43 protein-coding genes (2 of these 43 cut by a window edge) are annotated in these 57,671 nt (G+C 70.0%); 26 read left to right on the plus strand and 17 right to left on the minus strand.

All coding sequences use genetic code 11. The features are described 5' to 3' along the window. A protein-coding gene (locus EV192_RS39970; protein ID WP_132123876.1) for a hypothetical protein crosses the window boundary here: on the plus strand, positions 1-164 show its end. 406 nt of this gene lie to the left of the window's left edge; only the last 164 of its 570 coding nucleotides appear in the window; its start codon lies beyond the left edge, outside the window; its stop codon occupies positions 162-164. Position 165: 1 nt separating this feature from the next. On the opposite strand, the gene EV192_RS39975 is transcribed toward EV192_RS39970, so the two are convergent. Beyond that, on the minus strand, positions 166-765 hold the full coding sequence (locus EV192_RS39975) for an NUDIX hydrolase (protein ID WP_132123877.1): 600 nt from the start codon (positions 763-765) through the stop codon (positions 166-168). 177 nt (positions 766-942) lie between these two features. Beyond that, entirely contained in the window at positions 943-3,006 is a 2,064-nt protein-coding gene (locus tag EV192_RS39980) for a hypothetical protein (protein ID WP_132123878.1), read from the minus strand. A 139-nt stretch (positions 3,007-3,145) separates the two neighbouring features. On the opposite strand from EV192_RS39980, the gene EV192_RS39985 reads away from it, so the two are divergent. The 20 genes from EV192_RS39985 to EV192_RS40080 all read left to right on the plus strand — a co-directional run bounded on the left by EV192_RS39985 (position 3,146) and on the right by EV192_RS40080 (position 32,773). Then, positions 3,146-4,156 carry a hypothetical protein gene (locus tag EV192_RS39985; RefSeq protein WP_132123879.1) on the plus strand — a complete coding sequence of 337 codons (1,011 nt, stop codon included), beginning with the start codon at positions 3,146-3,148 and terminating at the stop codon, positions 4,154-4,156. Beyond that, entirely contained in the window at positions 4,149-7,517 is a 3,369-nt protein-coding gene (locus EV192_RS39990) for a CHAT domain-containing protein (RefSeq protein ID WP_132123880.1), read from the plus strand. Before EV192_RS39985 ends, EV192_RS39990 begins: the two co-directional genes overlap by 8 nt. A 23-nt stretch (positions 7,518-7,540) precedes the next feature. After that, entirely contained in the window at positions 7,541-8,293 is a 753-nt protein-coding gene (locus EV192_RS39995) for a hypothetical protein (RefSeq protein WP_132123881.1), read from the plus strand. Further along, positions 8,290-9,045 (plus strand): hypothetical protein, encoded by a 756-nt coding sequence (locus EV192_RS40000; RefSeq protein ID WP_132123882.1) that lies wholly within the window; start codon positions 8,290-8,292, stop codon positions 9,043-9,045. Before EV192_RS39995 ends, EV192_RS40000 begins: the two co-directional genes overlap by 4 nt. Beyond that, positions 9,042-9,479: a hypothetical protein gene (locus EV192_RS40005; protein ID WP_132123883.1), complete on the plus strand. Its 438-nt coding sequence runs from the start codon at positions 9,042-9,044 to the stop codon at positions 9,477-9,479. The genes EV192_RS40000 and EV192_RS40005 overlap by 4 nt, the downstream gene beginning before the upstream one ends. Beyond that, positions 9,476-10,291, plus strand: a complete 816-nt coding sequence (locus EV192_RS40010; protein ID WP_132123884.1) for a hypothetical protein — start codon at positions 9,476-9,478, stop codon at positions 10,289-10,291. Before EV192_RS40005 ends, EV192_RS40010 begins: the two co-directional genes overlap by 4 nt. Then, positions 10,288-11,475 carry an OmpA family protein gene (locus tag EV192_RS40015; RefSeq protein ID WP_132123885.1) on the plus strand — a complete coding sequence of 396 codons (1,188 nt, stop codon included), beginning with the start codon at positions 10,288-10,290 and terminating at the stop codon, positions 11,473-11,475. Before EV192_RS40010 ends, EV192_RS40015 begins: the two co-directional genes overlap by 4 nt. Positions 11,476-11,482: 7 nt before the next feature. Next, positions 11,483-13,741: a serine/threonine-protein kinase gene (locus EV192_RS40020; RefSeq protein WP_132123886.1), complete on the plus strand. Its 2,259-nt coding sequence runs from the start codon at positions 11,483-11,485 to the stop codon at positions 13,739-13,741. A 36-nt stretch (positions 13,742-13,777) separates the two neighbouring features. After that, positions 13,778-15,100, plus strand: a complete 1,323-nt coding sequence (locus EV192_RS40025; protein ID WP_132123887.1) for a hypothetical protein — start codon at positions 13,778-13,780, stop codon at positions 15,098-15,100. Between the two features lie 2 nt (positions 15,101-15,102). Beyond that, a complete protein-coding gene (locus EV192_RS40030; protein WP_132123888.1) occupies positions 15,103-17,070 on the plus strand; it encodes an AAA family ATPase in 1,968 nt (655 codons plus the stop codon). Further along, the gene (locus EV192_RS40035) at positions 17,067-17,612 is read left to right on the plus strand and encodes an FHA domain-containing protein (protein ID WP_132123889.1); all 546 of its coding nucleotides are present in this window, start codon (positions 17,067-17,069) and stop codon (positions 17,610-17,612) included. The genes EV192_RS40030 and EV192_RS40035 overlap by 4 nt, the downstream gene beginning before the upstream one ends. Then, a complete protein-coding gene (locus EV192_RS40040) occupies positions 17,602-18,756 on the plus strand; it encodes a hypothetical protein (RefSeq protein ID WP_132123890.1) in 1,155 nt (384 codons plus the stop codon). Before EV192_RS40035 ends, EV192_RS40040 begins: the two co-directional genes overlap by 11 nt. Next, positions 18,753-19,406: a 4Fe-4S single cluster domain-containing protein gene (locus tag EV192_RS40045; protein WP_132123891.1), complete on the plus strand. Its 654-nt coding sequence runs from the start codon at positions 18,753-18,755 to the stop codon at positions 19,404-19,406. Before EV192_RS40040 ends, EV192_RS40045 begins: the two co-directional genes overlap by 4 nt. Positions 19,407-19,600: 194 nt before the next feature. After that, positions 19,601-20,506 carry a hypothetical protein gene (locus tag EV192_RS40050; RefSeq protein ID WP_132123892.1) on the plus strand — a complete coding sequence of 302 codons (906 nt, stop codon included), beginning with the start codon at positions 19,601-19,603 and terminating at the stop codon, positions 20,504-20,506. Positions 20,507-20,555: 49 nt separating this feature from the next. Then, complete coding sequence (locus tag EV192_RS40055; protein ID WP_132123893.1) at positions 20,556-23,225, plus strand: CHAT domain-containing protein; 2,670 nt, start codon at positions 20,556-20,558, stop codon at positions 23,223-23,225. Positions 23,226-23,245: 20 nt separating this feature from the next. After that, complete coding sequence (locus tag EV192_RS40060; protein ID WP_132123894.1) at positions 23,246-24,676, plus strand: hypothetical protein; 1,431 nt, start codon at positions 23,246-23,248, stop codon at positions 24,674-24,676. Positions 24,677-24,717: 41 nt separating this feature from the next. Continuing rightward, positions 24,718-27,615, plus strand: coding sequence for a helix-turn-helix transcriptional regulator (locus EV192_RS40065; protein WP_165960876.1), 2,898 nt, complete (start codon positions 24,718-24,720; stop codon positions 27,613-27,615). Between the two features lie 48 nt (positions 27,616-27,663). Continuing rightward, on the plus strand, positions 27,664-30,381 hold the full coding sequence (locus EV192_RS40070) for a caspase family protein (protein ID WP_132123896.1): 2,718 nt from the start codon (positions 27,664-27,666) through the stop codon (positions 30,379-30,381). A 51-nt stretch (positions 30,382-30,432) separates the two neighbouring features. Continuing rightward, positions 30,433-31,305, plus strand: coding sequence for a GNAT family N-acetyltransferase (locus EV192_RS40075; RefSeq protein WP_132123897.1), 873 nt, complete (start codon positions 30,433-30,435; stop codon positions 31,303-31,305). Between the two features lie 67 nt (positions 31,306-31,372). Then, on the plus strand, positions 31,373-32,773 hold the full coding sequence (locus EV192_RS40080; protein WP_132123898.1) for a pyridoxal phosphate-dependent decarboxylase family protein: 1,401 nt from the start codon (positions 31,373-31,375) through the stop codon (positions 32,771-32,773). 30 nt (positions 32,774-32,803) lie between these two features. Here the strand turns inward: EV192_RS40080 and EV192_RS54310 are convergent, their stop codons facing one another. Both EV192_RS54310 and EV192_RS40090 read right to left on the minus strand, forming a co-directional pair. After that, entirely contained in the window at positions 32,804-33,004 is a 201-nt protein-coding gene (locus EV192_RS54310) for a hypothetical protein (protein ID WP_165960877.1), read from the minus strand. Between the two features lie 69 nt (positions 33,005-33,073). Continuing rightward, complete coding sequence (locus EV192_RS40090) at positions 33,074-34,675, minus strand: alpha/beta hydrolase (RefSeq protein WP_132123899.1); 1,602 nt, start codon at positions 34,673-34,675, stop codon at positions 33,074-33,076. Positions 34,676-34,797: 122 nt separating this feature from the next. On the opposite strand from EV192_RS40090, the gene EV192_RS40095 reads away from it, so the two are divergent. Together EV192_RS40095 and EV192_RS40100 are read left to right on the plus strand one after the other, a co-directional pair. Beyond that, entirely contained in the window at positions 34,798-35,550 is a 753-nt protein-coding gene (locus EV192_RS40095) for a class I SAM-dependent methyltransferase (RefSeq protein WP_207926577.1), read from the plus strand. After that, on the plus strand, positions 35,543-35,968 hold the full coding sequence (locus EV192_RS40100) for a nuclear transport factor 2 family protein (protein WP_132123900.1): 426 nt from the start codon (positions 35,543-35,545) through the stop codon (positions 35,966-35,968). The genes EV192_RS40095 and EV192_RS40100 overlap by 8 nt, the downstream gene beginning before the upstream one ends. A gap of 5 nt (positions 35,969-35,973) precedes the next feature. Here EV192_RS40100 and EV192_RS40105 read toward each other — a convergent pair whose 3' ends face one another. Beyond that, positions 35,974-36,285 carry a hypothetical protein gene (locus tag EV192_RS40105; protein ID WP_132123901.1) on the minus strand — a complete coding sequence of 104 codons (312 nt, stop codon included), beginning with the start codon at positions 36,283-36,285 and terminating at the stop codon, positions 35,974-35,976. A 156-nt stretch (positions 36,286-36,441) separates the two neighbouring features. Between EV192_RS40105 and EV192_RS40110 the strand changes: the two genes are divergently transcribed. Further along, positions 36,442-37,449 (plus strand): Ppx/GppA family phosphatase, encoded by a 1,008-nt coding sequence (locus EV192_RS40110; protein ID WP_132123902.1) that lies wholly within the window; start codon positions 36,442-36,444, stop codon positions 37,447-37,449. Here the strand turns inward: EV192_RS40110 and EV192_RS40115 are convergent. The 3 genes from EV192_RS40115 to EV192_RS40125 all read right to left on the minus strand — a co-directional run bounded on the left by EV192_RS40115 (position 37,413) and on the right by EV192_RS40125 (position 40,298). Then, a complete protein-coding gene (locus EV192_RS40115; RefSeq protein ID WP_132123903.1) occupies positions 37,413-37,736 on the minus strand; it encodes a WhiB family transcriptional regulator in 324 nt (107 codons plus the stop codon). The two genes, EV192_RS40110 and EV192_RS40115, sit on opposite strands and share 37 nt — an antisense overlap. A 146-nt stretch (positions 37,737-37,882) precedes the next feature. Next, positions 37,883-38,824 (minus strand): NAD-dependent epimerase/dehydratase family protein, encoded by a 942-nt coding sequence (locus EV192_RS40120; protein WP_132123904.1) that lies wholly within the window; start codon positions 38,822-38,824, stop codon positions 37,883-37,885. 28 nt (positions 38,825-38,852) lie between these two features. Then, positions 38,853-40,298 (minus strand): alpha/beta hydrolase, encoded by a 1,446-nt coding sequence (locus tag EV192_RS40125; RefSeq protein WP_132123905.1) that lies wholly within the window; start codon positions 40,296-40,298, stop codon positions 38,853-38,855. A gap of 139 nt (positions 40,299-40,437) precedes the next feature. Here EV192_RS40125 and EV192_RS40130 point away from each other — a divergent pair, with 139 nt between their 5' ends. Both EV192_RS40130 and EV192_RS40135 read left to right on the plus strand, forming a co-directional pair. After that, the gene (locus tag EV192_RS40130; RefSeq protein ID WP_243727370.1) at positions 40,438-40,995 is read left to right on the plus strand and encodes a TetR/AcrR family transcriptional regulator; all 558 of its coding nucleotides are present in this window, start codon (positions 40,438-40,440) and stop codon (positions 40,993-40,995) included. A gap of 77 nt (positions 40,996-41,072) precedes the next feature. Further along, positions 41,073-41,942 (plus strand): SPFH domain-containing protein, encoded by an 870-nt coding sequence (locus EV192_RS40135; RefSeq protein ID WP_132123907.1) that lies wholly within the window; start codon positions 41,073-41,075, stop codon positions 41,940-41,942. 12 nt (positions 41,943-41,954) lie between these two features. On the opposite strand, the gene EV192_RS40140 is transcribed toward EV192_RS40135, so the two are convergent. The 9 genes in view from EV192_RS40140 to EV192_RS40180 are tightly spaced (at most 6 nt apart) and all read right to left on the minus strand, a layout consistent with a single transcriptional unit that may run on beyond the window. Further along, positions 41,955-45,167, minus strand: a complete 3,213-nt coding sequence (locus tag EV192_RS40140) for a hypothetical protein (RefSeq protein ID WP_132123908.1) — start codon at positions 45,165-45,167, stop codon at positions 41,955-41,957. After that, a complete protein-coding gene (locus EV192_RS40145) occupies positions 45,164-46,153 on the minus strand; it encodes a hypothetical protein (RefSeq protein ID WP_132123909.1) in 990 nt (329 codons plus the stop codon). Before EV192_RS40145 ends, EV192_RS40140 begins: the two co-directional genes overlap by 4 nt. A 6-nt stretch (positions 46,154-46,159) precedes the next feature. Beyond that, on the minus strand, positions 46,160-47,059 hold the full coding sequence (locus tag EV192_RS40150) for an AAA family ATPase (protein ID WP_132123910.1): 900 nt from the start codon (positions 47,057-47,059) through the stop codon (positions 46,160-46,162). Next, positions 47,056-48,327 carry a toll/interleukin-1 receptor domain-containing protein gene (locus EV192_RS40155; protein ID WP_132123911.1) on the minus strand — a complete coding sequence of 424 codons (1,272 nt, stop codon included), beginning with the start codon at positions 48,325-48,327 and terminating at the stop codon, positions 47,056-47,058. Before EV192_RS40155 ends, EV192_RS40150 begins: the two co-directional genes overlap by 4 nt. Further along, positions 48,327-50,819 carry a DUF4231 domain-containing protein gene (locus EV192_RS40160; protein ID WP_132123912.1) on the minus strand — a complete coding sequence of 831 codons (2,493 nt, stop codon included), beginning with the start codon at positions 50,817-50,819 and terminating at the stop codon, positions 48,327-48,329. Before EV192_RS40160 ends, EV192_RS40155 begins: the two co-directional genes overlap by 1 nt. Next, a complete protein-coding gene (locus EV192_RS40165; RefSeq protein WP_132123913.1) occupies positions 50,816-51,910 on the minus strand; it encodes a TRAFAC clade GTPase domain-containing protein in 1,095 nt (364 codons plus the stop codon). Before EV192_RS40165 ends, EV192_RS40160 begins: the two co-directional genes overlap by 4 nt. Continuing rightward, entirely contained in the window at positions 51,907-52,938 is a 1,032-nt protein-coding gene (locus EV192_RS40170) for a protein kinase family protein (protein WP_132123914.1), read from the minus strand. The genes EV192_RS40165 and EV192_RS40170 overlap by 4 nt, the downstream gene beginning before the upstream one ends. After that, positions 52,935-55,139 (minus strand): hypothetical protein, encoded by a 2,205-nt coding sequence (locus EV192_RS40175; RefSeq protein WP_132123915.1) that lies wholly within the window; start codon positions 55,137-55,139, stop codon positions 52,935-52,937. The genes EV192_RS40170 and EV192_RS40175 overlap by 4 nt, the downstream gene beginning before the upstream one ends. Then, positions 55,136-57,671: the 3' portion of a tubulin-like doman-containing protein gene (locus tag EV192_RS40180; RefSeq protein WP_132123916.1), read on the minus strand. 635 nt of this gene lie beyond the right edge of the window; the window shows 2,536 of its 3,171 coding nt (coding positions 636-3,171); its start codon lies beyond the right edge, outside the window; the stop codon is at positions 55,136-55,138. Before EV192_RS40180 ends, EV192_RS40175 begins: the two co-directional genes overlap by 4 nt.

Below are 57,671 nucleotides of genomic sequence, written 5' to 3' on the forward strand. Positions count from 1 at the left end.
CCGGCAAACTCGGGCACGTCGCCGTGCACGTTGAAGCGAACCACTACCTGGCGGACGTCTACCTCACAGTCGGCGAGGACCGGGCCGCATCGCGTTTCGGCTGGCCGAACCCGTCGACCTCGGCCGCTTCGGCGGACGAGCCGCCGGTGCCGACGTGTCCGTGAGTCAGCGCCAGGCGAACACCGGCTGTTCCAGGTCGTCCACCCGGGTGTGTCGTCGGTGCAGCACGACCTCACGGAACTGGTACAGCATCGCCGCGGTCGGCGCGTGCACCAGGTGGCCCAGCAGGGGAAGTTGGATCACCGGCCGGTCCGACTCGGGGATCCGCAGGAACCGCGGGGTCACTTCGAGGTCCCGCAGCGGAACCCAGTCCAGTGTGGCGACCTCGGCCGGGTTCGGTGACGGCCGGCCGGCCCCGTCGGCCCAGACCACCACCGGGGTGATCACGTAGCCGGACCGGGTCGGGTAGTCGTCCAGCCGGCCGAGCACGTCGTCGCGGCCACACGCGACACCCACCTCCTCCCGCAACTCCCGCAGGGCGGCCCCGACCGTGTCCTCACCGTCGTCGACCCGGCCGCCGGGCAACGCGAACTGCCCGGCGTGCGCGCGCATCGTGACCGGCCGGGTGATCAGCCAGAACCCGAACTCCTCCGCCCGACCGCTCAACGCCACGCACACGGCGGCCGCGCGCCGGCCGTCCAACGGCACCGACCGGGCGGTGAACTCCCCCAGCCGTGCCACGATCGTGTCCCGCCCGACAGCCATGCCCTCAGACTATGCCCGAGCACGGGCAGGCAAACCGTGCTGCCTGCCCGCACCCGGTCGGTTGCCGAACGGTCATCCATGGTCGTCGCCGTTGCCGCCACTCTTCATCGCCAATCACCTCCACCAGTGCACTGGCGGCCCGGAAAACCTGTCCGTCAGTTCCAGCGAGAGAGGGGGTCAGGAGTCGGTGACGAGAGCGATGACGCGGGCACGCAGCGCGGTGACCGTGCCGTGGTACCGGGACTGTTCGACGCGCCCGTCGGTGTTCTCCTTGAGCCAGCGCTCGACGAGGCGGACGAGTTCGTCGGCCCGGTCGAGCATCCCCTGCGGCTCGTCGGCGACACCTGTCTCCAGGGCGAGCAGCAGCACTGGGACGGCACGCAACGCGAACAGGCAGTCCTCCAGGCGGGGGCGCAGTTTGCCCGGGGCGAACGCGTTGGTGGACATGACCTGCTGGACCCAGCGAAACGCCCGGCCGACCCACGGGACCGCCTCGTCGCGTTCGCCTCTCGCCAGCAGCAGTTCGGCCAACGCGCCGGCGGCGTCCGCGGCGAGGTATCTGCTGCGGGCCAGCGGACGGACGTCCCGGTCGCGGTTGAACAGCCGGGTGCGCCCGGGGATCACCGAATGCGTGAACAGGTGCAGGGCGGCCCGCAGGTCGTCCTCGCTGTCCTTGTTGCCCCCCAGGAAGGCGGCGTAGTTGTGCAACTGGAAGCTGACGGCGCTGTGGTCGGCGTCCGGGGCGAACAGGTCGAGCTCGACCGCGTCGGCGAACGCCGCCCAGTAGCGGCGCAGCGCGTCGGTCAACGGCCCACGGTCGGCGGCGGTCGAGCGCAGCATGTTCAGCTCGATGCACGCCACCGACAACACGTCCGCGAGCGTGCCGCGGTCGAGAGCGGCCGCGGTGAGACAGTCGTCAACGGCGGCCAGCAGCGCCGCCACGGTGTTCGACCCCACTTGGCCGTCGTGCCGCTGGACGCCGGCCCGCTGCACGGCCAGCCGCAGCCGGGTCTCCGGGACCAGCGGGTCGGCCGGGTCGACCGTGCCCAGCAGTGTTTCGACGTCGTCAAGCAGGCCCGCGAACCCCGGTCCGGCCACCCAGGACGACGGCGCGAGCAGGCCCATCTGCCGGACGATCCCCATCGCGGCCAGCACGACGGCCCGGCGGGCCAGCAGCGGCAGCGCCGCCACGACGGCCGGGGCGGGCAGCCGGACCGGCCCGGCCACCGCGTCGGCCAGGGCGTCGGCGAACTCGTCGGCCCGGTCGAGCAGCCCCGGGCCGTGCGCCCACGCTTCGACCAGCTCCCGGACCAGGCCGGACGACGGCACCAACGCCTCGACGACGGCCTGCTCGGGGACCCGTTCGCTGACCCACACGTACCCGGTGCTGTCCGGGGCGCCCATGTCGACCATCAGGCTGATCAGCTGGTCGACCAGGCGGTCGCCGACGCCGGGGCGGGTCGCCGCCGGCATGGTGTCCGCGTCCCTGAGAAATCCGTCACCGAGTGGTCCGTTGGCGGGCAGGGCCCCGGTCGCGTTCAACCGGGCGACGGCGATGCCGTCGAGGAAGTCCAGGTCCCTCGGCCGGGTCACCGAGTCGTGACCGCCGGGCGCGCTGGCACCGATCTCGCAGCGTCCCTTCGGTCGGTCCGCCAGCCGTTCGGCCCAGGGGAACAGGGGGGCGTTGAGCGAGCCGCGTTGGATCGCGCGCGCGTTCACCGCCGCGACGACCAGGGCCGGCTGGGACCGGTACACCTCGATCGCGGTGGCCGCCCACGCGGCGATCCACTGGATCGGCGGCAGGTCACCGCCGTCGGCGGAGCGCAGCAGGGGCAGGGCGGTGGCGATGGCCTGGGTGACGGGAGCCAGCAGGACGTTGGTCGCGGTGAGGACGACGGCGGCCTTGGTGTCCGGGCCGAACCGGTTGACGGTCGCGGCGGCGATCTCGTTGGGCAACGACTTGCCCACGGCGGGCACGACCGCGCGGTTGTGGATCACCCACTGGCCCGCGTGCTCCTGTTCGCGCAGTCGCGCGGCGGCCGCCCGGGTGGGCAGCGGCGCGCCACGGGCGATCTCGGACACCGTGATGCTGGTGAAGTCGCAGACCCAGGTCAGCGGACGGAACGGGTTCTGCTCGGACGGGACGCCGAACAGCGGGGCGACCTTCCTGGCCAGCCGGGCGGGCACCAATTCCGACCGCTTCTCGATCACCTGGGGCACGACCGCGGGCAGCAACGTCATCCGTCTCTCCATCCTCAACACAGCCCATGATCGCAGTTCACCGTGCGTGGCCTGCGGTGTCCCGGCTTCGTCGTCCCGCCTTCGTCACAGTTGCATATCATGCTCACAGAAAATCTTCTGTTAGAGTAGAAAACTCTCCATGAGCCCATGCCGCACTCCTCCCCACCTCACCCCCGAGGTCGTGCAAGCCGCTTTGGCCGAACTGCGCAAGTCCCGGACCGACCTGCACCGCAGCCACCAGGTCGCCCGCTGCGACCTGGGACTCGCCATGCCCGGCCTCCGGTTCGGCCGTGCCACCCCCGCGGCCGGCTTCGTGCTGTCCGGCGAGTGCGTCTGCCGGGACCTGGTCCTCGATGTCCTGTACGTCGTCTGGATGTTCCTGACGGAACACGGGGCGGACCGGGCCAACCTGGCCGGCGCCGTGCGGTACCACGTGCGCAAACGCGTCATCGACGTGTTCCGGTCGTACCGGGCCGACCGTGGTGCCCCGGTCAAGCCCAAGCAGGTCAGGAACAACCGGTACGGGCGCGCGCTGCCCGACGACGAGCACCGCGCGGTCCTCGGCCACCTGGCCGACGAGGCCGGGTACTCCGCGCCCCTGCCTGGCCAGGGCTACCTGCTCAGGCGACTGGCCGAACGCTGCGTCGCCGAGTTCGGCCAGTCGGTGCCGTACTACCTCGAACGGCTGCCCTCGATCATCCAGACGGTCAAACGCGTCTGCGGCGGCGGCAAGCGGGTCAACGTCGGCACGCGAACCGTCCCGGAGTACGTGTCCTGGTACGACGCCTACATCGACCGGCCGCTCGGCCGCCGGCCGGACTCGACCACCCGGAGCCTGTCCGACGAGGACGCGTTCCCGCAGGGCGCCGACCAGGTCGAGGACCCGGACGCGGCGCGGGCGTTCGACGCCGTCGAGCGGGCCGACCAAGTCGAGGACCCGGATGCGGTGGTCGTCGACATGGTCGTCGGCGGACTCGCCGGCGCCCCGCCCGACGACCAGGCTCGGGCGTTGCGCGGCACCGTGCGCGCCCTCGCCGACCGTGGACTGCTACCCGAGAGGCGGGCCGTTTCGTTGCTGGCCGACCCTGCCCGGTTGGACGACGTGCTGTGCCAGGCGCAGGTCCTCATCGCCGGGAGTCACTGTGCCTGAGGAAAACACCGGGGACATCACCGGGGACATCACCGACCAGGACGTGCAGCGGCTCGCCGCGGTGATCGAGCACCATCCGGACCGGATCGACCCGGCCGAGGCCGGCGCGATCGGGTTGGCCCAGGTCGACCGGCTGGACGCGGGGCGGGCCACCGGCGAGGCGGTCGCCAAGGTGGCCATCCAGCTGCTGACCTTCGCCGTCGGCCGGGCGCCTGACCACCCGGACGCGCCGCTGTGGCAGTACCGCGCGGCGTCCGCGCTCGCGTACCTGGCCGACGAACGGGTCTCCGTGACCGACCTGGACGCGGCCATCGCGGCCATGGCGGGTTTGGCGGGTGACGGAATCGCCCCGCCGGACGTGGCCGAGTGGGCGGCGGTGGACGCCGCCCGGCTCACCGCGACGCGGCTGGCCGGCGCCGTCGGTGCCGAGGATCTGGCGCCCGACCAGGTCCGGCGGTTGACGGACGCGTTGGCCGCCATCGAATCCGTGGTGCGGACCGAGGAGGAGGTGACGGATTTCCTGTTCCAGCGGGCGTCCGCACACCGATGGGCGTACGTGTGCGGCTCCGACGTCGACGACCTGGAGCGCACGGTGTCCGGAATGGACACTGTGCTGCGGCGTCTCCCGGCGGACGACGACCTTCGCCCCGACGCCCTGGAGGCGTTCGCCGCCGCGTTAGGCGAGCGCTTCCTGCTCGCCGCCGAGCCGGCGCACCTGGAAGCGGCGATCGGCGCCGCCGTCGAGGCACGATCCCTGTTGGTCGAGGACGATCCCCGGCTGCCCTGGGTGCGGTGCCTCTTCGCCCAGCTCCTGGCCATCCGGTTCTGGAACACGGACGAGAAGGACGACGCCGACCGGGACACGGCCATCGCCGAGTACGCCGCCGTGCCCGAGTTGGACGCCGACCACGCCCGGGACTACGGCTTCCTGCTCTGTTTCCGGTTCGGTGCCACCGAGGACGTCGACGACCTCAGGACCGGGCTGGACGTGCTGGCCGGGGTCGCCGCGGACCCGGCGGCCCAGGACTGGTGGCTGACCAGCACCCTGGCCGAGGCGCACATGCTGCTGGTCGACGTCGACGGGACACACCACCTGTGGGAGCTGGTCGACTGGTCCACCCGGGCCCTGGGGTACGCCGACCAGGCCACGGACGACGCCGTGGACGTCCGGACGGACCGGCTGACGGCGATCGAGTCGGCCGGCAAGGAGTTCGGCATCGACACGGTACTGGCACGGTACGACGTCTGGGACATGCTCGCCGACGCCGAGTCCGCGGTCCGCGACTTGACCGGTGCGAGCCCGCAAGCGCGGGCGCGGTTGGCGGCACGCGCCGTGATGGTGAACACCGCCTGGCTGGCCGAACTGCACCCGCTCGACGACGGTGACGCGTTGCGGGCGTCCGTGCGGGCGCAGGTCGACATGCTGAACGGGATCAAGGCGTCGCTCCCGGCCGAGGACCACGCCGTGCTCGACGGGTTGGCGGACGTCCTGGACATGACGGCGGACGCCTTCGCCGGCTCGTCGGAGACCGGGCCGATGGCGGAGTTGGCCCGCTGGGGCAGGTTGCTCGACCCGGCGTCGAGCCCGGCCCCGCAGTCGGTGGAGGACGAGGCGGAGGCGGCCATGACGGCGTTCATGGGCGGGCTGTTCCGGGTGGTGTCGGCCGGCGGTGATCCCCAGCAGCTGTTGGCCGAGTTCACGAGCCTGGTGTGGCGAGTCGACGCGTTGCCACCTTCCGATCGGCGCGAGGACATGCAGGAGATGCTGACGGCCCTGTCCTGGACGGTCGGTCCGCGGTCCGGTCCACCGCCTGGCGTGCGGCTGCCGCGGTTCAACGACGCCGAGGCGGGCGAGTTCGCCCGCCTGTACGCGATGGCCAACGAGTGGCAGACCGTGCTCGCGGCCGGCGACGTGCAGCGCGCGCTGTGGATGTACCAGGCGATCGAGCGGATCGTGGTGGGTGTCCGGCCGGGGACGTTCCTGGAACTGGCGGCGCGGATGGTGCGCGGTACGTGTCGCGCACGTCTGTCCACTGTGGTGCCCACTGAGCCGGCCGCACTCGACGCGGCGATCGCCGACCTGGAAACGGCCTGGCAGCAGGAGGAAACGGCGGCCACGGCAGTCGCCCTTGGTTCTCGGCTGCGGCTGCGTGACCGGCCCGACGACCGGACGGCAAGCCGTGACCTGGGCGTAGCCGCCATCAATGCGTCCACAGTAGACGATAGGGAAGCCGGCGAGAACATGATCGCCTGGTGCCTGGACGACGACGCGGACGACGATCTCGTGCGTGTGCTGGAGGCCCGCCGCGCGCTGGCGCTGGCTGGTGCCGGGATCACGGACTCTGGGCCGGTGACCGGGCCCGACGAGGTCCGCGCAGCGCTTCGTGCGGCCGACGCGGACACGCTCGTCTACCTGGCCCCCGCCTGCGCCGCACACAGCGGCATCGCCGTGCTGGTGCCCATGGACGGGCCTGTGCGCGTGATTCCCTTGCCGTTGTTGAGGACTGAGCCCGCGCTGAAGTACAGCAAAGCGGACGAGCGGGCGTGGCGGACGGCGTTGACCGATGTCTGCCAGTGGATGTGGGAGGCGGCGGGCGCCGAGCTCGTGCGAGCCGTCGAAGGCGCTCGGGTGGTGCTCGTGCCGCTGGGGGTGTTGGGGTTGGTGCCGTGGGCGGCGGCGTGGCGGGACGTCGACGGGCGGCGCAGATACCTGGTGGAGGACTTGGAGCTGTCGGTGGCCCCGTCGGCGCGTCTGCTCGGCCAGGTCGCGGCCCGGCCGCCGGTCGCGACGGACAAGGCTGTGTTCGTCGGCAACCCGAACCGGGACGACGCCACCGCGGGCGTGTCGGCGGAGGCGTTGCGGAACGAGTTCTTCCCCGGCGGGCTGTTCCTCGGCGGGCACGGCGAGAAGCCGCGGCCGTGGCGGCCGTCGGCCGACGGGTCGGGCACCCCGGACGAAGTCCGGGCCGCGATCGCGGGTGGCCTGTCCGTGCTGCACCTGGGGTGCCGGGCCGAGTCCGACGTGGCCGTACCGCGGTCCCAGGTCGTCCTGCACGGCCAGGTCCCGTTGTCCGTCAACAATCTGTCAGCCGACATCGGCCTGGTCACCCTTGCGAATCATGCGGTTGTCCATGGCACCGACTACGACACGGCCCGGACCCTGCCGACGGACTTCCTCGCGGCTGGCGCCCGGTCCGTGCTCGCGACGCTGTGGCCAGCGTCAACCGCCGACCTGGTCTTACGTGTCCACCGGCACATGCGGGAGAACGGCTCCACACCGCGTGCCGCGATCCGTGCCGCCCAACTGGCGATGCTCGACACCGTCGAGACCTGGGCATCCGTTGTCCACCTGGGAGTTTGAGTGCCTGTCCGTCAGATCAGGGTGTGGTCTGGAACATCCCGTACCTCCTGTGGGCGCTCGCGGCGGCGCTCGGCATCGCGCTGGTGGCCACTGCCTGCACGTGGCCTGTGGCGGCCCGGCAACGGCGCCGGCACGAGGCACTGGTACGTGACGCCGTGACGCGGATGTGCGCCCAGTGCGCCGGGCGACCCACCGGGCTGCGCCGACTCGGTCGGGACGTCGTGGACATTCTCATCCGCCAGGACCGCCTTGAGGACGCGCCCGAGGACGCCGCCCTGCTCGTCTCCGCCGACGCCGTCACGTCGGACCATTCGTTGTCACGCGAGGAGAATCCTCCCGACGACACGATCTGGCAGCAGCCTGGCCGGGTGCCCAGGGTCGCCGAGCACCCCGAAGTGGCCGACCTCTGTGACCGGACGCGGCGGACAATGGAGCACAGGATCAGCCGCGCACGGCTCGTCCTCGACCATGCAGCGCGGTTCCGTGCCCCGGAGGACGAGGACTGCCGTGACCGCCTTCGTGCCGCGTTCGACTGTGCCATCGAAGAGATGCGGGCCACCGAAGAGATGCGGGCCACCGAAGAGATGCGGGCCGCCGGGGAGCAGGGTGACGCGCTTGGGGCGCTGTGCGCTCTGACGCACATCGACCTGCCGGTGCCGGACGACGGCGTACCCGGCCAAGCCGACGTGCCCGCCCTGCGCGCCCAGGTCAACGCCCTGGCGCGGCTCGCGTTACGCCACCGGGCGGCGATCGCGACGTACAAGGAGAACGCATGACCGGTGACTCCCTGGCGTACCCACGGCGCGAGCGGCATCGCGACCGGTGGTGCGGCCGCAGGGACGGCCGGCGCAGGCACCCCGGCTACAACGACCTGGTCGAGATGGCCGCCGACGCGACGGTCACCGCACCGCATCCGAGACACCTGATCGAGCAGTCCCTGTACCGGATCGAGGGGGAGCGCCTCGCGTTCGAGCAACGGGCCGCGGGCGACCGGGCAACGCTGGCCACGTTGCGCGCGGATCTGCTCGCGGCCAATGTCGGTCTGGACAAGAAATCGGCCGCGGTCATCGCCGCGGAGAAGGAGCTCACCGAGGCCGAACTGCTTCCGCGCAACTACGTCGAGTTGGCGCCGGAGAACCGGGTCAAGCTACTCGCCAGACGCGACGACGCGCGTAACCAGCGCATCGCCGCGGCCCGTGGCGACGAGGCCGCCCAGTTCGCGGCGCTCAACGCCGTCAACACCCGGATCGCGGCGGTGAAGGAGCGGATCACGAAGGAGTTCGTGATCGCGCAGGTCCAGGCTCGCCGAGTGGGTGCGCACTGCGCCATGCGGGTGACCACGTACTGGCAGAACGTCGTGTTGCTCCACCCAGAGGGGCCGTATCTGGTGCCGCTGCTGCGCTTCACCGCCCAGGTCCTGCCCTCGTGGGTGACCGCGCCGGCGGACGGTGACCCGGCCGGCCTGGGGCGTGGGCCGTTCGAACTGCACCGCGTCGTCCAGCGGCTCGACCCGAAGGAATCCACATGAAGGTGCTGCCGTTGCTTCGAGCGTCCCTGACGCTGCGCAAGGTCAAGGCCCGCCTGCCTCGCTTGCGTGGTATGAAGGGTCCCGTTCTCGACGAGGAGAGTGTGCGGGCGAAGCTCGCGTCGAAGCTCGCCGGGGTCACCGGGGCGACCGCCGGTCAGGCCGGTCCACACCTGGAGTCCTATGTGGACAACCACGTCGCCGACTGGCTCGACCGGATGGCGGTCCACCACCGCACACTCCTCGCGGAACTCGACGCGCTCGCGGTCCACCTTGCCGGGCTCAAGGAGCGCTACCGGATCCAGGTCGAAGACCAGAAGCTGAGGGTGGACGACCTGGAGGGCGCGGTGTCGCACGCCCTCAAACGGGTGAGCGACCCCGACTCCCCCTTCCATGAGCCGGAACCCCGGAGCAACCACAGAGGTGCCAACGGATGACGACAGAACGAATGCCTGCCGCGCGTGTGGTCCCGCGCCGGTCGGTGATCAACGGCGACCCGTCGCAGATCGTCGGTCCGCCGTGGACGGCTGGGCTGTACTACTTCGCGTTGCTCGCCGCGGCGGCCGTGGACATCGTGACCTTCCATCAGGTCCTCACGGCCGCGATCGACGAGGACAGGCTGACCCTCTGGTTGTTGGCGGTCGGCTTCACCGTGGTGTGCCTGGTCCTGTCGCACACCGTCGGCCAGCAGTCCAAGCAGAGCGTCGAGACCCGGCATGTCGTCGGTGCGCGGACGGCGGCGTTGCTCTTTCTGGTCGGCTGGTTCGTGCTCGGGTTGGTCGCGTTCCTGGTCCGGTGGAACTTCGTGGACCCGGGCGGCGGCGCGGGATTCACCATCGTCGTCGACGGGCACGCGGTCCCCCCACCGGACACCGGCGCGGAGGAGCGCCATCTCTCCGCATGGCTGTTCGCCGCCTTGTATGTGGCCAGTGGCCTGGTCTCCGGGTACTCCGGGTACAAGCGGTACCACCCGGCCGCCCGCCAGTACATGCGGGCGTTGGCCCGCCGCACCAAGGCCGCGAAGAAGCTGGGCGACCTCAGCGCGGACCTCGCTGAGATCACGCAACTGGTGGCCGACGTCAACGAGGCCAAGGCGCGGCGCGTCGAGGCGTGGCACGGGCTGCAGGCGCAGTGCGAGGCGGCAGCGGAACGGCTGAAGAACGACACCAGGCTGGCCTTGATCCAGAAGACCGCCGGGCGACGCCAGCTCGACGGCCGGTCGGCCGACTCAGGAGAGGAAGGGCGATGACCCGATACCGGCTCCGCCGAGTGTTCGCGGGGTTGCTGGCGGCCGCCGCGCTGACCGCCTGTTCGGACCAGCAGCAGACAGCCCCTCAGCCGGTACAGCCGTTCCCCGGCGGATGCCCGGTCGACTCGGGCAAGGCGCTGACCCTGGTCCTCGGGGCCCGCATGGGCAGCCCCCGGCCGGATCTGACCGAGGTCAGGGCCCTGATCGAGGGTGCCGCGCGGAACAACCAGAAGGTGCAGGTGATCCGGGTCGACGGACAGCCGACCGTCGCGCTCGCCATCGACGTGAAGATCAGCGGGAACAACGCCACCCAGGAGGACAAGCGGGTGGGGAACGCGGTCAAGCAGGTCATGGACTTCGCCGGCCAGCAACTCGGGCCGAAGCAGCCGGAGGCCGATGTGCTCGGCGCGCTCGCCGAGGCCGCCCGGGTCACCCCGGACGGCGGGACCATCGTGCTGGTCGACTCGGGGATCGCGACCGCGGGTTCACTGTCCTTTCAGGACAATGGGATGTTCCGGGTCGAACCGGCTGACGAGGCCGGCTACCTCAGCGCCCGGCACCTGCTGCCGAAGCTGGACGGCCGGTCCGTGCTGCTGGTCGGCCTCGGCAGCACGGCCGAGCCGCAGCCGGCGCTGGACGAGAACTTCCGCGGCCGGGTCGTGAACCTGTGGCAGGCGGTGGTGAGCAAGGCGGGTGCGGCGTGCGTCAAGGCGATGGACATCGCGTCCCGGCGGGACCCGTTCAAGACGTCCGTCCCGGTGACGGTGGTGCAGTTGCCGTCGGAGCCGCCCATCAAGCCGTGCGGGACGACCGTGCTCGCGGACAGCGACTCGGTGGGATTCGTTCCGGAGACCGCGAACCTGCGTGACCCGGCGGCGGCCGATCACACGCTCCAACAGCTCGCCGCCCAGGTGTCCGGTGGGACGCAACGGATCACGCTCGTCGGCAACACCGCCAGCGTCGGCCCGGCGAGCGGGATGCGGGAACTGTCGCAGCGCCGGGCCGAGACGATCAAGGGGGCCCTGGTGCGCCTGGGTGTTTCGGCCGACCGGATCACCGCCCGGGGCGACGGGAACACCGGCAAGTACCACGAACAGGACCTCGACGCCAACGGGGTGCTCATGCCGCTGCCAGCGGCGCGCAACCGGTCTGTTGTCGTGGAGTTGTTGTGCGCCAAAGGATAAGGACACGATGACGGCACCGGACGACGAGCCACCGACACGCACCGACCCTGGCCGGGACGAACTGGCCGCGGACGCGCTGACCGCCCCGGATCCCGGCCGGTCCCGGCCCGACGACGAACCTGTCACGACCCTGGACCCCGACCGGACCCCGCCCGTGTCCGGCTGGTCGCGGATCCTGCCGGCCCGGTTGGACGAGCGGTTCCAGATCGTGCGTGACCTCACCGGCTCCGGCCAGCAGGGTGACGTCTACCTGGTGCTCGTGCGCGACAGCGGGGAGCAGCGGGTGCTCAAGGTCCACCGGCCAGGTTCGCGGCCGGACCAGCGGGTGCTGGACTTCCTCGCGCGGCAGCCGAACCGGTGCGTCGTCACGGTGTACGAGACCGGCGCGGAGGAGGGCAGGCAGTACGAGGTGATGGAGTACCTCGCCGGCGGCAACCTGTTCGAGTGGCGCCGCCGCCAACCGTCTGGTGTGGACAGAGCGGTGGTCGCCGGCCTGGTGCGCCAGTTGGCCGACGGACTGGCCGGCCTGCACAGCGCCGGGGTGGTCCACCGCGACATCAAGCCGGGCAACGTGCTCATCCGCACCCTGGAGCCCCTGGAGGTGGTGATCGCCGACCTCGGCATCAGCACCCACGTGACCGGCGGCGAGGCGTTCACCTGGTCCAACACGGTGGGCACCGTGCCGTACATGCCGCCGGAGTTCGTCAGCGGCGGCCAGATCGTGCCCGCCTTCGACTGGTGGTCGCTGGGTGTGACCGTGTACGAACTGGCGACCGGCCGGGGGCTCTTCGCCGGGGTCGACCACGAGCGGGCCGTGCGGTCGTGGATCGCCACCCGTCCGGTCGAACTCGACGCCGTCACCGACGACCGGATCCGGCTGCTGTGCCGCGGCCTGCTCGCGATGGCCCCCGAGAACAGGTGGGGCGCCGGCCAGGTCGACCTCTGGTTGCAGGGCGGATCACCGCCGGTGGCTGCGGATCCGTTGCCGCAGCGGACAACCACGTCCGCGGACGAGCCGTACGTGTACCTCGGCCAGGAGTACCGGGAACGGGACATGCTCGCCGCCGCGATGACCACGAACTGGAACTTCTCGCGGACACTGCTGTTCGACGGCGACCGCGGGCCTAGGCGGCAGTTGGCCGAATGGCTGACGCAGTTCCCCGAACCAGGGGTGCCGGTCGGGCGGCCGGACCGGCGGGCATCCGACGACGTCAGGCTGCTGTACCAGTTGCGCGCCGTCGACCCGACCTACCCGCCGTGTTACCGGGGATGGAACATCACCCGGTCGCATCTGCCCGAACTCGCCAGCGAAGGGGTCCAGGGGACCGGCGGCGCCGCGGACATCGTCGCCGAGCTGTGGCGGGCGGATCTGCTTCCCTTGCTGGCCACCGGCTCCGCCAGCCAGAACCTGGGCGGCGGTGACGGCCTGCCCGAGGCCTTGTACCGCTGGCGCGGCGAGGTGGACAACCTACGCCTGCTGGCCCGCTCGCTACCGGACGCCGGGGCGCGGACCGAGATGTCCCGCGTCCTGCGCGACGAACAGCCCTACGCGTTGTCCCTGTCGTTGCTGGCCGCCACCGCGACCCCGGCGCATCGCCTGGAGGTCCGCAGAGTCCTCGACGACCGGAGGCAGGCGCTGAACCTGCCGTGGTTCTCGGACCTGGTCGACCGTAGGGAGTTCGAGTGGATCGCCTATGCGCTCGTCCCCTACGCCACGAGGCAGGCGAACCGGCGGGACCTGGAGGAACGAGCGCGTCAGGCCCGTGAAGCGTGGCTGCGCCGTACCGAACGGCAACGAGAGTGGTCACGCAGGCAGAACAGGCCACAGGCACTCGGCTACGCGGTCACCGGGGTTGCCGCGGTCGCGGTGTTCCTCTTCGCGCTGATCGGGTTCAGCAACGCGATGGGGGTGGCGACACGCTCCCAGATCGACGACGGGTGGCTGGCCGCCGTGATCGCGCTCACGGTGACCACCGTGACGGAGTCCCTGCTCGCCTGGGACACCGGGGGCCGGTTCCACCCCGCGTACTCGTTTCTCGGCGCGGGGTCGATCGCCCTCGGCCGGGCGTCCAGGAACCTGATCGCCCGGCGGATCGCGGTGCCGGTCGTCCTGGTGATCCTCGCCGTGCTGGGAACGTTGACCGTCTACCGGCCAGTGGTCCCGCCGTTCGTGCTGGCGGCCGGGACCGTGGTGTGGGCGGTGCGGCGCCATTTGGCGTGGCGCGAGCAGGACCGGCGGGAACGCGCGATCGTCCGAGCGGCTTGAAGATCCGTCCGTCAGTTATCCGGCAAGGAGGTAGCGATGAGCTCAGCTGTGATCGTTGTGGCTCCTGTCGCCACACCGGCCATCGCGGCAGGCGCGGTGGTGCTCGTGGGCGCCGTCGCCGTGGCGGCGGCCGCTGTGTTGGTGGCCAGAGCGGCCAACGCCGCCATTGAAGGAGCCGTGCGAGCCGTCGGCGACTACGGCGAGAAGGTCGAAGGCCGGGTCGCTGAGATCGAGGCCGCCGAAGTCGAGGTGCTGCGCTGGCAGATGGCGGCGGCCGACGTCGTCGCCGTGAATGCCCGCATTCGCCTGCTGCGAGAACAGGCCAAGGTCGCGGGTTCCCCGGTGGACGTCCCGCCGCCGCTCCCGTTGACGGCCAGCCGCAACCCGGTCGAACTCAGCCGGCTCGTCGCCGCGGCGCAGGCCGGGATCGCCACCGCACAGGAGGCTTTGGACGCCCTCGTTCCCCTGCCTCGGCTGACCGTGGTCGCCCAGTCACCCAAAGCGGAGAAAGAGATGGCCGCCGCGCTCGCGAGCCACCAGGAGACGCTCCGGTCGCGCTACACGGAGGCGATCGCCGGGCGACCCGTCAGCGTTCCGGCCGGCGCCGTCGAGGAGGTCCTCGCGCTGCTCGACCCGGACGCGACCACCGACGAGTGCGCCGAAGTCCGGTCCACCGCAGCCAACTTGGCGACCCAAGGGCACCAAGGTCTCTACCTCACCACGCTGCGGCAACGGATCGTCGCCGAGATCAACCCCAAGGTGGAGCGCCGCCGCCTCGCCGCCGGCTGGGTGCAGGTGCTTGAGGACGGACCGCTGAACGACGCGCTGGCGGGTGTCGAGAGGCCCGCGCGGTTCGCGGGCACGGTCGAGCAGTTGCAGGCGGTGGTGGCCGGAAACCGTGACCTGACCGACGATCTGCGGGCCGAGAGCACTCGGCTGATGCGGTGGGCCCAGGAGACGGCCGACCAGGTCTTCGTGCTCGAACTGGCGCGCAAGTGGTTCACCGACAACGGCTACCAGGTCGAGGAGACGTTCGACGCGCGCGACTGTGTCGGCCTGCGGCTCGGCCACTCGGACTGGAAAGGGGAGTACACGGCCGACGTGTCGGTCGACCGGGACGCCGTCATCAGCGGCAAGCTCGTCCGGGAGTTCCAGGTCGTCGAGGACGCGAGCGAGCGCAACCGGGCCCACTGCGGCGTCTTCGCCGACAACATCGAGGAGATGGCCAGGCAGATCGCCGCCCAGGACGCGAGGGCGTCCGTCGTCGTGGATCGTGATCACCTGCTCGAACACCGCACGGAGCAGACCGTCGACACGACCCCACATGTACGCCCGATCGTACGGTACAAGGACAAGTGACAATGGCCGACGACACCGCCCGCAACGGGCCCTTCCTGCCGGGCTTCCCGGCGTTCGCCGTCGAAGTGGCGGGGACGCTCGCCGTCCACTCGCAGTACGTGTTGCACGGCAACATCCGCGACCACTTCCTGGTCAGTCCGGAGGGTGCCAGTCCGGAGATCCCTCCCCTGCTTCCGCTGCTGTGGAAGGCCTTACACCCCTGTGGTTTCGAGGCGTTCATCACCTACGACGCGGTTGACGGCATCGGCGTCCACCCGCCGAAGGACCCGGCCGCGCTGAAGGCCGTCGAATGTGTTCTGGGCCCCCGGGCGGTCGGCCGCCGGCCGGGCCAGAAGCGGTTGCTGGCCCACCTGGCGAAGGCGGTCGGGGTGCCCGAACAGCCCCCCGAGGACTCCGAGGCGGCGCGGTCCGAGCAGTCCGCCTCGCCGGCCGCCCCCAGCGGGTTCGCCCGGCCGGCCAACCGGGTGGCTTTCGTGATCGACTACGCCGCCCGGCTCACCCGGGTTCCCGGCCAGCTCGACCAAGGCGAGCGGGACTTCTTCCTGTTCTGCCAGAAGCTGGCCTACTCCGCCCAGTCCTTCTCGGTCCCCGGCCCTCGGCGGTCCGAACTGCACAACCCGGTCATCTGGCTGGTGGAGGGCGAGCGCGACTTGCCCGCCTGGTTCACCGCGGGCGTGGAGCCGATCCGTACCGTCGCCGTCGGCGTACCCACGCTGGACGACCGCCTGCGCATGGCCAGGCTGCTGGTCCCCGCGTTCCCGCCTGCGTCCACTGAGGACACACATGGCCGGGTCGACCCGGCCATGGAGTTCGCCAACCGGACCGACGGCCTGTCCCTTGAGTCGATGATGCGGATCGCACGCCTGGCCCGCGACCGCGGCTACGGTGTCGACCGGATCGCCGACGCCACCCGGGTCTACAAGCTCGGCGTCGACGACAACCCGTGGCGCAGGACCAGCGTCCGGACGCAGATCATCAAGGGGCAGCAGGAGATCTCGGGGCAGGTCATGGGGCAGGACCGGGCGGTCGCCAAAACCCTGGACATCCTCAAGCGGGCGGCGTTGGGTATGTCCGGCGCGCAGGCGAGCACACCGGGATCCCGGCCGCGTGGCGTGCTGTTCTTCGCCGGGCCGACCGGCGTGGGCAAGACCGAGCTGGCCAAGCAGGTCGCCAAGATCCTGTTCGGCGACCCGCACGCGTACCTGCGGTTCGACATGAGCGAGTTCTCCGCCGAGCATGCCGCCGACCGCCTGATCGGCGCCCCGCCCGGCTATGTCGGATTCGAGGCGGGCGGCGAACTGACCGGGGCGATCCGCCGCAAGCCGTTCCAGGTCGTGCTGTTCGACGAGATCGAGAAGGCCGCCCCGCTGGTGCTGGACAAGTTCCTGCAGATCCTGGAGGACGGCAGGCTCACCGACGGGCAGGGCGAGACCACGTACTTCTCCGAGTGCGTGCTGATCTTCACGTCCAACCTCGGCATCATCGTCACCGACCCGCAAACCAAGATCCGCACACAGATCGTGCGACCGCCCATCGACTACAAGGACCTGGAGAAGAAGGTCAAAGGCGCGATCCGCGACCACTTCACCAACGTGCTCGGCCGCCCGGAGCTGCTCAACCGGTTCGGCGACAACATCGTCGTGTTCGACTTCATCAGCGAGGTCACCGCGACCAGGATCTTCAGCACCCAGCTCGACAACATCGTCGCCCGGACGTACTCCGAGCTCGGGGTCCGGCTGGAGATCACCGCCGAGGCCGCCGGCCAGCTGTGCGCCGCGTGCACCGCCGAGCTGGACAACGGCGGCCGGGGCATCGGCAACATGTTGGAGGCCAACCTGGTCAACACGCTGTCCAGGGTGTTGTTCGACAAGGACGCCCAGCCGGGAGACCGCGTCACGGTCACCGGACTGCGAACCGGGGACCACGGCCCGGTGCTGGACGCCCAGGTTGTCCGAGGCGGTGCCGCGTGACCAAGAGGTGCCCCAGCGACGACAGCGAGGTCTTCGAGGACCACGAGACAATGTGCATGGAGCACGTCCGCGAACTCGTGTCCGTAGTGGACGATGAGCCTTCAGGACGCGATGGGGACAAAGTACCCCGCCGGGAACAGTGGTCCACCGAGGTCTGCTGGCGGTGTGGCACATTTTCGCCACACCGGGACAACCGCACCTGCCTGGCGCCCGACTGTGGCCGCTCCCTGACCCCGCCCGCGCTGCACATCCGGTTCCAGGACGGGGAAGTGGACGTGGAGCCGGGCGAAAGCGTCGAGTTGGGCAGGCACGGTGTGCACGGACGGGTGTTCCGTGGGTTCCCCAACGTCTCCCGCCGGCATGCCGTGGTCGGCGTGGACGACGACCGACGGGCCTGGGTCAAACCGCTGCCCGATGTCACCAACGGCACGTTCGTCAACAAGATCGAGGTCTTCGTGCCAGACGACAAAACCCTGGTCTCCGGGGACACCGTCCGGCTCGCGCGGGACGCCGAGGGAACGGTCACGCTCTATGACCGCTAGCGGTGTTCCAGACGCGCGCGTCCCCGCCGCCCGGCGTGCAGCGGTTGATGTTCCGGTCGAACTGCCCCAACCGTTGCTCGATCCGCGTGTCCCGGTGGCCGTCCTCATCGCCCAGGCCGAGGCTCGCGGCGCTGCGGACGCGCGGGGGCACGTGCTGGACAGCTGGTCCTTCGGTGACCCGGCCGCCGAGCCGTCCGAGGACTTCGACCCTCCCTACGTGATCTGCCTGCGCCGCCAGCGCGACGTGGCCGTCGAGTCGGCACGGGAGCGGCACGGGATCACCGAGAGCCGGGCGGCCGAGCTCCGTCGGCGCAGCGAGGTGGCCGGCCAGGACATGGCCACCGCGCGGTCCATGATGGACAGACTGGCTCGGCGTACCGCCCGGCTTCAGGAGCCGGCGGACCACGGCCCGGACGGCGCCGCGAACGAGACCGTCGCCGACGACGACCCGGTGTGGGAAGGCGAGACTGTCGCCCTCGGCCTGCGGTGGCGCCTGCTCATCCTGTTCGGGATTGTCCTCGCCGAAACCCCGGTTCACCACCTCGTGTTCCAGTACTTCCTGGCTGGCCGGGTGGGCGTCGCGGCGATCTGGGCCTTGTGCGTGTCCGTGGCGGTCTTCCTGGTGACCGGACCGTACGTCGCCGCGCTGCTGGTGCGGGCGCGGCAAGCGACCGGCACCGAACGACGGCTCACCCTCGTCGTGGTGGTGATGGCGGTGTTCTGGACGGCGGTGGTCGTCGTGCTGGGGCTGATGTGCGGCGCCGTCCTCGATCTCGACCAGGACAAACTTGGCCCGCTCAACCTGACGCCGACGACGGTCGTGCTCATGTTCGTCGGTGGCCTGATCGTCGCCGGCACCATGGCGTTCATGCTCGGGCTGTCCCGGCGGCACCCCTTTCAGGAGGCGTACGCCACGCATCGCCGCATGCGTGACCAACTGGAGGCGATGCGGCGGATGATGATCGAGCAGATCAACCCCGAGTACACCGAGGCCGGGCCGGAAGCGCTCGTCCAGGCGATCGCGGCCGCGTACGCGGCCGCGGAGCAGGCGTATTTCGCGGCGTTGACGCACGCCGTGGGCCATCCGAGCTTCACCGAGGCGGTTCAGCATCGCCGTGGCCTGCGTCAGGTGGTCCCGTCGTGACCACGCTGACCGTCAGTCGGACGCACTACCCGGTCACGGCACTGGGCCCGGGTAACCGACTGGGCGTGTGGGTGCAGGGGTGTTCCCTGGCCTGCAAGGGATGCATGTCCCAGGACACGTGGAACCCGATGGACGGCACGAAGGTCGCCGTCGACGACCTGGTCCGGCTCTGGCGGGAGGCGGTCGACGCGGGCGCGGACGGGCTGACAGTGAGCGGCGGTGAACCCCTCCAGCAGCCCGCCGCCCTGCGGGAGTTCCTGGTCGCCGCGGACGATGTCCGCTCCACCGCCGGCCGGGAGATCGACATTCTCGTGTACACCGGGTACGAGCAGTCCGAAATGGACGATCTGCGGTGGCGGGTGGTGGCGCCCGCCGACGTGGTGGTGACCGGCCGGTTCGACATCGCCAGGCCCACGTCCCTGATCTGGCGCGGCTCGGCCAACCAGCGCATGGTCCTGCGGACGGACCTGGGCGAACGACGTTACGCCGACTACGTCGACCACGCCCCGGAACGGCCCCCGATCCAGGTGCGGTCCGACGCCGGCGGGATCTGGCTCATCGGCGTCCCCCGCCGTGGCGGGCTGACCGGCCTCGAACGCGGCCTGCGCGGCCGTGGACTCGACATCGAGGACGTGAGCTGGCGCCGGTGATTGGCCATTTGTCCAATTCTCTGGCCTTCTGGACAAAATACGGCGAACCGTGCGTGCCGAGCGGTTGAGATCATCGGCGAAGGCGGTTGAGGCGTGCGGTACGCGGCCTCAATCGGGCCACTTGTCTCATTACTTCGCTGTATTTGTGTACTGGTCGATAGTTTCGGGGTCTCTGTCGTTCCTAACTTGGCGCCATGACCGAGGAAATCGTGCGGAATCTTGCCCGCGAAGGTCGACTGGCCGGATACGTGACCGTGGTCGAATGCGCGGAGCGCAGGCGGCTGCGGGCGGCGGTCCACGAGATCGTCCAGCCGGTGGTGTTCCAGCAGCTCACCCGCAAGCTGGAGCTCAAGCGTGGCCACCCGAGGTGCGCGGTGTCGGTGTCCCGACTGGAGGACTCGTGCCTGGACCGGTTCCACGACGACATGGACGCGGTGATCGAGGACGTCTTCCAGTACGCCCGCATGCCGATCCACAACCTGGAGGGCTGGGTCCAGCGACGCCTGACGGCCGCGACCGTCAACGGCTACCGGCGCAGGCGCGGCGCGCGCGGCGCGCTGCAACGACCCAGGGTGCCCCGTTGGCTCGCCAGCCGGCTCGGCGGCTGCCCCCGGCTCACCGACCTCGCCCTCGACATCCTGGAGTTCGTCGGCAACGACATCTGCGCCGGGGCCAGGGTGTGGCCCACCGAGCGCTGGGCGGAGCGGCGCTCGGTCGCCGACGGCGACTATGAAGCTGCGCACCGTGCCGTTGTCTGTGACGTGGAGACGGTTCTCGCCGCGATGCGGACCAAGCCGGCGTGGTATGAGTCCTATGTGGAGCGCCCGCTCGGCCGGAAGCCGCCGGCTGTCGTTCCATTGTCCGCCGAGGACATTCGGGTGGACACCGACGGCCCGCTGGTCGAACTGGCGAGTCTCGCCGTGACGGCGATCCGGACCCGGGTCGCGCGCGGTGAGAACCCGGTGAGCGTGGTGGTCGACGTGGTGCCCACGGTGTTCTGTCTCAGCGACGAGGTGGCACCGGGAGTCGACGAGCTGGTGGCGGTCCGCCTGGCCGACCGGGCCGCGGTCGAGCGGATCGCGGCGACCGTACTCAACTGACCGCTCCCGTCCGTCAGAGAAGGTCAGAAGTGATCGCGAAGGGATGCTGATGGGCGACGAGATCGCGCGGTGTCAGGCCACCGTGGACCGGGCCGCCACGGGCGATGTTGAGAGTGCCGAGGTGGCGGCGTTCATCACCGACCTGGCGCGACTGCCGGCCGGCCACCCCGAGCGGAGCAGGCTCGCGGCCACCATGGTGATCGCGCTGACCAAAGGCGGCGGTTCCGTCCCGATCGCGTTGATGGGCCACCTTGACGGCCTGCTGCGGTTGGTGGAGCACGTCCCGTCGACCCTGGCCATCTGGCCACAGGTGCGTACCTCCGCCCGTGCGCAGTTCCTGGCGTACGCCGCGGCCGAGGACCTGCCGGTAGACCTGCACGCCGCCGAAAAGGAACTCGCTGAACTCGCCGAGACCGTTTGGGACGTGCCCGCGGTCAAGTTCGCCGTCGAGGGTGCCCTGCGCACGGTACGGGCGCGCCTCGCCGCCCAGGCAGGCGACGAGAGCGCCATGTTCAAGTCCTTCCAGAGCCTCGCCCCACAGCTCGACCAGCTCGGCGACCACCCAGTCGCGCGGACCATGCGTTCGGTCGTCGAGCACATGGAGCAGGTCATGACCGCCTACCGGGCCGACGACATGGACGAGGCCGTCCGGCGGTTCCGTGAGCTCGACGAGAAGGTCGCGGAACTGCCCGACTGGACCGGCATGCGGGACGCCTTCCGTAAGGCTCTGCCGGGAATGGAGATCCTTGTCGACTCCGCGCGGAGCAAGCCTGTGCCGGGCGATCCCCGCACGGTCGCCGAGGAGATAACGAAGTCGTTGGCAGGTCCCGACTCTCAGGTCACAGATCAAGTGCGGGCCCGTCTCATCGCGGCGGGCGCGCTGTTCCGTGGCGGCGAGGAGACCGACCCGGAGCGAATCGATGTGGCCATCGAGCAGTGCCGCGAAGCAGTGGCTCTGGGCGAGGACCACACGCAGTATCCGCACGCCCTGACGACGCTGGCCTTGGGGTTGCTCCTGCGCTCCGAACTGGCGGGGTCGACGGCGGGACTGGACGAGGCGGAGGCTCTGCTCGTGCGGGCTCTCGACGTGTGCGGCGGTCCGCAGCACCCGGAGTGGGCGTTGGCCAACGAGATGCTCGCGGGAATCGGGCACCGCACCGGAGACCTGGCGGCCTCGGGCCGGTTCGGCCTGGCGGCCCAGCGCAGCTACGTCTGGCGGGCCCTGTTGGAGTCCGACGCGGCCGGCGGCCGCGCCGCCATCCGGCACGCCGTCCGCAACGCGATCGAACTGGCGCGCGTCTGCCTGGGTGCCAACAACGTGGCGGACGCCGTGCGTGCCCTGGACACCGGCCGCGGCCTGATGCTCTACGCCGAGGTCGAACTGCGCAACGTGCCCAATCGGCTGAAGGCGGCGGGCCGGACCGATCTCGCCGAGCGGTGGGTCAAGGAGGGCCGGGACTCCGAGGGCCTGCGCCGGGAGGTCATGACCACGCTGCTGGCCCACGCGGAGTCCGCGGGCAGCCTGCTGGACCCGCCCAGCCTCGGGCAGATCCGGGCGGCCCTCCGCGTCGCCAAGGCGGACGCGTTGGTCTACCTCGTGCCCGCGGAAGCCTCGCTCCCGGGTCTCGTGGTCATCGCGCCGCGCGAGGGCAAGCCCGCGTACATGGTGCTGTCGCACCTGGAGGTCAAGGAGGAGGAAGTCGATCGCTACCTGACCGCGCTGGTGAACAGGTCCCGTGAGATCGAGCCAGTCGACGACGGCTCCTTCGCCGACAGGGTCGACGCTCTGTGCGGCTGGGCGTGGCGCGCCGCCATCGGACCTCTGTTGGATCGGTACTTCTCCCGGACCGTCAAGGACGACAGGGTGCCGCGGATCGTCCTCGTGCCCATGGGCGACCTGGCCCGCATCCCCTGGGCGGCCGCCCGCCGCCCCGATGGCACCTACGCGGTGGAGCTCGCCGCGTTCTCCCAGGCCGCCTCCGCTCGCTTGTTCTGCGACAACGCCGCGAAACCGCCGATCAAGGCTGGCTCAACCGGGTTGATCGTCGGCGACCCGGCCACCGCGGCCATTCCGCTGAAAGCGGCCCGCGTTGAGGCGTACGCCATCTGGCAGACATTCTACTGGGGCGCCCGCTATGTCGGCCGCGTGCCGAAGGACGGATCACCCAGCCCGTCCGGTGCGGGCACCGCCGAGCAGGTCAGTGACTGGCTCGCCGACGCCGAGCCGTACGCGGGCACCACGTTGCACCTGGCGTGCCACGGGTTGTTCACCCTGGTGGCGGACAAGGTCAAAGCGGCTTTGTTGCTGGCGTCGGGAGAACTGGACACCGACGAGATCATCCGGATACTCGCGGCCGTCCCGGAACGCCGGATCGGGCTGGTCGTCATGGCCGCGTGTCACACCGGACGCTCCATCCACGGCTACGACGAGGCGTACAGCCTCGGCTCGGCGTTCCTGGCGGCCGGCGTCCGGACGGTCCTGTCGACCCAGTGGGCCATCCCGGACGAGACGACGCCGTCGCTGATGTTCCTGTTCCACCACTACCTGCGGGAAGAGCGCCTCGAACCTTGGGAGGCGCTGCGCAAGGCGCAGGTGTGGATGCTCGACCCGAACAGCGAACCACCCGAACGCATGCCCGCCGACCTGGTGGCGATGGCGGCCGGCCACGACCACACCCAGGTCGTGTCCTGGGCCGGGTTCGTGCACGGCGGCCACTGAAAGTCCGGAGAGGAGATCCGATGTCCGCGGTAGACGATGCGATCGGCCAGTTGCGCGCCGAGCTTGCCGGCCTGTCCGGGACCGCGCGGGCCGCACCGCTCATCCGCCTTGGGCAGTCACTGCTGTTCCGCCTCACCCAGACCGGAACTGTCGCGCCGTCGGCGGCGGCCGACGTCGACGCCGCGGTCAGCGCCCTTGAGGAGGCGCTCGGCTACCTGGGCGAGGACGACCCCATCCGGGGCTCTGTGTCCTTCTACTTCGGGTACGCGCTGACCGCGCGCCACGCCCACAGCAACGACGAGAAGGACCGGGATGCCGCGATCCGTCACTTCGACGCGGCGCTCGGCTCGGCGAAGCTGGCCGTCCAGCATGTGGCCGGGGCGCGGATGATGCTCGGATACCACTACCTGCTCCGGGCGATGGCGCCGATGATGTTCGCCAGCTCGCTGATGGGCACGATGGCCGCGCGCACGGACCAGACCCAGGTCACCGACGCCGACCGGGCCGCCGACTGCTTCCGGGCGGTGCTGGCCGCGAAGCCCCCCAGCGAGGACATCTGTGAGATGGCCCAGATGATGCTGGAGTTCGCCGACGGGATTCGAGTGATGCTGGGCGGTGGACAGGGCGGGATCAACCTGCAGAAGCTGTCGGAGATGATGGCGTCGCTGAGCGCGTTGCAGGAGCGGCTCACGAGGGAGGCCAAGCCGGGATACGGCCCGTTCAACCTGTCGAGTGTGTTCTCCCTCAGCTTCAAGGACTCACTGTCCGACCTGAACCCGATGGATCGTCCGGTCGTGGTGGTCGAGGGCGAACTGGAGGACGAGGAACCGCCGGAACTCCCGAAGCTGGAGCCGGCCGCGCCCGAACCGGTCGACCTGCGCCATTCCTTGCGCACCCGGCTGTCGCTGACGGAACCCGTGTGGGAGTCGGCCGCCCTTCTACTGTCCGAAGTGGACACGCCGGCGGTGGCGGTCGTCGACGAAGCGGTGGCCATGGCCAGCACGGTCGTTGACGGGGACGAGGAGGCCGAGCCGGCGGACGAGGCGGTGGACTGGTTCCTGCTTGCCGTCGCGCTTCATCTGCGCGACCGCTTGGACAGCGCAGGGGACCGGCAGGCCGGGGCCGACGCGTTGCTCACCGCCGCGCGGAAGGTGCCCGTGGACCATCCGGCGGCCGTGGTGATCCTGCGTTCGCTCGGGGCCTTCCTCGATCCGGACGCGCCGCTCGGCGGGGTGCTCGACCGGGTCGCCGCCGGGTTCGCCGGGCGGCTGGACGCGGTGCTGGCCGGGGACTCGGTGACCGATCCGGGTGAGCGGGCGAACCTGCACGCGCTGCGGTGCGTCTGCCGGGCCGCGTGGGCGGTCGGCGAGCTGGGCCGGGCGGTGGACCACGTCCAGCCGGACTACCCGTGGCCCGACCCGTTGAAGGCCGCCGCCCGGTCAGCCGGATGAACCGCCTTACCGTCCCGGAGGCGATCGGCGATGATGGGTCGGTGGCCCTTTTCATCGGGCGGGACAACGAGATCGAGGTCCTTCGGGACCTGCTCGCGGAGGTGGCCGACGCCAAACCGGCCGCCGTCATGCTCGACGGGGACGCAGGTGTCGGCAAGACGCGCCTGGTGAACGAGTTCGCGGCGACGGCCCGCGCCGCGGGCGCGGTCGTCCTCGCGGGTGGCTGCCTCCAACTGGCCGGTGGCGCCATCCCGTACGGCCCGTTGATCGAGGCGTTGCGCATGCTGGTCCGTCAGGTGGGTGAACCGGAGGCGCGGCGCCTGGCCGGGCCGGCGTGGACGGAGTTGGCCGACCTGATCGCGGACTTCACCGTCGGCGGCGAGCCGACGGCACCTGCGTTGGGTGCCCAGACCCGGGTGTTCGGCGCGGTGTCCCGGCTGCTGGACCACATCGGCGACCAGCAGCCGCTGGTGCTGGTCTTCGAGGACGTGCACTGGGCGGACACGGCGACCCTCGACCTGATCGCGTACCTCGCGCTCACCAGTTCCGACCAGCGGATGATGCTGCTCTGCAGCTACCGGTCCGGGTTGCGGCTCGGCCACCCGCTGCGCACCCGGCTCGCCGAACCCGAGTTCACCCGTCGCGTCCACCGGATCAGCCTGCTCCCGTTCACCAGCCTGCAGCTGCGGGTGTTCGTCGCGGCGCTCACCGACAGCGACGTCAGCCCGGAGCGGGCGGACCGCTACTTCGAGCTTTCGGAGGGCAACCCGTACTTCACCGAGCAACTCGTCGCCGCGGACGCCGACGCCGGTCCGGAACCCCGTGTCCCGGAGTCGCTCGGCGACCTGATGCACGCCCGCCTCGGGCGGCTGGGGGAGGACGCGACCAAGGTCGTGCGGGTGGCGGCGGTGGCGGGCCGGCGCGTGAGCGACACGCTGCTCGCCCGGGTCGTCGGTCTGGACGAGGCCGCGCTCGACGCCTCGCTCACCGAGTGCCTCGCCCACCGGGTCCTGGTCGAGGACCGGGTGGACGACTCGTACAGCTTTCAGCACGCGCTGCTGCGGGAGACCGCGTACGACACCCTCCGCTCACGCGAGCGCAAACGCTTGCATGCCGAGTTGGCCGAGGCGTTGGCCGAGGAGTCCGGGTGGAACCAGCACGTACTGCCGGAACTGGCCTACCACTGGTCCGTCGCCGACCGGGTGCCCGAGGCACTGCGCGCCGCGATCGGCGCCGGCGACCTCGCTGTGCGCGTCCGGGCGTTCCAGGAGGCGGAAACCCAGTACCAGCGGGCCCTGGAGCTGTGGTCGCGGCTGCCGGACGCCGAACCGGTCGCCGGGGTGTCCCGGGTGCGGGTGCTCAAGGCGGCCGCCGACGCGGCGCGCTGGGCCGGGCACCTGCGGCAGGCGGTGGCGTGGGCGGCCGAGGCCGTGCAGTGCGCGGCTCCCGACGCCGACCCGGCCCTGCTGGGTGAACTGCACGAACGCCTGGGCAGCTACTGGTGGGAAGCCGGGTTCGACGACGAGGCCGTTGAGGCGTACCGGGTGGCCCGGCGACTGCTCAGCGCGGCACCGCCCAGCGCGGCCGGCTCCCGTGCGTGCGCCGCGCTGGCCACAGTGGAGGCCAAGAAAGGCGGCTACACCGAGGCGTTGGCCATGGCGCGGCTGGCCCAGGAGGAGGCCAGGGCGGCGGGGGCCGCCGCGGCGGTCGGCCGGGCCAAGAACAGCTCCGGACTCGCCCTCACCCTGCTCGGCAGGCACAGCGAAGGCATCGCCGAGCTGCGCGAGGCCCTGCGGATCGCGGGCGAGGCCGACCACCTGGAGGACATGCTGCGCGCGTGCGGGAACCTCGGGGTCTGCCTGGAACGCGCCGGCCAGGTGGCCGAGGCCGCCGAGGTGTTCCAGCAGGGCCTGGACAAGAGCAGGGAACTGGGCCTGCTCGGGTCCCGGCAGGCCGGCCTGCTGGCCAACAACGCCTGCGCCACCTTGTTTCTGCTGGGCCGGTGGGCCGAGGCGGGGGTGCTGATCAAGGAAGTGCTGCGGTACTACCCGCTGCGCGAGACCATCTTCCAGCGGCTCACCAAGGCGGAGATGGACCTGGCCACCGGCCGGGTGGACGAGGCGGAGCGGCTGCTGGAGAGCGTACGGAACCAGCCGAACTCCCAACCCCGCTTCCTCAGTCCGTTGTACCGGTGCCTTGCCGAACTGGCTGCCCTGCGCGGAAACCCTGAGACCGCGCTGGACACGGCGTGGCGTGGCATCGAGGCGATCAGGGACGCCGAGGACCACATGCTGGTGCTCCAACTGTGCGCGTCCGGTCTGCGGATCGCCGCGGACAAGTCCGAAAAGGACTCAGACTCGCCGCGGGATCGCGCGCGCGACATGGCTTCGCGGGCGCGGGCTGCCGCCGAGCGCACGGATGACGTCGAGTCCGCGGCGTTGGCCAGGTTGTGCGACGCCGAGGACCGTCGGCGTCATGGGGCCGACACGGCCTCGGCCTGGGACGCGGTGGCGGAGGCGTGGCGAGTCCTGCAACGGCCGTACCCCATGGCGTACGCGTTGACCCGGCTGGCGTCGGCCGCGGCGAAGGTGGGGGACAAGGCCACGGCGTCGGTCGCGGCCACGGAGGCGGCCGCGATCGCCGAGCGACTCGGCGCCGAGCCGTTGCACGACCTCGTCTCGTCGGTCGTCCGGGCGTACCGCCTGACCCGCCGGGCGGAGCCGGCCGGGAAGCTCGCCTTCGACCTGACCGCCCGCGAGCTGGAAGTGCTGCGGCACGCCGACGAAGGGCTGACCAACCAGCAGGTCGGGACCCGGCTGTCGATCGCCAAGGTGACCGTCGGCACCCATCTGTCCAATGTGTATCGAAAGCTCGGCGTCGACAACAAGGTCGCGGCGCTGGCCAAGGCGCGCGCGGCCGGCCTGCTCGGTGACCGTTAGCGCACAACGATTTCCTGGGGTTTCGCGTTCACACTGTGGGAGGACTCTATGGCGCACAAGGCATTGCTAATCGGCGCGGCGACCGGTGAACTCAGTGGCGTCGGCAACGACGTCACCGCCATGGCGGACACGCTCGAACGGTGGGGGTTCAGCAGTGTCCGGTGTGAGCGGGAGAACGCCAGCCGGGCCGCCATTCTCGACGCGTACGAGCGGCTGATCGGGCAGGCCCGGCCGGACGACGCCGTGCTTGTCTACTACAGCGGCCACGGCGCCTACGCGGCGGATCCCAAGCGTGGGTCCGGCACTCCCAGTCCCAACACCCTCCAGCTGATCGTGCCGACCGACATCGACGAGTCCACAGAGGACGACTTCAGGGGCATCACCTCGCCCGAGCTGTCCGTCCTGCTGGCCCGGCTGACCGAGCGCACCCGCAACGTGACGGTCGTACTCGACTGCTGCCACTCCGCCCACATGTCCCGCGTGGGCAACCGGGTCGTGAAGGGACGGACCCGGCCGATCCCCGCGTCGATGATCATGGCCCACATCGACATGATCAAGCGCGACGGGTTGGCGCTCGACCTGTGGCATCCGCCAGGCAACCCGTACGCGGTACGGATCGTCGCGTGTGCCCCGGAACAGCAGGCTTTCGAGGCCGCCAACGCCGACGGCGTGCAAATGGGCTACCTCACCGACGCGCTCACCCGTTACCTCACCAAGGCGCGGACGAGTGGCACGACAGTGTCCTGGGCGACGGTCATGAACCAGGTGCGGCAGCGCGTGCTCGACGTGTGCGCGAGCCAGCGGCCTGAGGCGGAGGGACCGGCGCGGCGCGTCGTGTTCGACACCGCGGAGCTCGATCCGGTCGCGTCCCTGCCGGTCACCCAGGTGCGGGACCGGATCCGGATCGCGGGCGCCCCCTTGTTCGGGGTCCGGCCCGGTGACGAGTTCGTCGTCATGCCGGACGACACCCCCGACCCGGACGACGTCCGCAAGGTCGGCGACGTTCGGGTGGACCAGATCGACGGCCAGGCCGCGTACGGCCCGCTTGTCGCCCGTGACCCGGACACATCCGTGCCGCTCGGCGCCCGTGCCCACCTGATCCGCACCGCCCTGCCCCCGCTGCCGGTCGCGATCGACCCTCAGCTGGACGCGCTCGTCCGTGCGGTCGGGCCGGTCCCCATCGTGCGGGTGGCCGAGGACGGGGAAACCGCGCCCGTACGGGTGGAAGCCGGCCCCGCCGGGCTCACCATCCACGACGCGATCGGGCCGCTGCACGCGCCGCACACTGACCAGGCTGTCGTCGTCGCCGGCCTCAAGCGGTTGGCCAGGGCGCGTGCGCTCCGGTGCCTGACCGAGGAACCAGGGCTGGCGCTGACCACGCCGGTGTCGATCCGGTTCGGCCGGGTGGCCGGCGGTAAGGCCGTGCCGATGCCCCGGTCCGGCGGGGTGGTCCACTCAGGTCAGTCGATCTGCGTGACGGTCCGGAACGAAAGCGAGATCGCCGAAACGGTTTACGTCTCACTGCTGGACGTCGGTGTCTCCGGGCAGATCTCGGTGCTCAACCCGTCGTCGCCCAGTGGGATGCGGCTGGCCGCCGGCAAGGAGTACGTCTTCGGCGGCAACGACTTCACCGGGAAACTGCCGGGTATGGCGGTGAGCTGGCCGGCGTCGATGCCCGCGGACGTGGCCCGGCCGGAGACGATCGTCGTGCTGGTCAGCTCCGAGCCGACCGAGACCCATGTGCTGACCCAGGCCGGCGTCACCAGCAGGGAGTCGCGGCTGTCCCGGCTGGAACGGTACCTGTGGCAACTGGGCGACGGCCAGGTCCGCGAGGTGGCGCCGGAGGCCGGCCGGCCGGTGCGGTTCGCCGTGCACACCATCGACTTCGACCTGGTCCCGACCCCCGCCCCGGCCCCGGAGACGGCCGTGTTCCAAGTGGACGACCGGCCCACCCCGGCGGCGGTCCTGGGGAACGAACGAGCGGTGTCCCAGGAGTCGACTGTGCGGCTGTACCTCTCGGACCTGGTGGTCTGCCACAACCGCACGTTCCGGTGCGCCGACGTCAGGTTCGACACCCTGGTCGTCACCGACGGCCCTACCGGCCACCCGGAGTTCCACGTCCACACCGAACGTTTCACCGGCATCAACGACGGCGAACGCCTCACGCTGCCGGACGCTCCGATCTTCCGTGGTACGGCCCGAAAGCGCCTGGACATCGCGGTGTGGGTCGCCCCGGACGCGCCCGTGGACCTGGCCGCTCGGCTGCGGACCGAGAACGCCCGGACAGCGTCCGACCTGATCGACGCCGCACAGGGCATCCTGGCCGGGGCGACGGGTCTCTACCGGAACATCCTGTTGGGAACGGAGAACTTCGGAGCCGCCCAACACCTGTCCGTCGACGCCCCGGACTTCTCGTTCCGCTGTGCGGTCCGTCAGGGTAAAGGTGACGGGTCCGGTTGGCATGGGAGAAGGGACAACGGAATGAGCGAGCAGCGCGTCACCATCGGCGAGCGGTCGTGGGGGGTCGACGGCGCCGAGGTCGCCACGGTGATGTCCGAGATCGAGCGGGTGATGACCACCGGCGGCCTGGCCAAGCTCTCCCTGCTGGCCGGCGACCGGCCGGTCACCGTGTTCTTCAACGGCTCCACCACGGTCGTGGTGGACGCCGCCGGCGACGCCCGCCCGACCGAGATCTCCGGCAATCTCAGCCGCCCGACCGAGATCTCCGGCCGCAACGCCCGCCCCACCGAGATCTCGGGCCGCTGACCCCGATCGCCGGCCGCCCCCTCGGGCGGCCGGCGGCTTAGGCTGGGCACCGTGCCCGTCGACTTCCGGCCGCTGGCCCGGGAAGACTTCCCGGTGCTCCGCCAATGGCTTGCTGCGCCCCATGTCCGCGCCTGGTGGGACGGCGAACCGTCGGACGTCGAGCGGAAGTACGGGCCGCGGGCGGACGACCCGGAGCCGGTCAGGGTGTTCGTCATCCAACTCGACGGCGTCCCACTCGGCATGATCCAGTGTTGCCGCCTCGACGGCCGTGCCGTCGGCATCGACTACCTCATCGGCGACAGCGACCGCGTCGGCCAGGGTCTGGGAACCGCGGCGATCGCCGCTTTCACCCGGCTCGTCTTCGACCTGTACCCGGACGCCACCACGGTCACCGCGGACCCGGCGCCGGCCAACCACGCGTCCCGTCGCGCGCTGGAGAAAGCCGGGTTTCGCCTGTCCGAGGTGCCCGCGGGCGCCAACGTGATCTACGTTCGGCACCGAGCGCTCGACGACGAAAGGCCTGCCCCGATGGCTCTCGAGATCATCCAGCCCGACGACCTGGACACGCCGAAGACGTACAGCCACGTGATCGCCGCGACCGGCAACCGGCTGGTGTTCGTCGCCGGGCAGATGTCCGACGACCTCGACGGCACCCTGATCCACCCCGGCGACCTCGCGGCCCAGGCGCGGCAGGTGTTCACCAACCTCGGCCGTGCCCTCGCCGCCGCCAGGGCCCGGCCGGACCAGGTCACCAGGATCACCATCTACGTCGTCGGCCACCGCCCCGAGTACCTGCCGGTGATCGAGGCGGCCAGGATCGAGCTCTTCGGCGCCCACAAGCCCACCGACACCCTGCTCGGCGTGCAGACCCTGGCCGCCCCCGGCTACCTGATCGAGGTCGACGCGATCGCGGTCACCGACTGAGTCCCGGGCGAGAACCGTTCGCGAAGCGGCAGTGAAAAGAACTGGTCAGCTGGGTCAGACTGGCGGTATGGATGATCTGCTGGCCGATGCCGCGGTCCGGGGCAGGCGCTATGTCCGTGACGTTGGTGACCGGGCGGTCGCGCCACTGCCGGCGGCCGTCGCCGACCTGGCGAAGTTCGACGAGCCGCTGCCGGAGCACCCCGGTGATCCGGGGGAGACGCTGGCCCTGCTCGACGAGGTCGGTTCGCCGGCGACGGTCGCGAACACCGGGCCGCGGTACTTCGGCTTCGTGACAGGGGGAACGGAGCCCGCCGCGTTGGCCGCGGGGTGGTTGGGGTTGGCGTGGGACCAGAACAGCGCGTTGCCGGTGATGAGTCCGGTGGCGGCTCGGCTGCACGCGGTCACCACGCGGTGGCTGGTGGATCTGTTGGGGCTGCCGGACACCAGCCAGGTTTCGTACGTCACCGGTGCGACGATGGCCAACGCGACGGCGTTGACCGCCGCCCGCGACCGCCAGTTGCGTCGAGCCGGGTGGGACGCGCAGGCAGACGGTCTGTTCGGCGCCCCGCCTGTCACGGTCGTCGCGGGCGAACAGGCGCATTCCACCCTCATCAAGGCCCTGGGCCTGATCGGTCTCGGCCGCGGTCGGGTGCACCGGGTTCCGGCCGACGATCAGGGCCGGATGCTGGTCGGGCAGCTACCTGACGTGCGGGGGCCGGTGATCGTGTGCGCGCAGGCCGGTGAGGTGAACACGGGCGCGTTCGACCGGTTCCCGGCCATTGTGGAGTGGGCGCGGGAACGTGCCGCGTGGTTGCATGTGGACAGTGCGTTCGGGCTGTGGGCGTTGGCCGATCCGGGACTCAAGCACCTGACCGAGGGGTTGACCGAGTTCGACTCGTGGGCCACGGACGCCCACAAGTGGCTGAACGTCAGCTACGACAGCGGGTTGGTGATCGTGCGCGACCCGGCGAACCTGCGCCGCAGCTTCGCGTCGACAGCGGACTACCTGCCGCCCGACGACGTCTTCGAGCCGATGCACCACACCCCCCAGTCGTCCCAGCGCGCCAGGCAGATCGAGGTGTGGGCGGTGCTGCGCACGCTCGGCCGGTCGGGTGTGGCCGAACTGGTGGCGAACGGTTGCCGGCACGCGCGCCGGATCGCCGGCTTGTTGGTGGCCGGCGGCCTGCGGGTGCTCAACGACGTTGTCCTCAACCAGGTTGTCGTCGTCGCCGAGGACGACGAGGCCACCGCCCGGCTGATCCGGGCCGTCCAGGCCGACGGCACGTGCTGGTGCGGGCCGACGACCTGGCAGGGCCGGCACGCCATGCGGATCAGCGTGGCCGGGTGGAACACCACCGACGCCGACATCGACCGCAGCGCCGAGGCGATCCTCCGCTGCGCGGAATTCATAGGTGATGCCAACGCAAGTCATTGGCCTAGCGTGGCGGGCGATGACGATCCAGTATGACGACGGGTTCTTCGCCGACCCGCACCCCACCTACGCCCGGCTGCGGGCGCAGGCGCCGAGGGCCTGATCGGCACGCTGGTCGCCGGCCCGGACCGGGACCTGACCGACCACGAACTGGTCGAGACCGTCAGCCACCTGCTGCTCGCCGGCCAGGACGCCACCACCAACCTGCTCGGCAACGGCGTCCTGGCCCTGCTTCGCCATCCTGACCAGCTCAAACTGCTCCGGCACGACCCCGGGCTGATCGGTGCGGCCGTCGAGGAGATGATGCGTTACGACGGACCCACCGCCCGGTGCCGGTCACCGTGCGCTGACCGGTTCGAACGGCTGGACGTCACCCCGACAGGTCGTGATCTTCGGCGCCGGCGTCGACGGGTCGATCAGGTAGTCGTACACCGCCTTGTCGACGCAGGCGGACGTGGTCAGCGCCTGGTGGCCCCAGCTGTCGCTCGATACCAGGCGGCTGTTGGGCAGCAGCCGCGCCACTTTCACCGCGCTGTCGTAGCTGGTGGCTGGATCCCACAGGTTGCCGACCAGCAGGACGGGCGCGGCGGTGCGACGGTCGAACGGACCCCGGTAGACGTCTTCGTCCTGCGCGGTCCAGGTGTTCCGCGCGCACTGGACGCTGAGCCAGGAGTAATACGCCCCGAAGTACTTCGTGCTCCGGTCGGCTGCGGCAGGCCACGATGTGGCGTCCGCGGCATGCAGGGCATCAGTGCATCCCTTGCCGGAGAAGGCTTCGTAGTGGTTGTCGTAGCCCGACACGGGCGGTGGCGCGGGGTGCCGGGCCAGGAAGCGCTGCACCACGGCGTCGTGGTCGGGGCCGCCCCCGCCCGGCCCGGTGAGCTGCGCCAGGTCGGTCAGGTCGGCGAACAGGCCCAGGTACCCGTCCGGGTCGTGCAACCACTGCTCGGTGTGGCGGATCAGGTTCGCGTACGTGTAGGTGGTCGTGCTGGTCAGCCGCAGCGGGTGGGCCCGCAGCTGGTCGGCCAGCCGGTCGAACCTGGCCTGGGTGTCCGGGGCGGCGAAGGAACACTGGGCCTGTTGGCACCGCTGCAGCAGCTCGTGCAGCGCGCGGTAGCTGGCGGCACCGGCGCCGATCCGCTCGAACACCGGCACGTTCGCGGTGGCCGGCGTACCGACGAACCCCAGCGGGTCGACGATGCCGTCCAGGGCCACTGCCCGGACCCGGTCCGGGAACATGTTCGCGTAGACCTGCCCGAGGTAGGAGCCGAACGACTCGCCGACGAACGTCAGCTTGTCGTCGCCCACGGCGCGCCGCAGCACGTCCATGTCACGGGCGTCCTCGGTGGTGGACATCGCGGACGTGACCTGCCGTCCGGTGGTTGAGCAGCCCCGGCCGAGTGCCTGGCCCGCGCCGATCCACGCCCGCTGTTCAGCCGGCGTGTCCGGGACGGGGACGGCGTTGAACGGTGCCTCCGCACGGGCCTGTTCCGCCGCCGTGGCGAAGCACCGGATCTGCTGGCTGCCGCCGACCCCGCGCGGGTCCACCCCGACGATGTCGAACTTGTCCAGGACGGCCGGGCTCACCACCTGCGGCACCAGGGCGGCGAAGTCCCTGGCCGAGTCGCCGGGGCCGCCGGGGTTGACGAAGACCGAGCCCACCCGTTGCGCCGGGTTTCTCGCCTTGACCCGCAGCAGCGCCACGTCGATCGTCGCGCCGCGCGGGTCGTCGTAGTCCAGCGGGAGTCGCGCGGTGGCGCATTCGGCGGTGTCCCGGCACGTCGTCCAGTGCAGGACGGGGGTGGGTACCTGGTCCACCCGGCGCGCCTCGGTGGGGCTCGTGCGGTCGGGTGTGGTGGCCGTCGCGGCGGCCGGCAGGCCGATCAGGGCCAGGGGTAACAGAGCCGCCATCACAATGCGGCGTGACGTTGATGTCATGCCGATCACCGTTCCGTAGCTGTGCCGTCCAGTCACCGGAGTACGTGACCCAGTCGGCGGTGGTGCAGGCACCACTGTGGGAGCCGGGTCTCATCCACATCGGACCGGGCTACTGTGTCGGAGTGAGCACCGACACCCGGATTCCGGTCGCACTGCGAAGGGCGATGACGCTGCTGGCTGATCCCCCGGCGGAGCCGGACGTCGGCCGTGGCTATCTCGATCTGCTGAGCGACGCCCCGAGCGCGGACGAGCCGGCCACGAACAGGGGTCTGTTCCAGGCGCTGTGGGCCTCCGGTCCCGGTTCGATGGCGTACGACACCGTGCAGGGCCTGGCCCGGCGGTTCGCCGGTTCGGCGTTGACCCCGATCTCCTGGCTGGACCTGCCGCCGGGCGGGGTCGCGGTGGATGTGGGCAGCGGCCCGGGAAACGTCACGGCCGCACTGGCCGACGCCGCCGGGGCGGACGGTCTCGCCCTCGGCGTGGACATCTCCGAAGCCATGTTGGCCAGGGCGGTGCGCAGCGAGGCATCGCCCGCCGTCGGGTTCATCCGGGCGGACGCGCAGCGCTTGCCGTTGCGCGAGGAAGTCGCCGACGCGGTGGTGTCCCTTGCGGCGCTGCAACTGATTCCCGATCCGGCCGCGGCACTGGGCGAGATGGTGCGAGTCCTGCGCGTGGGCGGCCGGCTCGCCGTGATGGTGCCGACTGTGAGCGGCACCTTGGCGGAACGGTTCTTCCGGCTCCTCCCGGACACCGGCGGCGCCCACTTCTTCACCGAGGACGAAGTGGCGGACATTCTGGAGCAGCACGGCCTGTCCAGGCTCCGCATCCGCCGGTACGGCCCCATCCAGTGGACCCAAGGGTGCAAACATGAGTGACGTGCCGGAGACGGACCGCATCGGACAGGTGTTGTCCGAGATGTACCAGTCGCTCTCCGGGCCGGCCGGCGAGCGCGACTGGGCGAAGCTGAGGGAACTCCTGCACCCACAGTGCAGGCACATCCGCGTCACGCTCGATTCGGACGGCCATCCCACGGTCAAAGTGATGCCGACCCCGGAGTACATCGAGGACGTGGCGCCGTTTCTGGCCGCGGAGGACTTCTACGAGCTGCAGACCGCGTTGCGCGTCGACATCTTCGGCGACATCGCGCACGCCTGGAGCGCCTACGACGCCCACCACGAACCGGAATACGACCGTCCTGCCCGCAACGGCGTGAACAGTGTCCAGCTGCTACGGGACGGTTCGGGTTCGTGGCGGATCATCTGCATCTTCTGGCAGAACGAGTACCACGACTAGGTCGGTCAGCTGAGGTGGCCGAGGGCGGTTTCGGCGAGCCGCGGCCACTGTCCGGCGTGCGCGCTGGGCACGGCCACCCAGTCCTTGAACGGCCGCTTGGTGCCGGACGGGTCGAACAGTTCGGCTCCCGCCAAAGCCAGGGCGTCGTCGTGCGCGGGGCTGCCCGCGCCGAGCCGGAACGCCAACACGTCGCCCTGAAGGCACGCGAACGCCTTGCCGTTCGCTTTGAGGGCGCGCTTGCCGAACATGGCACCCGCGACCGCGCCCCGGGAAGCGAGCGTCAGGGCCAGGTCGTCGAAGATCGCGTCGGCGCTCACGGGGCTCCCTTGTGGAATGGACCGGTCGGTTGCCAGTTTAGGCACGCCGGTGCCGGCAGCCATCCCGACGGGCCGTCGCGTTCCCGCTGAGCCCCGCGCCGAACCAGTGTGGGACTGTGTGGGTGTGATCACTTCACTGGTGGGTAACCCTCAACGATGAGACTCGCCGTTCTGGACATCGGGTCGAACTCGGCCCAACTGCAGGTGGTGGACGTGGCGGTCGGGGCGCCGCCGCTGCCCGCGCACTGCGTGAAGGAGCCGACGCTGCTGGCCGAGGAGCTCCGGCCGGACGGGACGTTGAGCGAGGTCGGGCTCGACCGGGTGGCCGCCGCCGTCGACCGGGCGGTGTCGGCCGCCACCCGGCTCGGGGTCGATCAGCTCTATCCGTTCGTCACCGCCGCGGTGCGCGACGCCGTGAACCGGGACGAGGTGATCGACCGGATCGAGGCGGAGTCCGGGATCCGCCCGCAGTTCCTGTCCGGCGAGGAGGAGGCCACCCTGACGTACTTCGCGGCGCGCCGGTGGTACGGCTGGTCGGCGGGCCGACTGCTGCTCGTCGACATCGGTGGCGGTTCGACGGAGGTGGCGCTGGGCCGGGACGCGCTGCCGGACCTGGCGGTCTCGCTGCCGTTGGGCGCCGGCTGGCTGACCCGGCGGTTCCTCGCCGCCGACCCGCCGACCCGCAAGCAGCTCAAGGCGTTACGCAAGCACGTGCACGACACCCTCGCCGAAGTGCTGGAGCGGCTCAGATGGGAGGGCGATCCCCGCCGGGTCGTCGCGACCTCGAAGACGTTCAAGCAGCTCGCCCGTCTCAGCGGCGCCGCGCCGCAACGCAAAGGGCCGTTCGTGCGACGGGAGCTGACATTGACGACGTTGCGGAACTCGATCCCCGAACTGGTGTCGGTCACGGCGCACGAACGCGCCGGACTCCGTGGCATAGCCCGGTCTCGGGCGCGTCAGGTGGTCGCCGGGGCGTTGGTGGCGGAGGCCACCATGACCGCGTTGGACATCGGTTCGGTGGAGATCTGCCCGTGGGCGCTGCGGGAAGGCATCCTGTTGCGTCACTTGGAAAACGTCACGGACCTGCCGACGCTTCCCTTACAGCCGTTGACGCATGACTCGGCCGTCTACCCGTTGACCACCCCTGGGCGCCGTCCGAGTTGAACACGGGCCCGTCTGCGACGGCTGAGTGCCTCACGGCGTTCCCGTTCCCCCATCGCGCCCCAAATGCCGAACGGTTCCTCCACCGCCAGGGCATGCTCCCGGCACTGGACGAGCACCGGACACGTCCGGCACACCATTTTGGCGCGTTCCTCCCTGGCCGTGCGGGCCGGACCGCGTTCGTGTTCGGGGTGGAAGAAATGCCGGCTGTCCTGGCCCCGGCACGCGCCACGGATCTGCCAGTCCCACTCGTCGGCCACCGGAATGGGCAGGCGGCTGAGTTTGGCCATGATCGGTCCCTCCAGGTCGGCGTCCACCTGGCGATTACCCGGTCCACCCGCCGTTGAAACCCCGTCCGAAGTGGAGCCGGGGTGTCACGGTCATCCTCCTCGGGAAACTCCGACGGCAAGCCATACTTCTTCGATAGTGCCAGCTTTCACGCCAGTTGCCGGCGGTACCACGCGACGGTGGTTCGGAGCGCGTCCTCGATCGGAGTGGGACCCAGGCCGAAAGTGTCGGCGATGGCCTGGCAGTCCACAATCTGGGGTTCCAGGTACTGGTAGAACAGTTCGGCGTATTCACGCATGAAAGTCGCGTCGAACGGTCCCCAAGCGTCGGTGGTGGCCGCGGCCAGGATGTCCGCGGTGATCTCGTGGCCGGTCAGGGTCCCGATGATCCGGTGGACGTCGCGGGTGGTGTGGTCGGACGTGGTCGGCACGTGCCAGACCCGGCCGAGTGCCTCGGGGTGTTCGCCGAGGGTGGCGAGCGCGGCGGCGACGTCGCCGATGTAGCTGAAGGCGTGCGGCTGATCGATGTCGCCGAGGGCGACGACCGGGTTTCCTTGCAACGCGGGGAAGAACACCGCGCCACCGAGTGCGGAGTTGGTGACACGCGGGCCGTAGAAGTCGGCGGCGCGGGCGATGGTCACCTGGGCTTCGCCGCTGCTGTTGGCGTGCAGGTAACGGTCGGCGACCTTGGCGCGCAGGCGGCCTTTGTGGGAGGTGGCGTTGTGCGGTGTGTGTTCGGTCATCGGCACGCCGCTGGTCGGGCCGTACATGTAGAGGGTGTCGGTGACCACGAGCCGGGCGCCGCTGCTGGCCGCGCCGGCCAGGAAACCGGCCTGCAGCTTGGGAAGCAGGTCGTCCCACAGGTGGTACGGGGCGTGTGCGCAGTTGTAGATGACCGTGGCTCCGGCGCTGACCGTTGCCATGGCGTCGGTGTCGGTGATGTCCGCGGCGACCATCTCCACTTCGGCCGGGACAGGGGCGGTGCCGCTGCGGTTGACCGCGCGGACGCGGTGGCCACGGGACAGCAGTTCGTCGACCAACGTGACGCCGGCGGGGCCGGTGCCGAACACGACGTGCAGTTCGCTGTTCACAGTTGTTCTCCTTGGTAGGTCAGGGTTGTCAGTCGGTGCAGAGGGAGCCCGGCGCCGGCAGGCGACGGTCGGTCAAGTAGCTGTCCATGGCGCCGCGCACGCACTTCGAGAACAGGAACATCGAGTAGTCGTCGCCGTCACGGGTGAGCACGACGCTGCCGGGCAGCCGCGAGGACAGGCCGAAGGCCCACGGGTAAGCCGTCGACGACTGGTGCGTGGACTGGATGATCAGTGCCGGCGGCGCGTCGCGCAGAGGCGCGCTGTTGGTCTCCCGGGTCGGCACCGGCCAGCCCTGGCAGCCGGCCAGGTGCGTCCAAGCCTGCACGGCGCCGCCGAGGTGCGGGGACAACTGCTTGGCCATCCGCGCCAACTGGGTCAGCCCGGCGACGTTCGTGGCCGCGAGCGGGGTGTCCACGCAGGCGTGGGCCTGGGCCTGGACGCGGTTGAGGGTCTTGTCCTGCAGGACGGTGAAGTCGGTCGCGTCGCCACCGGCCGCCTTCTTGATCGCGTCGGCCGTTTCGGGCCACTGCGGGAACTTGATGTTCAGGAAGTCCTGCATGGCTGAGCGGATGTCCTCGCCGTTCACCGTGTGGCCGGGGTTCTTGGTCGGGATCGGCTGCCGGTCGGCGCGGGCGACGAGCTGGTCGAACAGTCCGGCCACATCTTGGCCCGTCAGCGGACACTGGGTGTCGGTGCGGCACCACGCGGCGAACCGGTCGAACGACTGCTCCGCCGTACTGATCTCGCTGGCGAGCCGCGCCACCGGTGACAAGGTGTCGTCCAACGCGCTGTCGGCCACCATCGTGCGCAGCCTGCCCGGGAACATCTGGGCGTACGTCCTGCCGAGCAAGGTGCTCCAGTGGATGCCGTACCAGTTCAACTGCCGCTCGCCCAACCCGACGCGAACCGCTTCCATGTCCCGGGCGGTGCTCGCCAGGTCGAGGTTGGCCAGCAACGGCTTGTTCCCGCAGGCCGCGGCCAGCTGCCGGTTGTTGTCCACCAGCGCCTGATACTGGGCCTCGGTGGTCGGGAAGTACGTCACACCTGGCGCCCGCTGCGGCCGGTCAGCGCACGTCGTCGGCGTACTGTGGCCGATCCCGCGCGGATCCACCGCGACGATGTCGAAGCGCTTGCCCAACGTCGACCCTTGCAGGAAGCCGAACTCCAGGCCCCAACGCAGCTGCTCGATGCTGGAGCCGCCGGCGCCGTCGTTCAGCAGCACGCTGCCCACCCGCCGCGTGGAATCCGCGGCCTTGCGCCGCACTAAGGACAGGGAGACGTCGCCTGACCAGGGGCGCGACCAGTCCGTCGGAACCCGCGTGGTGCCGCAGTCCAGGCCCTTGAAGTACGGCTCGGTACACGGCTGCCAGGCGATCCGCGCCGGCCGGGAGGCGACGTCCTGCTCGGCCGCGGTGGCGAGCGACGCCGGCGCGAGGGCGGCCAGCCCGGCGGCGATCAGCTTGATGGCGATCATCAGTACCCTTTCGGTAGATGAGTGGTTGACCACTCACTCTGACAGGAGTAACTAACCACTCACACCCAAATCGTGTCAACCCCGGATGGCTGCGGTTGACATCGCCAAGAGTGAGTGGTTAGTTAGTCACATGGCCAGAGTGTCAGACACGCGTCAGCTGTCCACGGCGGATGAGCGTCGTGCGGCGGTCCTACGGACCGCGATCGGGGCGTTCGCCGCGAAGGGCTACTACGGGACGACGACCAGCGAGGTCGCCAAGGCCGCGGGGATCTCGCAGGCGTACGTGTACCGGCTGTTCCCGGACAAGGAGTCGTTGTTCGTGGCCGTGATCGAGCATTGCTCGGTGCGGATGCGCGAGGCGTTCGCCGAGGCCGGTGCGAAGGCGACGGGCAGTGATCCGGCGGCGGTGCTGTACGCGTTGGGCGACGCCTACGCCCGGCTGATCGTCGACCGGGACCTGCTGCTGGTCCTGATGCAGGCCACGTGCGCGGCGAGTGAGCCGGCCATCGGGAACGCGATCCGCGCCTGCTACGCCAAGGAAGTCGAGTACGTGCGGGCGATCTCCGGCGCCTCGGAGGAGGAGATCCAGGAGTTCTTCTCCCGTGGGTTCCTGTGCAACACCCTGGTCGCGATGAGCGTCGACACAGTGGACGCACCCTGGGCCCATACCCTCATGGCGGGGATTCGGCACTACTGAGCCCGCGGGTGCCCGCTTGGGCGTCCTTTGGGTCATTGTCGCCCCGGTGCACGATTGTCGCCCTACGATCCGCCATCATGAACCTTCACGAACGCCGTGGTATCACCCCGCCGGGGTCGGTGATGCTCCTGCTGGCCCTGCTGTTGATCGGCGGCGGTGGCCTGATGGCCTACCGGGCGAGCGAGAAGCCCGCCCAGCCGAACATGGCGATCGGTATCGGCCTGGTCATCGTGGGCTTCATCGTGGCGCGGGGCCTGATGACGGTGTCGCCCGGCGAGGCCAAGGTGATCCAGTTCCTCGGCCGCTACACGGGAACGGTGCGACACCAAGGCCTGCGGTGGGCCAACCCGTTCGCCACCAAGCGAACCGTGTCGATCAGGATCCGCAGCACCGAGATCCCGGTCCTGAAGGTCAACGACGCCGACGGAAACCCGATCGAAGTGGCCGCGGTGGTGATCTGGCAGGTGGCGGACACCGCACGAGCGCTGTTCGAAGTGGACAACTTCATCGCCTTCGTAGCCGCCCAAACAGAAACCGCGGTACGTCACATCGCCGGCTCATATCCCTACGACTCGCACGGCAAGGGCCTCGCCTTGCGCGACAACGCCGACGAGATCACCCGGCGAATGTCCGAAGAGATCGCCCAACGAGTCCAAGCTGCCGGCGTCTACATCGTCGAATCCCGCCTCACCCACCTGGCCTTCGCCCCAGAGATAGCCCAGTCCATGCTCCAACGCCAACAAGCCAACGCGGTGGTAGCCGCCCGCTACCGAATCGTCGAAGGCGCCGTCGGCATGGTCCAACTAGCTCTCGCCAAACTCACCGAACAGCGAATCGTCGACCTCGACCCCCAAACCAAAGCCGCCATGGTCAGCAACCTGCTTGTGGTCCTCTGCGGCGACCGCGGCACCCAACCAGTGATCCAGGCGGGAACCGCCACCCCCTGAACGAGCACCGGCTCAGTACTCGTCGACGTGGTCGGTGGACGCTGACTCGCGCAGGCCGGCTGCCGTTTCGGCGGTGCGGTTCGCGTCGGGTCTGCCCAGCTGTCTCATCAGGTTCGCGTTGTGCCGTACGATCCCGGCCAGTTGGGCCTGGAACCGGGTGGGTGACGCGTCGACCAGGGGCCTGATGTGGGCCTCGGCTTTGGCGGCTTCGGCCAGCGCGTCTTCGAGCCTGCCGCTGATGGCGAGGACGACGGACAGGCTGAGGTGGGCCTGGGCACTTCGATGTCCATGTGCCCAGGGGTTCTCGGCGGCCAGGACAGTGGTGAGGTCGACTGCTTCCTCAGCCACGCGAAGTGCCTCCGTCGGATAGCCGAGAACGGTCATCAGGTCGCAGTACATGACCAGGCCGTCGGCGAGTTCCCCGCGGTAGTCCCTGGCCGAGGCCGAGACCAGGCTGCGGAGTGCGTCCACGGCTCGACCGGCGACGTCCGGGTGCCGGTCGCCCTTCTGCTGGGCTCGCAGGGTCTGGATGGCCAGGTTGGCCAGGGCGGCGCCGATGTCGGTGCCGCGACTCTGGTCGCTCATTTCCTTGACGTGTTCCTCGGCCTGTTCGGCGAGTTTCACGGCTTCGCCGATCTGGCCGAGCTCACCGTGCACCCGGCTGGCCTGAATCAACGCTTCGGCATACTCCGCCGCGTAGCGGCCGGGCTGCCCACTGACGAGCGTCTTGTACCCGCGAAGCGCGTCCTCCACCGCGCTGAGGGCCTGTAGCAGATGGCCCGCACGGTACCGCGCCTTCGCCAGCCGTAGGTCCATCGGCGCCTGTGTCTCCGGCAAGATGTCTCCGGCCATGACCGCGGCGCTTGCCACGGTCTCCTGTATCCGCATCGCGGCCTGGTCGATGGCTACGTCGTGATCGGCGGTGGTGGCGAGCAGGTCACTGATCGGACGCAGTTCCGCGGCGGCGAGACACTTGGGAACGAGGCCGACGACGGCGTCGAGCGCCGACCCGCCCGCCTGGACGCACAGCGCCGGATTGTTCGTGACCAGGCGGAGGATCTGGTTGCGGACCGACGTTCGGCCGTGCGGTTTCGCTTGCGCCAGCCGGGCCAGCGTCACCACCGCGTTCGCCACTCCGCGCAGCCGGACCCGAGCGTCCGCGCCCAGCGCGTCGACGTCCATTGTAGACAGTTGATACACGACCGTGCGGGCCCACGCCGTTTCCTCCTCTGGTACCTCCGGCCGGCCGGCGAGGGTGTCGGCGACGAGCCGGTCGGTCAGCTCCGGCGGGCCTACCGTCGCGACGAACCCTGTGTCGGCGCGGTAGAAACGCTCGTAGGCGCCGAGCAGGCCGACCCACGCCGAGGGGTTGGGGATCAGGGCGTGATCCCGTGCGAACACCTGAGCGGTCCGCAGCGGGCACGGCCGGGTCAGTGCGGCCAGGAACGCCAGCTTGGCCACTTCGGCGTGCGATGACTGGAGACAGTCGGCTCGGTACGCCCGTTCCTTGGCGAGAACGACGCGTGCGGCCTGCTCGGCCGTCTTGGCCACGGTCCCCGTCAACACCGCGGCCACGGCGACCACGGGAATCTCGTCCACGGCGAGATCGTCATACCCGGCGCCTGGCGCCACGGACAGTTCGGTGTCCGCGGCGAGGGCATCGGCGACGGCCGCGACGCATCTGTCCATCATGGACCTTCGCGATTCGTACACGGGCGTGTACCGCGTGACCGGTCGCTCCCGCAGCGCCACATGGCTGTCCCGGAGGAACCGCTCACACTCGTTCCACCAATGGCCGGTGCCGCCCGCGATGGCCAGCACGCGCACCCGATGGTCGCCGACAGCCAACTGGTCGACGAGGGTGCCCAGATGTCTGGGGTGCCAACGGTCGGCGCGGTCGACCACGACAAGCATCCCGCGCGGTCCCGGCCTGGGCCCTTCGCGGCTCAGCCAGGTCGCCTGGTCCGGGTCCTGGCGGGCCCGGTAGACCCGCCAGCCCAGCCGGTGGCAGCTCTCGGCGAAGTTCTCGGCCACTCGCAGCCGGCGAGCGGTGTCACGGCCGTGCAGCAACAGCAACGAGCAGCGGCTGGGCTGGGCCAGCCAGTCATGCAGGTCGCGAGGATCCGGGTGGATCACCGCGGCCGCCCGGTGCAGGAGCGCGACGGGCTGAGTGACCGGCGTGTCGGGCGTCGCCCGATAAGTCACCGGTTGCAGCCAGTATCTGGTCGCGGACCGCTCCCCGGGCACAGTGACCGTCACCAGTGCCGGTGCGGCTTCTATCGTTCCGGCGACGGCCGTTGGCACTTGGTAGTACTGCCCGCCGAGGGTCAGGATCCGGAGGTCCTGGCCGACGGTGGGGTGGCGGCTGGCCTGATCGCGGTCGACGTCGTACCACGGCCCGTCTTCCTGGCCCGCGGCCAGCACCTGCACGATCATCGGCTCGGTCATGGGCACCCGGATGTACAGCGCGTCAGGGTGATCGGGACCGCCGAGCAGGAGCCCTTGCCGGTCCCAGCGGATCGGCACCTGCCGGTGCGGAAAGTACCTGGCGACCGGGCCGAGCAGGCCCCGTGCGTTGCCCTTGACCTCGGCGAGTGCCCCGCCGTGCAGCGAACGCACCAGGTCGCTCCGCTGCGGTGTCGCGGTGATCTCATGCTCCCGTAACGGTTTCGCACGCAGGGTGAGATGCCATGCCGCGGCCTGTTCGAGAACTTTGTCGGGGAGCCGGCGGCGGGCCCGCACCACCCAGTCGGCCAGGGCGTCCGCCCGCCGTTCGTCCGTGTCCATCGCCTTCAGCGGCATGTAGAGCAGCGGCGCCCCGCGTTTGACGCCGGCGTCGCCGTACCGCACGGCCAGCCATGTGATGAACTCCTCCAGCCGCAGCGCGGGCGCTATGCCGTGGTGTTCCTTGGCGAGCAACGCACCCAGAGTCCTGATCGGCGCGTTCCGTGGCGCGTCGCGTAACCACTGTGCGAGGCGTTCCCGCAGCTCTTGGCGCAGGTCGGAGCGCACAACCACGGCACCGCGCTGGCGCCACCCGATCCACTCGCTGAACCAGAAGTCCGATTCGGCACCCACGTCCAGGTGGGGCAACGCCCGCAGACGTACCGCACGCACCAGTTCGGGCTCGATCCGGGAGGCCGTGCTGAGAGCGACCGCGAGCTGCACGTCCGCACGCAGCGGGTCCGTCTCCAACGCAGCGGTGATCCGGTCCTTCGCGGTCATCCCCGTGCCCAGCCGTCCATCGCCGCACGTACGGCCGCGACCGTCGTGCTCCGATCCCAGGTGACGACTGGCATCAACGCGGTCAACCAGTGCGGGAAACGGTCTCGTGGGACGGGCGCCAGCGCCACAGGTTTTATCCCGTGCCGGCGCCATGCGTCGACGAGCGCGGCCCACTGGCCTGGAGCAAAGGAGGAGTCGTAGGCGGGTCGTGCGCCGAAAGTGGACACGACGACGACCGTGCGCGCGGCGGGTAGGTGGTACGGCTCGTCGTCCAGCCCGACCTCCGGTGTGCCCTCGAAATGCCAGACCGACATCGCGGCCGCGCCGACGAGCCTCGTCAAGTCGACGCGCAGGGTCGCTTGGTCGCGTTCGAACAGGCTCATCCCGCGCGCGTGGTCGATCAGGAGCTGAACGCCGTACCGCAGGGTGGGGCGCTGACGCCGAGGCAGCCGTGGCAGCGGTTTGGCAGCAGCCAGGAAACGGAGCACCGCCGGCACATCGACCTCTCCGTCGGCCTCCGCGCGGGACACTGTCGCCTGGAGGATGCCGCGCGCCGCACCCAGCCGGAATAGCGGCACGTGGGGCGGTTCCCGCCGAACGACCGAGGCCGCCGACGGGAGCGCCGGCATGTCGCTCCACGGTGGAGGCTGCTGTACGTCAAGAGCTTCCAGCGAGCCCGCCGACGAGCTGTGGTGGCCACCGCCTTGGCCGAAGGTGGTGACCACGGGGTCGGTTTCGGGCGGGACGTGTGCGACGGAGGACTCGGGGTCTCGATGGATCGCTTCGCTCGTGTCGACGACGATCGACGGTGCCGGCCGCTCGGCCGTGGCCGGTTCCGCCTGCGCCGGCCTGTGACCTGTCCGGGACATGCCCAGCATGGCCGTGATCTTCCCGACCTCGTCGGCACTCAGCGAACCGGGCGCGGTGGACAGCCGTGCCACGGCCAGCGCCAGGTCAGCCCACCAGATCTCGTTGGTTCCGGTCATCGTCGGTCACCTGCCGCCGGTGTCCTTGGTGAAGATCATCCCCAGCAGCCGGGCGAGCTCGGCGTTCGCGGGTGCGTCCAGTTCCAGCCGCACGCAGGCGTTGACCGCGTCCAGGAACTCCGCCGTGCTCGGCATCCGCTGGTTGTTGCGTTTGGCAACTTCGCGTGCCGCCTCCAGTTCGTCGAGCAGATGATCGCGGAACTCGTCGGCGATCGTCTCGCCGCGCCGCAGCAGATGCTGCTCCGCGATGAGTTTGAGGTCTTCCCGGCCATGCGGTGGCAGCCGGTGGACCACACATCGGCGGACGAACGCCTGCGGCAGATCGCGTTCCTCGTTGGACGTGATGATCACCAACGTGGTGCCGGACGGATGTTCGGCCACCTCGACCCCGCCCTGGTACTCGGTCGCCACGAACCGGCGCGCGGCCAGGGGCGCGAGCAGGCCGTTGGGCATGTCGGGATCGGCTTTGTCGATCTCGTCGACGAGCACGACAGCGGGCGCGTCCTTCCTGTCGGAGTTCCACTGCTCGAACGGCTCGTGCTGCTGACCGACCGGATCGGCCAGATCCCGCCGGAACGCCCACCACAGCACCCCCGGGGTCACATACCTGTTGTCGGTCTCGTCCAGTCGGTCGGCTTGCGCGTCACCGAGTCTGCGGACGTGGTCGAAGGTCCACAACAAGTCCTGCGCACCGGTACGTGCGGTGGTCACGTGCTCGTAGTAGCGCATCCCTCGGTCCACCGCGACGTGTCTGGCCAAAGTGGACTTCCCGGACCCTGGCTCACCGTACAGCAACAGGGGCCTGCCGATGGCCATGGCCACCCGGACGGCCAGGCTCAGGTCCGCGGACGGGAGGTAGGACTCGCCGTCCGCGATCAACTGGTCGTGGTCGGTGTGCCCGGTCATCGCCGCCTCCCGCAGACGATCTCCCCGATCTCGTCCTTCTTGCTGTAGAAGCGTTCACTGCGGGTCGCGTCGACCTCCTGGATCGGCCGATACGCCGCGCCGACCAGGTCCTTGACCCGCTCCTTACCCAGGCGCGAGAACTCCTCCGGCGGAATCATCAGCACCACGACGGTCAACGGGCATCGGCGGTGGATCTCCGTGACGACCCTGGTGGACAGTTCAACGCTGCCCACGACACCGACCAGCACGTGCTTCGGATACCTGTCGTGCTGCTCGCATGTGTTGTCGGGCCCCAGCCCGCACTTGAGGTATCCGCTCGGGCCGAACAGCGAGTCCACCGCCCGGACCGGTGTGTCCGGTTCACCGTCCGCCTCGGGATCGAGGTGCTTGACGGTGATCTCGGACAGGGTGCAACCGTAGGCGCGAGCCACGTACTGTTCGGCGATCAAAGGGTCGTCGGTCAGCAGAACCGGGGCACGGGGGCCGGGCAGCGGCGAGTCGTCGACCCGGATGGGTTGTGCTTCCGGCCAGGTCAGCCAGCTGGACAGCACGATCGGCCGGGTGTGTCGGGCGAGATCCGAGTCGAAGGCCGCGTCCCTGATCGCCGCCATTGCCCGCTCGCCCAGGTGGTCGTCGAGGACGACCTTGGCAAGCAGTTCCTTGGTGAAGAACGGGTACTTCCCGTTCCGGTCGCACACATCGCCGAAATGCCGGGCGAGTAGATCGTCGGCTTCGGCCTCGTTCAGTTTGAACCCTCTCGCCAGCCTGCGGGCCAGCACAACGTCCTCCTCGTGCAGTGCGGTCGAGAAGGTGTACAGACGAGACAGGACCCGGTCGCAGAGCCGGTCCGCCTCTGCTTCGACCGCCGCGGCGCCTGAGACCTTCTGGGCTTCGATCACCTGCAGTTTGAGCAGGGCTCTGAACTCCCACATAGCTTCGATGACCTTCTTGGGCACATCGATGAGCACCGGAATCACCTTGCTGGTGGACCTGGGGTCGGTGGCCCAGCTGACTTCCTGTTTGACCCAGTCACTGGCTTGCGCCCGGGAGTCGAGGAGAACGATCACGACATGGGACTCGGGCAACGACTTGCGGATCCATCCCTCCCAGTCGTCGCCAGGCTGGATGCTCTTCAGATCGGCGTTCACGCCGTAGGTGGGGCGCAGGACCTCGACCAGCTTTTCCAGGACGTGCCGGGCGACTCCGTCGGTGCCGTTGGTGCTGTGACTGATGAAGACGTTCCACATGGGACTTGTCTGGTCGTCCATCAGGCGCCTCCGCCAGGCTGGGCTTCGCCCCGACCGATCCGGGTGAGCCACGACTCGTTCTGAGCGAAGATCACTTGCTCACACGCTGTTGCCAGCTCGTCGTCGGCTTCCGCCGAATACGGGCGCGAGGTGGCCATCAGCTCGTCGAGCCGGTCCGCCGTCCGGCTGTAGTCGGCCATCATGAACTCGTACTCGGCTTGCGCGGAGAACGCGGCCAACGCGGCGACCACGGTCGTCAGGACCCCCGTCCACTCGAGCAGAGTGGCGCCGCCGACGACACCGACCACCGCGGCCAGAACCGCGCCGATGCCGCCGAGAACCACTCCCAGCAGCCGCAACACGCGCACCCGGCGGGCGAGGCTGGCAGCGGTTCGCCGGTAATAGCCGTCAATCTGGCCCCACACCCGCTTCTGCAGGTAGGACGCCATGTCGCTGACCGCGGGCAGAGGTTTGCCGTCGCCCTGTCTGCCTGCCGCGTGTGATCCGATCGCGGCGGCCCTCTTCATGGCAAGGTGACAATCGCTCATGAGCCTGTCGGTGGATCCGTCCCGATAGCGCCCCACACCCGCGAGGAACAGGTGGACCTGGGACTTCAACGCCTCGGACAACGCCCTCGCCTGCGTCCATGCCCTGACGGCGGTCGGACTGATCTGAGCCCGGATGAACGCGCCCAACCCGACCGCGATCGCGGCCACCAGCCCCAGGGACATGCCGGCATAGGGCACCTGCGAGTCGATCTGGGTGCCCGCGGTCCCGGCGACGGCGGCGACCAGCAGGGCCACCAGCGACCACAAGCGGCCGCGGTTGACCGACTTCTTCAAGTCATCGGCGACCCGGGACCAGACCCGCTGCCGTTCCCACACCAACTCGACTTCCTTGGGTACAGGCGGCGGAATCACCGCATGGACGTCGTTCGGGGATGGTGGACCGGTATGGGGATCCTGGGGGATGCGGGCCCACACGCGGGCTTCGTAACTTTCGCCAAGTACCTGGGCGCACCACACGGCCACCTCGGCGCTGTCGAGAGCGACATCTCGGGCGACCGGCGCCGGGCCCACCAGGAGGTCCATGACAACGTCGAAGATCTCATCGTGGCTGGCCATCACCTCCTGGAACGGCGGCCGGGTGGACAGGGATCTCCAGACCCACACCCTCGCCGAATGGGGCAGGCTCACGTGTCTCATTCGCCACAGTGCGTCGGCCATCTGCTCCGCGTCCGGTGCCTGCAACAGGTTGTCCAGCAACGCGTCCAGGTCAGGTGCGGCAGGGACCGGCGGCTCGACCGGGCCGGATTCGGTCACCGGCGGCACCGCATGGGCGTCCTGTCCATCGTCCGATGTGGACTCTCTGGGGTTGTCCGGTTCGGCCGTCGCCGCCGTGGTCCGCTCGGCTTCGGCCGACTCGAACCAGCCCGGCCACGGCTCCGCGCCGGTGGACGCGTCGTCCTGATCCGGCTTTGTCTCGCCCTCGGCGACGCGGTGTTTTCCTTGCGGCGGCTCAAGAATCTCGTCGTCGTCCTTCGTTGGGGTGCCCGGTTCGACGGCCGGGCTGGATGTGAGCATCAGCCGTCCGGTCCTGGCTCGGCTGAACTCGGCGATCCGTTCCTCGATGGTGGCGGCCTCGCCGGCGTCGGCGCGGATCGTGTCACGCTGGTTGGCCCACAACCGTTCCCGCTCCTTCGGCACCACCTTGTGCGCCGGACCCCACGCCTGCAGGTACGCCTCGTACAGCAGGTCGGCGGCCGCGCCGAAATCCGGTGGGACGAGGTCACTCGCCAGGTCGACCAGCACCCGCCGGCCTCTCGTGCCGTCGAGCGTGGCGGGTGGGGCTGGCATGAAGATGAAGTCGAGCGGTCTGTCCCGCTCGCCGTCGGTTTCGAAGGTGGAGAACGTCCACGTCCGGTATGTCACGCCGAACGCGTCGAGAATGTCCCGGACCGCGGTCAGCAAGGTCGACGCGGTCATGATCTCCACTCCGGCGACGGCGAACCGGTTGTGCGGTCCGGCAAGGACCTGTGCCAGCAGGCCTGTCACCACCGTCCGCGGCAACTCGGCGACCGAAGTGCGCAGGCTGCTGATGCGTGGCGCCACCTTCGCGCGCAGGTCCCCGAACGCGCGTTGCTCCAGTGGATCGCGGATGTCCTCCGGGTTGTACCAGCCGCGCCAGTTGGTCAGCGGCAAGGCGAGCGAGTCCAGGCTCTGTGGAGAACCGACGATGGCGTGCGAGAACGTCCGGCCGGTGTTCGACCCGGCGGTGACCCGCCGCAGTACAGCCGCGTCGCCGTCACCGAGGTGCACGTAGGTGTACACGCCATCAGTCGGGGCCTGTGCGCCGTGCTCGAGCCGAAAGTACGGCTGCAGCTTGTTGTACCAGTACGACCGCAGCATGGTTCCGCCGTCGGACTTGTGGATCGAACTGGCCGCGATCCCCATGCCCGCGCCCTCGACCATCGCGAACAGGATGTCCTCCACCTGCCCGCTCTCCCCGGTCATCGGCCGATCTCCGCCGCGCCCGGGCTGTTGACGAAGCCGGTCATGGCCAGCAGCGCCAGCAACGGCTGGAGCACCCGAACCGGTCGCACACCACGCGGGAACTTGTCGGACTCATCCGCCGCGCCGCCGGTCGCCGAGACGAAATGCATGGTGCGCCGGGAGAACTGCCGGTACACGGTGAGCATCGGCTCGGCCTGGTACCGCTGCAGGACGGCGTAGACATCCCGGCTTTCCGAGCGGAACAGCGCCGGGTCGATCGGCCCCGCGACGTCCTCCCGGCGCAGCCAGTGGTCGACGGGGTACTCGTAGCGCAACTCGTCGGCCTTGGTCAGAGCCACCGCGATCGGCAGCCGTTCCATGTCCTCCTGTCTGCGCAACCGGTTGAGCGCTCCGACGAACGCGGGGTTGTGCCGGCGCGACGCGCTGCGCTGCGCCGCGCTCTTCGCGTGCGGCCGCCAGGCCGGCAGGCCCAGCACCGGGTCGTCGACGAACAGGAGCGCGTCGGCCCCCAGCAGGAACCCGGCCTGCATGGTGCTGGTGGCCACGGTGTCGTCGAAGTCCTCGCCGGCGATGTCGAAGAAGATCAGCGGTTTCGGCTCCTGCCCCTTGGACCGGACCAGCAGATAGCTGGCGAACGTCTGGATCAGGTTCTTCGTGGTCTGCAGCGCCTGCCCTTCGTGCAGGCTGCGAATCTCGTCGTTGAACCGCTCGTGCTGGATCTTGTCGGCGATCTCGAAGTCCAGGCCGTGCATGCTCAGCCCGCCGCGCAGCAGTTCGGCGAGCATCGCCACCAGCAGGTGGGTCTTGCCCGACCTGCCGCGGCCGACCAGACCGATGATGATCGGCTTGCCGTAGTCGTTGTGGATCGCGGGCAGGTAGTGTTCAGGCGTTCCGTCCGCGGACGGGTTCGGGCAGCGAACGAAGGCCAGTGTCCGCTCGTAGTCGCGTTTCACCGTGTTGGTGTGACCGGACAAGTCCAGTTCCTCCCACACGACGTTCCGGTCCCGCACCGCGCGCTGGTAGAGCGTCGCGGGCCACGTGATGTAGTCCAGGCACACTGGGCACAGGACCGTGTTCTCCGGCTGTGTCATGACTTCAGCACCATCCACATCACCACGCCCGCCACGGCGAGCACACCTATCGCGACCACGAGCAGCCGCAGCTTGGTCCACAGTGGACTATCTGGCGGCGGCTTGACGACGTCCTCGTCGAGATCGAGCACCGATGGGAACGGCGGCCACGGCTCAGGTGGCTGGTGTTCGCGGTCGAAGCTGTCCCAGCCGGCCTTGAGCGCGTCGTCCACGTCTATCGGGTCCGGTGGCGCGACCGGGGAGCTGAGCGCGGCCAGCACGTCCACCGCCGTGGGCCGCTTGGCCGGATCCTGATCGAACACGTGGCGCAGGCCGGGTCCGAGCTGCTCGACCAGCTTGTCCTGGCCGGTGCGGTCCAGGTGCCGCTTGCGTCCCATCATCTCCAGGACGGCCAGGCCCGCGTCCCTGATGTCCTGCGCGGGATCGGCGGCCCGCGGCGGGTTGGCCACGGTGACCGGTCGGGACTGCGGGATCTCCCCCCGCTCGGCTGAGTGCTCGAACCCGACCAGTTGCAGCCGTTCGCCGCTCCACCGCACCGACGACAGCGCGATCGCGCCGTGGATCAGGTCGACCTCGTGCAGTGCGGCGACGGCTCGGTAGATGCCGAGCTGGAACCGCTTGCGGTCCTCGGTCAGCAGCGTGACCATGCCGCTTTGGCCGACCATTGTGGCGCCCAGCAAGGATTTCATCAGGACGAACGGTTCGATGGCGTCGAAGTTGTACCCGATCAGCTGAGGCAGTTCGGCGGGATAGTTGTTGGGATAGCGGGTGGCGAGCCGCACCAGTGTGCGGATCTCGTTGTCCAGTTGTGTCCCGGCGAGTGTCCAGTCGTCCTGACCGCGCACGTCGCCAGGCAACCGCTTGCGTTCGACCTTCCGGCCGTCGCTCAACTCGACCTGGTCAGCCAGCAACAGCGAGCCGGGGCTGGCAATGGGCACGACCGACCGCAACCGCCAGTCGGCCTGCTCGCCGAGCGGGGTCAGGCCGGCCCAGGTCTCGTACCTGTCATCCGGGAGCGCGGAAGTCACTGGACCTCCCCATCGTCTATGAGCGGACTGACCACGCCGGCCCGCAGCGGGACCAGGCGGAGCACACCGACCGCGTTACCACTTGTCCTGATCAGGTCGTACGCCGGATTCACCGGTGGATCGAGAAGGTCGAGCGACGCGAAATACACCATGGCCATGTCCGCGGGATTGAGCTGGCGAAGGTCGTTGGGGGTGCACAGCTGGGGCAGCGGGCTGCGCGGGCCGCTGAGCAGGATCCGTCGGGCGTCCGCGGACTCTCGCCACAACCCGGTCGCCAGCGTTCGTCGGGTGTCGTCGTCCGGGAAGCCGGGAGGTGGCGTGCGGATGCCGTGGTTGTCCAGATGGGCGTTGTACCTGGCGAGTCCGGTCAGTCCGGCGTCGAAGAAGGGGCGACCGTTGGCGGAGAGGGGCCCGTTGGCGGCGATCTCGACGAACACCGGCCGCAGCGCTTCGAACACCAGGTGCGTCAGGTCGTCCCGCAGCACCCGGTTGAGGTCGTTGGCGCTGTCCGCGGTACTGGACATGAGCGGAACCGGTTGCGCGCCGGCGAATGCCGCCGCGGCGTCGCTGAACGCGGAGTGCAGCCCCTCCAGCGCCACCGCGACGTTGATCAACGAGTCCGCGAGCCGGGTCCGGCCGGCGCCGGGCAGCCAGCACTGATCCACCTGATCGGTCAGCTGACGCGTCAGTGCCCGTACCGCCGGCAACGCGTGATCGAGAGCCGACCTCGGACCCCATCGCGTGTGGAGGTTTCGCCACAACGCCATGACGACCCACACGGCCAGCAGACACAGGGCCGACGAGACCGCCACGCTCACCGGCAGCGAAACCAGTGCTGTCGGCAGGGAGTTCTTCGTGACGCCCAAGCCGATGCCCGCGAGCGCGGCCAGCGCGACGCCGCCGATCCCGGTGCCCAGCAGCAGTCTCGCGCGCACGATGCGCAACTCAGTCGCGGACAGCAGACGTATCAGCAGGAACACCCATACGCCTGCGACGAGAAGGCCGGTCACCGGACCGGCCGGGCCGGTGACCGAAGCGGCGAAGCAGGACAGCACGGCGAATGCCAGCAGCGGGCCGAACAGCGCGGGCCGAAGTCGTATCTCCGGTCTCGCGCGGAGCGACGTCAGCACCGGTTGGACGCTCGCGGCGCCGGGGGCAGCGAGCGCCGGGTCGCCAATGGCGTTGAGCCCGTTCGCGACCTGCGTGATGTTCTCCGCGATGGTCCGCAATGGACGCTTCAGGGCCAGCTCGGCCTTGACCGCCTCGGTGAGCTCGTCGGCCAGTTCCGGTGTGTCCCGGGCCAGCTGCGGGGGAAGCCCGTGGGCGACCAGTTCGGATTCGCGCGGGACACCGTTGCGTATCGACTCCGTCATCCTGTTCGCCGTGTCCATGCACGTGTCCCGATAGGACTCCAGGGCGTCTCCGGCCATCCGGACGGCGCTCTCCGTGCCCTTGTCGCCGGTGAACAGCCCGCGGCCGCGCGTGGCTCTCGCAACCGCGGCACGCGCCTTGTTGACGGCGTTCACCGTGGTCGTCCGTGCCTGGTCCAGCGGGGAGTTGACGGTGATGACCGCCCGCTCGCCGGTTCTGGCCGTGGACAACCGGGCAACGGCCGCGGCGACCGGCCCGTCGGTGCGGTGGTTTTCGCCGCCGTCGGCGGTGAAGTGCCGAAGTGCCCGTAGCCGCAGCAACCGGAGGGTGTTGTCCGGGACGGTGGCGTACTTGATCTCCAGGCCTGGACTCACGGCCTGGTGCGGCACCTCGCTGACGGCCTTGTGCACGCGTTCGAACACCAGCGGAAGCGTGAGCGCCGCGAGCAGGTCGTCGATGGTGACGTCCGGAAGGGAGACCAAGCCACGCGGGCCGCTGCCGCTCCACTCGATGGCGGCCTCACTGCCCGCCCACAGCGTGACGCCAAGACCCGCGAGCACGGCGGGCACCCGGAGCTCGAACTGGTCCTTCGCGGTACGCAGCGGCCCCACCGCGACCAGGATGACCCCGCTGAGCTGCTGTACCTTGGCCAGCTTCGCCAGGCCGGCCGTCAACCCGGGCAGGTCCTTGACGCGGGCCACGACGACCACGTGCTCGGGCAGCAGCAACGAGCCCGTCTCCAGGTCGGCGGACTCGAGCGCGGTGCGACCCTCGCCCGGTTCACGGACGTCGAGCACGAGGACCGGGGCCCGGGAAACAGGTCCCGTCATCGGCGGCGGCCTTCCAGGCGTTCGTCCAGGAGCCAGTCGTAGAGGTCGGCCAGGTTGTCCTGGATCGGCAGGTTCACGCCCCGGAACGGCAGGCGCAGTGCGTTGGGGAAGGTCTCGGCCCAGAACTCGCGCATGGCGTTCAGCCGGGTACGCCCGCTGGTTCCGGTCCGGTCGGCGAGGGCACCGTCGATCTCCGCGAGCTGCGTCGCCGGCAGCTTCATCACGCGCTCGAACATGGGCGAGGGCCATCTCGGGATCCGGTCAACGCCGTCAGGGACGCCGCTGATCAGCTGCGCGCACAGGTCCCTGCGGATCTGCTCGTCGTCGGTGAGCACCCATTCCTCGTACGCGGCGAGCACGCTCGCCCAACTGGACAGCCGCCCGTACGGACGCAACTGAAGCCGCATGTTGATGGCGGCCGAGGACACGCCGACGGCGATCGCACCCGGCGAGTCGTGGTCGTCGTCGGCAGCGATGTGCACCTGGTCGTTCCAGACGGCACACAGCAGGTGGTGCAGGATGCGCTCGCGGTGTTCGCCGGTGGTGGCCAGGTAGCCGAAGTCGTGTCCGAGGCGCTGGCGCCAGCGCAGGAAATCCTGTTGCTGCTCGTTGCGCAGCGCGTCGGACCAGTGCTTGAGCACCTCCCTGACCTCGGGCACCTCGGTCAGGCCCATTGAGCTGCGGAACAGCACGACGGCGATGGTCTCGGCGGTGATCGGCCGGAACTCGACGATCGTGTCCGCGGCCCGGGGCAGTTTGACCACCTGCTCCAGATACCGCTCGAGCTCGACGTCCTTGGTCGCCGCCGGGTAGGAGAACAGGATGCGCAACCGGCCGGTGCCGCTGGGGGCGAACCCACCGGGCACGAGGCCGGCGAGCTTCTCCCTGAACTGGGCGACGTCGTGGTCGGCGACCAGCCCGTTGGCCCGGCCGGCCGCCGCGGCCAGCAGGTCCTGCATGGGCGGCAGCAACGGCCGTTGTTCGCCGTCCCGGTGGTGGAACAGGATCTTCACCGCACGCTTGATCCGGTCACGCACGAAACCGACGGCCGCGGCGGGGTTACGGCCGGCGATCATCGCCTCCCACGCCTGTCGCCAGCCCTCGCCGCCGAGAATCACCGTCACCAGGTCACCGGCGGTCGCGGTCGACCGGACCCGGCCCTGGGCCAGGAAGTAGTCCACGAACCGGCGAATCACCTCGTAGTAGAACTGGTCGAGATCACCCTGCCGGGACAGCAGGTAGGTCACGCCTACGCGGTGCTGGTACAGCTCCTTGGACCGGGCCCGGAACCGCCGCTCGTCGTCCCGCGCGTGCTCACGGAACGCGCCGACCAGCGAGGTCACGTCGTTGCTCAGGCTCTGCAGCTTGCTGTCCCAGCGCACGGAGTGGACAGCCCACGCCGCGTGCCACGCGCGCTTGGCGCGCCACTCGTACCACTTGTCCTGGGTCCGGAGCGCCTCGGTCACCTTGGGGTCGCCCCACTTGGCACGACGGAAGACCCGGTCGCTGATGCCGCCGGGGTTCGGCGGGTTGAGGGTCAGACCCGCGGGCGCGGCCGGCTCACCCCGGCGGGACGCGACGATCTTGACGAACCCGAGTTGGGTCGGGTCGTCACCGGATCCGGCCTCGCCCTGCAACACGCGGTGCAGCCGGAACGGATCGACGTCGGCCAGCAGCGCACGGACCGCCCTGTGCGGGTCGAAGTCCTGGACCAGCTCCGGCACCTGGGTGACCAGGTTCTGCTCGAGCAGCCGCAACGCCGACTCCATCCGCCGCGCCCTGGTCGCGAGGGTGTTGATGATGTTGTCCGCCTTCTTCTGCGCCGGCGCCGGGTCCTTGATCGGCAACGGCGCACGCAGCCGCAACGGATCCAGGTTGGACTCGGTGAAGAACCTGTCCACCGGCTCGGTGTTGTCCTCGGCCCGCCCGGCGGAGGTCGTGGCCAGCTCGGTGACGGCGTGCGCGAGCAGGCGAGAGCTGATGATGTCGGCGATGTCGTCCACCGGAACTGTCATGGACGCCACCGAACCGGTGGACACGCCGCAGTTGCCGATTCCGGTCGGGGCGGGAGCTTCGCGTTCGACCGCGCTGTTGATGAAGCTGTCCGCGAAGGACATGTACGCGCGCTGGTCGCCGTAGCGCATCGGGGCGTTGTCGTTCTCGCCGCCGAGGTCGGTCCCGATCAGCGAAAGCATCAGCGACACCACCGACCGGTGCAGGTCCTCGCGCCGCACCCCGGAGCCCATACTGAACAGGAACCCGGTCTGCACGGTCGCGGCGCGCAGCCGGATCTCGGCCCGGTCCGGGTAACGGACGGACAGCGTGCCGCTGACCCCGGCCGCGTCCAGGTCCGTTCCGGCGACCTGGGCGTTCTGGTCGTCCACCAGCCGGAAGAGGTCGAGCAGGGCCCGGCCGGCGTTCAGCCGGGCCGCCCGCCCGCCACCCAGGCCGTCCTCGAACGCCGACGGCATCAGCACCAGCGGGAAGATCCGGATCCGGTAGTTGTTGCGGGCGAACGCGTCGCCGATCAGG

Source organism: Actinocrispum wychmicini, from assembly GCF_004345645.1.
In the GTDB taxonomy this organism is placed as follows: Bacteria; Actinomycetota; Actinomycetes; order Mycobacteriales; family Pseudonocardiaceae; genus Kibdelosporangium; species Kibdelosporangium wychmicini.

What these genes read in the sequence shown, in the direction of transcription:
- EV192_RS40030 (WP_132123888.1), top strand. Translation starts at nt 15,103, where the DNA reads ATGGCCGACGACACCGCCCGCAACGGGCCCTTCCTGCCGGGCTTCCCG.
- EV192_RS40110 (WP_132123902.1), top strand. Translation starts at nt 36,442, where the DNA reads ATGAGACTCGCCGTTCTGGACATCGGGTCGAACTCGGCCCAACTGCAG.
- EV192_RS40055 (WP_132123893.1), top strand. Translation starts at nt 20,556, where the DNA reads ATGGGCGACGAGATCGCGCGGTGTCAGGCCACCGTGGACCGGGCCGCC.
- EV192_RS40050 (WP_132123892.1), top strand. Translation starts at nt 19,601, where the DNA reads ATGACCGAGGAAATCGTGCGGAATCTTGCCCGCGAAGGTCGACTGGCC.
- EV192_RS40090 (WP_132123899.1), bottom strand. Translation starts at nt 34,675, where the DNA reads ATGACATCAACGTCACGCCGCATTGTGATGGCGGCTCTGTTACCCCTG.
- EV192_RS40060 (WP_132123894.1), top strand. Translation starts at nt 23,246, where the DNA reads ATGTCCGCGGTAGACGATGCGATCGGCCAGTTGCGCGCCGAGCTTGCC.
- EV192_RS39975 (WP_132123877.1), bottom strand. Translation starts at nt 765, where the DNA reads ATGGCTGTCGGGCGGGACACGATCGTGGCACGGCTGGGGGAGTTCACC.
- EV192_RS40005 (WP_132123883.1), top strand. Translation starts at nt 9,042, where the DNA reads ATGAAGGTGCTGCCGTTGCTTCGAGCGTCCCTGACGCTGCGCAAGGTC.
- EV192_RS40135 (WP_132123907.1), top strand. Translation starts at nt 41,073, where the DNA reads ATGAACCTTCACGAACGCCGTGGTATCACCCCGCCGGGGTCGGTGATG.
- EV192_RS39985 (WP_132123879.1), top strand. Translation starts at nt 3,146, where the DNA reads ATGAGCCCATGCCGCACTCCTCCCCACCTCACCCCCGAGGTCGTGCAA.
- EV192_RS40010 (WP_132123884.1), top strand. Translation starts at nt 9,476, where the DNA reads ATGACGACAGAACGAATGCCTGCCGCGCGTGTGGTCCCGCGCCGGTCG.
- EV192_RS40155 (WP_132123911.1), bottom strand. Translation starts at nt 48,327, where the DNA reads ATGGACGACCAGACAAGTCCCATGTGGAACGTCTTCATCAGTCACAGC.
- EV192_RS40175 (WP_132123915.1), bottom strand. Translation starts at nt 55,139, where the DNA reads ATGACGGGACCTGTTTCCCGGGCCCCGGTCCTCGTGCTCGACGTCCGT.
- EV192_RS40140 (WP_132123908.1), bottom strand. Translation starts at nt 45,167, where the DNA reads ATGACCGCGAAGGACCGGATCACCGCTGCGTTGGAGACGGACCCGCTG.
- EV192_RS40000 (WP_132123882.1), top strand. Translation starts at nt 8,290, where the DNA reads ATGACCGGTGACTCCCTGGCGTACCCACGGCGCGAGCGGCATCGCGAC.
- EV192_RS40165 (WP_132123913.1), bottom strand. Translation starts at nt 51,910, where the DNA reads ATGACACAGCCGGAGAACACGGTCCTGTGCCCAGTGTGCCTGGACTAC.
- EV192_RS40125 (WP_132123905.1), bottom strand. Translation starts at nt 40,298, where the DNA reads ATGATCGCCATCAAGCTGATCGCCGCCGGGCTGGCCGCCCTCGCGCCG.
- EV192_RS40070 (WP_132123896.1), top strand. Translation starts at nt 27,664, where the DNA reads ATGGCGCACAAGGCATTGCTAATCGGCGCGGCGACCGGTGAACTCAGT.
- EV192_RS39980 (WP_132123878.1), bottom strand. Translation starts at nt 3,006, where the DNA reads ATGACGTTGCTGCCCGCGGTCGTGCCCCAGGTGATCGAGAAGCGGTCG.
- EV192_RS40015 (WP_132123885.1), top strand. Translation starts at nt 10,288, where the DNA reads ATGACCCGATACCGGCTCCGCCGAGTGTTCGCGGGGTTGCTGGCGGCC.
- EV192_RS40080 (WP_132123898.1), top strand. Translation starts at nt 31,373, where the DNA reads ATGGATGATCTGCTGGCCGATGCCGCGGTCCGGGGCAGGCGCTATGTC.
- EV192_RS40100 (WP_132123900.1), top strand. Translation starts at nt 35,543, where the DNA reads ATGAGTGACGTGCCGGAGACGGACCGCATCGGACAGGTGTTGTCCGAG.
- EV192_RS40040 (WP_132123890.1), top strand. Translation starts at nt 17,602, where the DNA reads ATGACCGCTAGCGGTGTTCCAGACGCGCGCGTCCCCGCCGCCCGGCGT.
- EV192_RS40020 (WP_132123886.1), top strand. Translation starts at nt 11,483, where the DNA reads ATGACGGCACCGGACGACGAGCCACCGACACGCACCGACCCTGGCCGG.
- EV192_RS40025 (WP_132123887.1), top strand. Translation starts at nt 13,778, where the DNA reads ATGAGCTCAGCTGTGATCGTTGTGGCTCCTGTCGCCACACCGGCCATC.
- EV192_RS40145 (WP_132123909.1), bottom strand. Translation starts at nt 46,153, where the DNA reads ATGACCGGAACCAACGAGATCTGGTGGGCTGACCTGGCGCTGGCCGTG.
- EV192_RS40115 (WP_132123903.1), bottom strand. Translation starts at nt 37,736, where the DNA reads ATGGCCAAACTCAGCCGCCTGCCCATTCCGGTGGCCGACGAGTGGGAC.
- EV192_RS40160 (WP_132123912.1), bottom strand. Translation starts at nt 50,819, where the DNA reads ATGACCGGGGAGAGCGGGCAGGTGGAGGACATCCTGTTCGCGATGGTC.
- EV192_RS40150 (WP_132123910.1), bottom strand. Translation starts at nt 47,059, where the DNA reads ATGACCGGGCACACCGACCACGACCAGTTGATCGCGGACGGCGAGTCC.